The sequence below is a fragment of the Methylobacterium sp. Leaf102 genome (assembly GCF_001422425.1).
Taxonomy (GTDB): Bacteria; Pseudomonadota; Alphaproteobacteria; order Rhizobiales; family Beijerinckiaceae; genus Methylobacterium.
Map to the genome: position 1 here is coordinate 269,155 of NZ_LMMX01000034.1, position 55,543 is coordinate 324,697.

51 protein-coding genes, 1 tRNA gene and 1 pseudogene (1 of these 53 cut by a window edge) are annotated in these 55,543 nt (G+C 70.0%); 27 read left to right on the forward strand and 26 right to left on the reverse strand.

The window, feature by feature from the left end; all coding sequences use genetic code 11:
- The 4 genes from opgC to ubiE all read right to left on the reverse strand — a co-directional run.
- Nucleotides 1–645 carry the 5' portion of an OpgC domain-containing protein gene (gene opgC, locus ASF27_RS15790; protein WP_056361533.1) on the reverse strand. The gene continues 492 nt to the left of window position 1, outside the view, so the window shows 645 of its 1,137 coding nt (coding positions 1–645); the start codon lies at nt 643–645; its stop codon lies off the left edge, out of view.
- 20 nt (nt 646–665) lie between these two features.
- Nucleotides 666–1,610, reverse strand: coding sequence for an alpha/beta hydrolase (locus tag ASF27_RS15795; RefSeq protein WP_244481023.1), 945 nt, complete (start codon nt 1,608–1,610; stop codon nt 666–668).
- Between the two features lie 85 nt (nt 1,611–1,695).
- Nucleotides 1,696–3,243 (reverse strand): 2-polyprenylphenol 6-hydroxylase, encoded by a 1,548-nt coding sequence (ubiB, locus tag ASF27_RS15800; protein WP_056175518.1) that lies wholly within the window; start codon nt 3,241–3,243, stop codon nt 1,696–1,698.
- Nucleotides 3,244–3,313: 70 nt separating this feature from the next.
- On the reverse strand, nt 3,314–4,087 hold the full coding sequence (gene ubiE, locus ASF27_RS15805) for a bifunctional demethylmenaquinone methyltransferase/2-methoxy-6-polyprenyl-1,4-benzoquinol methylase UbiE (protein ID WP_056175521.1): 774 nt from the start codon (nt 4,085–4,087) through the stop codon (nt 3,314–3,316).
- 106 nt (nt 4,088–4,193) lie between these two features.
- On the opposite strand from ubiE, the gene mutM reads away from it, so the two are divergent.
- Together mutM and ASF27_RS15815 are read left to right on the forward strand one after the other, a co-directional pair.
- The gene (gene mutM, locus ASF27_RS15810; protein WP_056361535.1) at nt 4,194–5,138 is read left to right on the forward strand and encodes a bifunctional DNA-formamidopyrimidine glycosylase/DNA-(apurinic or apyrimidinic site) lyase; all 945 of its coding nucleotides are present in this window, start codon (nt 4,194–4,196) and stop codon (nt 5,136–5,138) included.
- Nucleotides 5,139–5,275: 137 nt separating this feature from the next.
- The gene (locus ASF27_RS15815) at nt 5,276–6,700 is read left to right on the forward strand and encodes a sensor domain-containing diguanylate cyclase (protein WP_082479214.1); all 1,425 of its coding nucleotides are present in this window, start codon (nt 5,276–5,278) and stop codon (nt 6,698–6,700) included.
- 37 nt (nt 6,701–6,737) lie between these two features.
- On the opposite strand, the gene ASF27_RS15820 is transcribed toward ASF27_RS15815, so the two are convergent.
- From ASF27_RS15820 to uvrB, 3 genes are all read right to left on the reverse strand, one after another.
- On the reverse strand, nt 6,738–7,490 hold the full coding sequence (locus ASF27_RS15820; protein WP_056361538.1) for a YidB family protein: 753 nt from the start codon (nt 7,488–7,490) through the stop codon (nt 6,738–6,740).
- A 34-nt stretch (nt 7,491–7,524) separates the two neighbouring features.
- Nucleotides 7,525–7,776 (reverse strand): hypothetical protein, encoded by a 252-nt coding sequence (locus ASF27_RS15825; RefSeq protein WP_056361655.1) that lies wholly within the window; start codon nt 7,774–7,776, stop codon nt 7,525–7,527.
- A gap of 206 nt (nt 7,777–7,982) precedes the next feature.
- Complete coding sequence (gene uvrB / locus ASF27_RS15830) at nt 7,983–10,715, reverse strand: excinuclease ABC subunit UvrB (RefSeq protein ID WP_056361541.1); 2,733 nt, start codon at nt 10,713–10,715, stop codon at nt 7,983–7,985.
- Nucleotides 10,716–10,888: 173 nt separating this feature from the next.
- Between uvrB and ASF27_RS15835 the strand changes: the two genes are divergently transcribed.
- The 4 genes from ASF27_RS15835 (at nt 10,889) to ASF27_RS15850 (ending at nt 14,488) form a co-directional block, all read left to right on the forward strand.
- Complete coding sequence (locus ASF27_RS15835) at nt 10,889–11,947, forward strand: SDR family oxidoreductase (RefSeq protein WP_056361544.1); 1,059 nt, start codon at nt 10,889–10,891, stop codon at nt 11,945–11,947.
- Between the two features lie 81 nt (nt 11,948–12,028).
- Nucleotides 12,029–12,562: an ankyrin repeat domain-containing protein gene (locus ASF27_RS15840; protein WP_056263134.1), complete on the forward strand. Its 534-nt coding sequence runs from the start codon at nt 12,029–12,031 to the stop codon at nt 12,560–12,562.
- Between the two features lie 76 nt (nt 12,563–12,638).
- Entirely contained in the window at nt 12,639–13,925 is a 1,287-nt protein-coding gene (coaBC, locus tag ASF27_RS15845) for a bifunctional phosphopantothenoylcysteine decarboxylase/phosphopantothenate--cysteine ligase CoaBC (protein ID WP_056361547.1), read from the forward strand.
- Nucleotides 13,926–14,188: 263 nt separating this feature from the next.
- On the forward strand, nt 14,189–14,488 hold the full coding sequence (locus ASF27_RS15850; RefSeq protein ID WP_056361550.1) for a hypothetical protein: 300 nt from the start codon (nt 14,189–14,191) through the stop codon (nt 14,486–14,488).
- Between the two features lie 5 nt (nt 14,489–14,493).
- Here ASF27_RS15850 and ASF27_RS15855 read toward each other — a convergent pair whose 3' ends face one another.
- The 3 genes from ASF27_RS15855 to speB form a co-directional block, all read right to left on the reverse strand.
- Nucleotides 14,494–14,895, reverse strand: coding sequence for a VOC family protein (locus tag ASF27_RS15855; protein ID WP_056175546.1), 402 nt, complete (start codon nt 14,893–14,895; stop codon nt 14,494–14,496).
- A gap of 27 nt (nt 14,896–14,922) precedes the next feature.
- Nucleotides 14,923–15,564 (reverse strand): glutathione S-transferase, encoded by a 642-nt coding sequence (locus ASF27_RS15860; protein WP_056361553.1) that lies wholly within the window; start codon nt 15,562–15,564, stop codon nt 14,923–14,925.
- A gap of 69 nt (nt 15,565–15,633) precedes the next feature.
- Nucleotides 15,634–16,623 (reverse strand): agmatinase, encoded by a 990-nt coding sequence (gene speB, locus ASF27_RS15865; protein WP_056361557.1) that lies wholly within the window; start codon nt 16,621–16,623, stop codon nt 15,634–15,636.
- A 275-nt stretch (nt 16,624–16,898) separates the two neighbouring features.
- On the opposite strand from speB, the gene rpsT reads away from it, so the two are divergent.
- The 5 genes and pseudogenes from rpsT to ASF27_RS15890 form a co-directional block, all read left to right on the forward strand.
- Nucleotides 16,899–17,165, forward strand: a complete 267-nt coding sequence (gene rpsT / locus ASF27_RS15870) for a 30S ribosomal protein S20 (protein WP_056095665.1) — start codon at nt 16,899–16,901, stop codon at nt 17,163–17,165.
- Nucleotides 17,166–17,695: 530 nt separating this feature from the next.
- A complete protein-coding gene (gene dnaA / locus ASF27_RS15875; RefSeq protein WP_056263189.1) occupies nt 17,696–19,198 on the forward strand; it encodes a chromosomal replication initiator protein DnaA in 1,503 nt (500 codons plus the stop codon).
- 213 nt (nt 19,199–19,411) lie between these two features.
- Nucleotides 19,412–20,533: a DNA polymerase III subunit beta gene (gene dnaN, locus ASF27_RS15880; RefSeq protein WP_056175554.1), complete on the forward strand. Its 1,122-nt coding sequence runs from the start codon at nt 19,412–19,414 to the stop codon at nt 20,531–20,533.
- Between the two features lie 23 nt (nt 20,534–20,556).
- Nucleotides 20,557–21,723, forward strand: a complete 1,167-nt coding sequence (gene recF / locus ASF27_RS15885) for a DNA replication/repair protein RecF (RefSeq protein WP_056361659.1) — start codon at nt 20,557–20,559, stop codon at nt 21,721–21,723.
- A 14-nt stretch (nt 21,724–21,737) separates the two neighbouring features.
- Nucleotides 21,738–22,319, forward strand: a pseudogene (locus tag ASF27_RS15890) (LysE family translocator); the annotation flags it as partial.
- A gap of 21 nt (nt 22,320–22,340) precedes the next feature.
- Here ASF27_RS15890 and ASF27_RS21720 read toward each other — a convergent pair.
- Both ASF27_RS21720 and ASF27_RS15895 read right to left on the reverse strand, forming a co-directional pair.
- Nucleotides 22,341–22,652, reverse strand: a complete 312-nt coding sequence (locus tag ASF27_RS21720; RefSeq protein WP_244481024.1) for a type II toxin-antitoxin system VapC family toxin — start codon at nt 22,650–22,652, stop codon at nt 22,341–22,343.
- A 91-nt stretch (nt 22,653–22,743) separates the two neighbouring features.
- Nucleotides 22,744–22,983, reverse strand: a complete 240-nt coding sequence (locus tag ASF27_RS15895; RefSeq protein WP_056361559.1) for a type II toxin-antitoxin system VapB family antitoxin — start codon at nt 22,981–22,983, stop codon at nt 22,744–22,746.
- A gap of 104 nt (nt 22,984–23,087) precedes the next feature.
- On the opposite strand from ASF27_RS15895, the gene recQ reads away from it, so the two are divergent.
- The 8 genes from recQ to ASF27_RS15935 all read left to right on the forward strand — a co-directional run bounded on the left by recQ (nt 23,088) and on the right by ASF27_RS15935 (nt 31,364).
- Nucleotides 23,088–24,941 carry a DNA helicase RecQ gene (gene recQ, locus ASF27_RS15900; protein ID WP_056175561.1) on the forward strand — a complete coding sequence of 618 codons (1,854 nt, stop codon included), beginning with the start codon at nt 23,088–23,090 and terminating at the stop codon, nt 24,939–24,941.
- Between the two features lie 159 nt (nt 24,942–25,100).
- Nucleotides 25,101–26,261 (forward strand): hypothetical protein, encoded by a 1,161-nt coding sequence (locus tag ASF27_RS15905; RefSeq protein ID WP_056361660.1) that lies wholly within the window; start codon nt 25,101–25,103, stop codon nt 26,259–26,261.
- Between the two features lie 131 nt (nt 26,262–26,392).
- Nucleotides 26,393–28,618 carry a phosphoribosylformylglycinamidine synthase subunit PurL gene (gene purL, locus ASF27_RS15910; protein ID WP_056305029.1) on the forward strand — a complete coding sequence of 742 codons (2,226 nt, stop codon included), beginning with the start codon at nt 26,393–26,395 and terminating at the stop codon, nt 28,616–28,618.
- Nucleotides 28,619–28,644: 26 nt separating this feature from the next.
- Complete coding sequence (locus ASF27_RS15915) at nt 28,645–28,881, forward strand: BolA family transcriptional regulator (RefSeq protein ID WP_056095688.1); 237 nt, start codon at nt 28,645–28,647, stop codon at nt 28,879–28,881.
- Nucleotides 28,882–28,924: 43 nt separating this feature from the next.
- The gene (locus ASF27_RS15920; RefSeq protein WP_056175566.1) at nt 28,925–29,434 is read left to right on the forward strand and encodes a DUF29 domain-containing protein; all 510 of its coding nucleotides are present in this window, start codon (nt 28,925–28,927) and stop codon (nt 29,432–29,434) included.
- Nucleotides 29,435–29,478: 44 nt separating this feature from the next.
- The gene (gene grxD / locus ASF27_RS15925) at nt 29,479–29,823 is read left to right on the forward strand and encodes a Grx4 family monothiol glutaredoxin (protein WP_056175569.1); all 345 of its coding nucleotides are present in this window, start codon (nt 29,479–29,481) and stop codon (nt 29,821–29,823) included.
- 122 nt (nt 29,824–29,945) lie between these two features.
- Nucleotides 29,946–30,845, forward strand: a complete 900-nt coding sequence (locus ASF27_RS15930; RefSeq protein WP_056361562.1) for an NAD(P)/FAD-dependent oxidoreductase — start codon at nt 29,946–29,948, stop codon at nt 30,843–30,845.
- A gap of 303 nt (nt 30,846–31,148) precedes the next feature.
- The gene (locus ASF27_RS15935; protein WP_056361565.1) at nt 31,149–31,364 is read left to right on the forward strand and encodes a hypothetical protein; all 216 of its coding nucleotides are present in this window, start codon (nt 31,149–31,151) and stop codon (nt 31,362–31,364) included.
- A gap of 150 nt (nt 31,365–31,514) precedes the next feature.
- Here ASF27_RS15935 and ASF27_RS15940 read toward each other — a convergent pair whose 3' ends face one another.
- Together ASF27_RS15940 and ASF27_RS15945 are read right to left on the reverse strand one after the other, a co-directional pair.
- Nucleotides 31,515–32,435 (reverse strand): hypothetical protein, encoded by a 921-nt coding sequence (locus ASF27_RS15940; protein ID WP_056175576.1) that lies wholly within the window; start codon nt 32,433–32,435, stop codon nt 31,515–31,517.
- Nucleotides 32,436–32,516: 81 nt separating this feature from the next.
- On the reverse strand, nt 32,517–34,589 hold the full coding sequence (locus ASF27_RS15945; protein WP_244473006.1) for a M3 family metallopeptidase: 2,073 nt from the start codon (nt 34,587–34,589) through the stop codon (nt 32,517–32,519).
- 273 nt (nt 34,590–34,862) lie between these two features.
- Between ASF27_RS15945 and ASF27_RS15950 the strand changes: the two genes are divergently transcribed.
- On the forward strand, nt 34,863–35,735 hold the full coding sequence (locus ASF27_RS15950) for an extensin family protein (protein WP_056361663.1): 873 nt from the start codon (nt 34,863–34,865) through the stop codon (nt 35,733–35,735).
- A gap of 87 nt (nt 35,736–35,822) precedes the next feature.
- Nucleotides 35,823–37,073: a L,D-transpeptidase gene (locus tag ASF27_RS15955; protein WP_056361568.1), complete on the forward strand. Its 1,251-nt coding sequence runs from the start codon at nt 35,823–35,825 to the stop codon at nt 37,071–37,073.
- Here ASF27_RS15955 and ASF27_RS15960 read toward each other — a convergent pair.
- Genes ASF27_RS15960 through ASF27_RS15970 form a run of 3 tightly spaced genes read right to left on the reverse strand, consistent with a single transcriptional unit; the run spans nt 37,060 to nt 39,913 of the window.
- A complete protein-coding gene (locus ASF27_RS15960) occupies nt 37,060–37,788 on the reverse strand; it encodes an ABC transporter permease subunit (protein ID WP_056361573.1) in 729 nt (242 codons plus the stop codon). The two genes, ASF27_RS15955 and ASF27_RS15960, sit on opposite strands and share 14 nt — an antisense overlap.
- Nucleotides 37,785–38,972: an ABC transporter permease subunit gene (locus tag ASF27_RS15965; protein ID WP_056361576.1), complete on the reverse strand. Its 1,188-nt coding sequence runs from the start codon at nt 38,970–38,972 to the stop codon at nt 37,785–37,787. Before ASF27_RS15965 ends, ASF27_RS15960 begins: the two co-directional genes overlap by 4 nt.
- Nucleotides 38,969–39,913, reverse strand: coding sequence for a glycine betaine ABC transporter substrate-binding protein (locus tag ASF27_RS15970; RefSeq protein WP_056175590.1), 945 nt, complete (start codon nt 39,911–39,913; stop codon nt 38,969–38,971). The genes ASF27_RS15965 and ASF27_RS15970 overlap by 4 nt, the downstream gene beginning before the upstream one ends.
- 296 nt (nt 39,914–40,209) lie before the next feature.
- On the opposite strand from ASF27_RS15970, the gene ASF27_RS15975 reads away from it, so the two are divergent.
- A complete protein-coding gene (locus ASF27_RS15975) occupies nt 40,210–40,599 on the forward strand; it encodes a response regulator (protein WP_056175593.1) in 390 nt (129 codons plus the stop codon).
- Nucleotides 40,600–40,602: 3 nt separating this feature from the next.
- Here ASF27_RS15975 and ASF27_RS15980 read toward each other — a convergent pair whose 3' ends face one another.
- The gene (locus ASF27_RS15980; protein WP_056361668.1) at nt 40,603–40,998 is read right to left on the reverse strand and encodes a YraN family protein; all 396 of its coding nucleotides are present in this window, start codon (nt 40,996–40,998) and stop codon (nt 40,603–40,605) included.
- Nucleotides 40,985–41,950, reverse strand: a complete 966-nt coding sequence (gene rsmI / locus ASF27_RS15985; RefSeq protein WP_056361671.1) for a 16S rRNA (cytidine(1402)-2'-O)-methyltransferase — start codon at nt 41,948–41,950, stop codon at nt 40,985–40,987. Before rsmI ends, ASF27_RS15980 begins: the two co-directional genes overlap by 14 nt.
- A gap of 120 nt (nt 41,951–42,070) precedes the next feature.
- Here rsmI and ASF27_RS15990 point away from each other — a divergent pair, with 120 nt between their 5' ends.
- Nucleotides 42,071–43,339, forward strand: a complete 1,269-nt coding sequence (locus ASF27_RS15990; RefSeq protein WP_056361579.1) for a penicillin-binding protein activator — start codon at nt 42,071–42,073, stop codon at nt 43,337–43,339.
- Nucleotides 43,340–43,494: 155 nt separating this feature from the next.
- Here ASF27_RS15990 and hemW read toward each other — a convergent pair whose 3' ends face one another.
- Entirely contained in the window at nt 43,495–44,673 is a 1,179-nt protein-coding gene (hemW, locus tag ASF27_RS15995; protein ID WP_056175598.1) for a radical SAM family heme chaperone HemW, read from the reverse strand.
- 308 nt (nt 44,674–44,981) lie between these two features.
- Between hemW and ASF27_RS16000 the strand changes: the two genes are divergently transcribed.
- Nucleotides 44,982–46,148 (forward strand): DUF2778 domain-containing protein, encoded by a 1,167-nt coding sequence (locus tag ASF27_RS16000; protein ID WP_056305014.1) that lies wholly within the window; start codon nt 44,982–44,984, stop codon nt 46,146–46,148.
- 151 nt (nt 46,149–46,299) lie between these two features.
- On the opposite strand, the gene rdgB is transcribed toward ASF27_RS16000, so the two are convergent.
- The 3 genes from rdgB to ASF27_RS22400 all read right to left on the reverse strand — a co-directional run bounded on the left by rdgB (nt 46,300) and on the right by ASF27_RS22400 (nt 48,119).
- Nucleotides 46,300–46,935, reverse strand: a complete 636-nt coding sequence (rdgB, locus tag ASF27_RS16005; protein WP_056175603.1) for an RdgB/HAM1 family non-canonical purine NTP pyrophosphatase — start codon at nt 46,933–46,935, stop codon at nt 46,300–46,302.
- Nucleotides 46,932–47,690 carry a ribonuclease PH gene (gene rph, locus ASF27_RS16010; RefSeq protein ID WP_056175606.1) on the reverse strand — a complete coding sequence of 253 codons (759 nt, stop codon included), beginning with the start codon at nt 47,688–47,690 and terminating at the stop codon, nt 46,932–46,934. The genes rdgB and rph overlap by 4 nt, the downstream gene beginning before the upstream one ends.
- 108 nt (nt 47,691–47,798) lie before the next feature.
- Entirely contained in the window at nt 47,799–48,119 is a 321-nt protein-coding gene (locus tag ASF27_RS22400) for a hypothetical protein (RefSeq protein ID WP_056175610.1), read from the reverse strand.
- A 290-nt stretch (nt 48,120–48,409) separates the two neighbouring features.
- On the opposite strand from ASF27_RS22400, the gene hrcA reads away from it, so the two are divergent.
- Nucleotides 48,410–49,468, forward strand: a complete 1,059-nt coding sequence (gene hrcA, locus ASF27_RS16020; protein ID WP_200918873.1) for a heat-inducible transcriptional repressor HrcA — start codon at nt 48,410–48,412, stop codon at nt 49,466–49,468.
- Between the two features lie 93 nt (nt 49,469–49,561).
- Here the strand turns inward: hrcA and ASF27_RS16025 are convergent, their stop codons facing one another.
- Nucleotides 49,562–50,458, reverse strand: a complete 897-nt coding sequence (locus ASF27_RS16025; RefSeq protein WP_056361675.1) for a DUF1236 domain-containing protein — start codon at nt 50,456–50,458, stop codon at nt 49,562–49,564.
- A gap of 321 nt (nt 50,459–50,779) precedes the next feature.
- On the opposite strand from ASF27_RS16025, the gene ASF27_RS16030 reads away from it, so the two are divergent.
- Nucleotides 50,780–52,138 (forward strand): MFS family transporter, encoded by a 1,359-nt coding sequence (locus tag ASF27_RS16030; protein WP_056175617.1) that lies wholly within the window; start codon nt 50,780–50,782, stop codon nt 52,136–52,138.
- 28 nt (nt 52,139–52,166) lie between these two features.
- Here ASF27_RS16030 and ASF27_RS16035 read toward each other — a convergent pair whose 3' ends face one another.
- A complete protein-coding gene (locus ASF27_RS16035) occupies nt 52,167–54,032 on the reverse strand; it encodes a chloride channel protein (protein ID WP_056361676.1) in 1,866 nt (621 codons plus the stop codon).
- Nucleotides 54,033–54,210: 178 nt separating this feature from the next.
- Between ASF27_RS16035 and ASF27_RS16040 the strand changes: the two genes are divergently transcribed.
- A tRNA-His gene (locus tag ASF27_RS16040) sits at nt 54,211–54,287 on the forward strand.
- A gap of 259 nt (nt 54,288–54,546) precedes the next feature.
- Here ASF27_RS16040 and ASF27_RS16045 read toward each other — a convergent pair.
- Nucleotides 54,547–54,834: a hypothetical protein gene (locus ASF27_RS16045; protein ID WP_056361583.1), complete on the reverse strand. Its 288-nt coding sequence runs from the start codon at nt 54,832–54,834 to the stop codon at nt 54,547–54,549.
- Between the last annotated feature and the right edge of the window lie 709 nt (nt 54,835–55,543).

Here is a 55,543-nt window from a genome sequence, read left to right on the forward strand (position 1 = left end):
CGCGAACGGGTTGAAGTACCATCCGTCGTCCACGGCAGCCGCGTTGGGGAGGTTGAGCGTGTGGTCGACGTTCGCGGCGAGCCAGATCAGGCCCGAGAGGCCGAGGGTGCCCCACAGAGTGCGTCGCAGGCCCGCATAGATCAGCGGAAACAACCCCAGCAGCAGGATGTAGAGCGGCAGGATGTCGAGGTAGTTCGGCAGAGCGTTGAGCATCAGCCCGCGCACGGCCCCCGGCAGCAGACCCATGTCGAGGAGTGCCCGGACGCCGAAGCGCGGGACGAGGCCGGTGAGGTCCATCCAGACCCGCACGATGAGCAGCGTCGCCAGGAGCAGCCCCGCCTGGAACAGGTAGATCTTCAGGCAGCGCCACCCGATGCGCGTGAGGGTGGCTCTGGTACCCGCGCGCCGGAACAGGCCGCCATAGGCCACCATCGCGGAGTAGCCAGCCAGCAGCACGAAGATCTCGGCCGCATCGGAGAATCCGAAATTGTGGAGGGTGAGCAGGGCCGGCGCGTTACGCGGAATGTGATCGATGAAGATCGTCAGCAGGGCGAGGCCGCGGATCACGTCGATGCGTGCGTCGCGGCTTCGCGGCGGTGAGGGCGAGAGCACGACGTTCGGGGCCCGGCGCGGTGGAGCGTCCACCGTAGCGGGACCGAGACCGGTCAGCGCATCACCGACAGGCTCGTGAGCCAGAGCCGGTAGAGCCGGGGCCAGAGGGCGACGGACGCCTCGGCGCTGCCGATGCCGAAGCCGTGCCCGCCGACGGCGAACCGATGATATTCCACCATGACCTTGGCCCCCCGGCACGCCTCGTCGAGGATACGGCTTTGCTGGGGATTGACCACCCGATCGTCGTCCGCCTGCACGAGAAAGATCGATGGGCAATCGGGGCCGACATGGGTGTGAAGCGACCAGGCCGCGCGCGCCTCCTGCGTCGGCGTCTCTCCGACGAGGGACCGGCGGGTGTTCGTGGTGTCGAAGGGGGGCTGCAGGCTCACGACGGGATAGATCAGCGCCGCGAAATCTGGCCGCGCCGAGAGTTCGTCGACGGCGTCGACGGGTGCGTAGGCGCGGAAGGTGGAGCGGGCCGCGACCATGCCGCAGAGGTGGCCACCGGCCGAGAAGCCCATCACGCCGATGCGGCCGGGATCGAGGCCGAACCGCTCGGCATTGGCGCGAATCACCCGCAGGGCGCGCTGTCCGTCCTGCATCGCGACGACGGGACCGTCGGCCCAGTTCTCGCTCGGGAGCCGGTACGTCAGCACGAAGGCCGTGATGCCCTGCGACGCCAAAAGGTAGGCCGCCGGATAGGCCTCCTTCACGAGGCCGATGCGGCGGTACCCGCCGCCGCCCGCGACGAGCACCGCCGCGCCGCTGGGCTTCTGCGGAAGGAAGACTTCGAGGACCGGGGTGGAAACGTTCGATACCGCGCCGCTGCCATCCTCGACCTGGGGCCCCGACGGTCCGCCGCCGCCCGGCGGTAGATCCGGCCAGAGGGTGAGGCGGGCAAGGCCTCCGGCCGCGTGAGCCTGCGGAATCAGCGCCGCCGCCGCGCCAAGACCCATCATCACGGCACGGCGGCCGGGCCGGGACAGTTCGTTCGCCACGCAGCCCCTCCGGACGCCCTTGCGCACAAGCAAAGGGGTGGCGCCCGGATTCCGTTCCATCGGCCCGGCGAACCGGGCCGACACGTCAGCGGAAGGCCATCACCAGTGCGCCGACGGCGATGCCCCATAGGGCCAGTGTCGACCAGATGGCGCGCCGCCTCGTGGCACGCGCGAAGGCGTCGAGGCGGTCGGCGTTCCCGGTTCCCGATTCGTCGAGGCGTACGAGGATGCGGCGCAGGCGCTGGGCCAGATCGGGCAGGTCCGAGATGACGTCGGTCAGCGTCAGGGCTGCGCGCCCCACACCCTCGATGCGGCCCAGGGGGCCGAGATTGCGGGCGATCCAGCTGCGTACCACGGGCTCGGCCCCGGTCCACATGTCGAGCTGAGGATCCAGCGAGCGGGCGACGCCCTCCACCACCACCATGGTTTTCTGGAGCATGACCAGCTCCGTGCGGGTCCGCATGTCGAACAGGGCGGTGATGTCGAACAGCAGGGTCAGCACCTTGGCCATGGAGATCTCGTCTGCCCTGCGCTGATGGATCGGCTCGCCGATGGCGCGGATGGCTTGGGCGAAATCGTCCACGGAATGGTGCGCGGGCACGTAGCCGGCCTCGAAATGCACCTGCGCCACGCGCTTGTAGTCGCGCAGGATGAAGCCGAGCAGGATCTCGGCGAGGAAGCGCCGCTCAGGATGCCCGAGGCGGCCCATGATGCCGAAATCCACCGCCACCAGGGTGCCGGTCGGATCGACGAACAGGTTCCCGGGATGCATGTCGGCGTGGAAGAAGCCGTCCCGGATGGCGTGGCGCAGGAACGACTGGATCACCGCGCGTCCGAGCGCCCGCGGGTCGTGTCCGGCGGCCACGATGGCGGCCCGGTCGTTGAGGCGGATGCCCTCGATCCACTCGCTCGACAGGACGTCGCGGGCGGTGAGTTCCCAATCGGGCCGAGGCACCCGGAAATCGGCATCGTCCTTCGTGTTGTGGGCGAGCTCCGACATGGCCGCCGCCTCGAGGCGGAAATCCATCTCCATGGTGACGGAGCGGGCCAGGATCTCCACCACCTCGCGCGGGCGCAGGCGCTCGGCTTCCGGCGACAGGGCGTGGACGATGCGGGCGAGGAACCGCATGACTTCCAGATCGCGCTGGAAGCGCTCGCGCACTCCCGGCCGCATGATCTTGACGGCGAGCACCCGCTCGGCGCCGTCCGGGTCGATGACGTGCGCTTTGTGGACCTGGGCGATGGAGGCCGCCGCGATGGGCGGGCTGAACGAGACGAACAGGGAGGAAACCGGCTTGCCGAACGCCGCCTCGACGACCTGGAGAGCCACTTCCTGCGGGAAGGGCGGCACCCGGTCCTGCAGGGTCTCGAGATCGCGCGCGGCATGCATGCCGACGATGTCGGGCCGGGTGGCGAGGAACTGCCCGAACTTGACGTAGGACGGCCCGAGCCGGGTCAGCGCCCGCTGCAGAGGGGCGGCCCCGGTTCCGAGGCCGCGGCGCTCCAGCATCCGTCCGACCCGGAGGGCGAAGCGCAGGTGAGGCGGCAGGTCGCGGGAATCGACGAGGGACAGGCCGCCCTCGCGGGCGAGGACGAAACCCACATGGGCGCCGCGGACGAGGGAGCGGAGCATCAGGCCATCCGCCGATCTCTGTCTCGCATCGTCGTTTCCTGGGGGCCGAACGCCGCCCGGCCCGATGCGCTCACGAGACCTTCCAGCCCGAATGGATCGCCACGATGCCGCCCGACAGGGGCCGGTGGCTCACATGGCGGAAACCGGCGGCCTCGATCATGCCGGAAAAGCGTCCCGGGCTCGGGAACTTGCGGATGGATTCCACGAGGTAGCGGTAGGATTCGGCATCGCCCGCCACCTTCGAGCCGAGGCGTGGGATGACGTGGAACGAATAAGCGTCGTAGATCCGGTCGAGGACAGGCAGGTCCACCTTCGAGAATTCGAGGCACAGGAAGCGCCCGCCGGGCTTGAGGACCCGGTGGGCTTCCGCCAGGGCGACATCGATACGCGGCACGTTCCGGATGCCGAACGCGATGGTGTAGGCATCGAACCGCTCCGACGGCAGCGGCAGGGCTTCAGCATTGGCGGTGACGAAGTCGATGCGCCCGGTGAAGCGGTTTCCCGCCCTCTCTGCCCCGACGCGCAGCATGGCCTCGTTGATGTCGAGCACGGTGACGTGCGTCGCAGGGCCGCCGGCCTCCAGGGCCCGGAAGGCGATGTCGGCGGTGCCGCCGGCCACGTCGAGGTGATGGAACGGGCGGTTGCGCGGCGGGCGCAGCATCGAGATGAGCTGCGACTTCCAGGCCCGGTGCAGGCCGCCCGACATGAGGTCGTTCATGAGGTCGTAGCGCTTCGCGACGGACCGGAACACATCGTCGACGCGCGCCTGCTTCTCGCCGAGCGCCACCTGCTCGAAACCGAAATGCGTGCTCTCGTCGGGGGGGGAACGCTCGGCGTGACTCATGAACCTCACCTCTCGGGTTGAGCGTCATAGCGAAAGGCGGGGCGGATCGCCATGTTCGCCAGCACCGCATCCCGCCCAAGTCTTGGACGCCACGCGCCGGAGAGCCATGCCCGAACTGCCCGAAGTCGAGACCGTGCGCCGCGGTCTCGCCCCAGCCATGGTGGGTGCCCGGTTCGCCCGCGTCACCCTGCGCCGGCCGAACCTGCGCTTTCCCTTCCCCGAAAGCTTCGTCGAGCGTTTGGAGGGACGGACGGTCCTGGCCCTCGACCGGCGGGCCAAATACCTCGTGGCCGGCCTCGATTCCGGCGAGTCGCTGATCCTTCACCTCGGCATGAGCGGGCGCTTCGACGTGGCGATGCCGGACGGCCGCAATCTCTCGCCGGGCGATTTCTACCTCGACGGGGCGCAGGGCGCCCCAAAGCACGACCATGTGGTCATGGCCCTGTCGAACGGTGCCACCGTGACCTACAACGACGCCCGCCGCTTCGGCTTCATGGACCTCGTGCCCAGCGCCGACCTGGCAACATGCCGGCACTTCGCCGCCATGGGTCTCGAACCCTTGAGCGACGCCCTGACGCCGGAGGCCGTGGCACGGCTGTTCCGCCACAAAATCACGCCCCTGAAGGCCGCCCTCCTCGATCAGCGCCTCATCGCGGGTCTCGGGAACATCTACGTCTGCGAAGCCTTGCACCGGGCGGGACTGCACCCGGAAATGCCTGCCGGACGGCTGGCCGGGCCCGATGGACGCCCGTCCTCGAAGGCGCGTCTCCTGGCAAAGGTCATCCCTCAGGTTCTCACGGAGGCGGTGGCCGCCGGGGGATCCACCTTGCGAGACTATGCACAGACGGACGGAAGTTCCGGCGCGTTCCAGCATGCGTTTCGCGTGTATGATCGCGCTGGAGAAGTGTGCCGCACGATTGGATGTGGCGGATGCATCGAACGGATCACCCAGTCGGGCCGGTCGACATTCTACTGCGCGACTTGTCAGCGTCACCCGGAGGGGTTGTCCGGTTCATCGAAAATACCCGTGAAATCCAAGGTCGAGCTTTGAGAACTTGGCTTTTAGCCGCCCTCGTTCGTCAAGTCTGCGGACGGCGAGGGTTCTGTTAAGGCCCGGTGTCTAATCATCATCAGAGGTCGACCCAGATCCGACCAGTCGCCTAAGACACCGAGGGCTTCGGAGCACGCATGTACCCACGTCCCGGCAATGAAGCGGAGCGGCTCGCCGCTTTGCACGAACTTGCCATTCTCGACACGCCGCCCGAGGTGCGCTTCGACGCCGTCTGCCGCACAGCCTGCGCCTTGTTCGGCCTGCCGATGGCCACCGTCACCCTCGTCGAAGCGGATCGGCAATGGTTCAAGGCGAAGTGCGGCGTCGGCGGGGAAGGTAGTCCCCGGCAGGATTCGTTTTGCACCTACACGATCCTGACGGACGACGTGCTGGTGGTCGAGGATGCGACAAGGGACCCACGCTTTTCCGGCAGCCCCCTCGTCACCGGTGGGCCGCAGATCCGCTTCTATGCCGGGGCCCCGATCATTCTGGCGCCCGGCATCCGCATCGGTACCGTCTGCGTCCTCGGGACTGTTCCGCGCGGGTTCTCCGCCGTGGAGGAGGCGCAACTAGCCGATCTCGCCGCTGTGGTCGCGGCGCAACTGACCCTGCACCGGACCGAAGCGCGACTGCGCGAGAGCGAGGCGCATTACCGGCTGCTTGCCGAGAACACGTCCGACATGATCGTCCGCTCGGGTCTCGACACCCGTCGCCACTACGTTTCCCCGGCGTCCCGGACCTTGTTGGGCTACGATCCCGACGAACTCGTCGGAACGATGCCGATGGACCAGATCCATCCCGACGATGCCGAGGCCTACGCACGCGTCCTGACCACCCTCGTGGAGGGACGGACCGCCCGTGCAGTGACCCGCCAGCGCTACCGCCGCAAGGACGGGTCCTGGGTCTGGGTCGAGGTGACCTTCAATCTCACCCGCGATGCCACGGATGGGCACCCGACCGGATACGTCGCGGCCGTACGTGATATCTCCGAACGCGAGGAAGCGGCCCGCCGTATCGGTCACATGGCCCGGCACGACGCCCTGACGGATCTCGCCAATCGGACCCTGTTCCGGGAGCGCCTGATTGAGGCATTCACAGCGAATCGACGGGGGAAAGATGGGTTTTCCGTGCTGTATCTGGACCTCGACCGATTCAAGGCGGTCAACGATGGTCTTGGTCACCAAGCCGGGGACCGGCTCCTGTGCCGGGTCGCCGATCGTCTGAAGGGGCTCGTCCGGCAGTCGGATACCGTGGCGCGGGTCGGCGGTGACGAGTTCACCGTGATTCAGGCCGGTACGGACAGGCCCGAGGATCCGCAGCAACTCGCTCAGCGGCTCATTGAGGCCATTCGCCAACCGATCGACCTCGACGGCGAACGAGTGATCGTCGGGGCCAGCGTCGGAATCGCCCGGGCTCCGCAGGATGGCGGAGACGCCGACACCCTGTGCCGGCACGCCGATCTCGCCCTGTATCGTGCAAAGGCAGCCGGCCGGAACACCTTCCGATGCTACGAGCCGGGGATGCGTTTCGACCGCGCGATCAGGACCCGCGCGGCCGGATAGGGGTGTCTCGCCGGCGCCCGATGGGCGCCGGATGCCGCTACCACCCTCGGGTATCCTCGCCCGTTGGGCGCCGGCCCTGCGGCGTCAGTCGATCGATCACCTGCGGCAAAGCTTGCGCCAGCTGCGACAGGAGATCGTCGCGTTGCAGGCCGGTGCGCTGCTCGAGGGCATCGACGGTGTCGGGACCGAGGGCGTCCGCGAGTTGTCGGGGCTGGACCGGACGGTTCTCACCGGAGCCGATCCAGGATTCGATCATGTCGCCGAGACCACCGCGCTGGAACCGGTCGATCAGTCCGTCGAGGCCGGTCTCACCGTCACCGGGCTCGCGGTCGAGCCGGGCGTAGGGGCCGGCACCCGGATCGCGCTCGGTCGTTCCACCGCCGCCATCTGCCGTACCCCGCTCCCCCGGTCCATCGAGCATCCCCGAGAGATCACTGAAATCACCCTCCTGGCCGCCGCGCGGCTCGGCACCGCCCCCCCGGTCATACTCTCGTCCGCGATCGTGCCCGAAGCCGCCGAGATCACCCTCGTCGTAGCCGCCGGGGGCCTGCCCGCCCGACCCATGCCCGCTTTGGGAATCATCACGGTGGGGGCGGCCGCCGCCGCCCAGAAGATCGCCGAGGCCCCCGGCGCCCTTGGACATCAGGAGCATCAGGAGGGCCTGCACGATGGGCGAGAGATTGCCCATGCCGCCACCGGCTCCGCCGCCCTGCCCGCCGCCCTGTTCGGGTCTGCCGCCGCCCAGAACCTGTCCGAGAACGCCGCCAATGACTTGATCGAGGAGGCCCATGATCGTTTCTCCCGTGCTGCGTGGACGTGTCGGCCTACCGTTGTTGGCTGCCGCCGGTGGCGGCGCGGTCCCGGTCGGGCAAGTGATCGAGGGGATTGGTCCGCTTTCCGCTCGATCCGACGACCGCGGCCGAGTGGTCGATGGCCTTCGGCGGCGAGACCTGTCCGGTGGGCCGCTCCGCCGCGCGGGCATCGCGTGACGACAGCGTAGCGGGAGTGGGCTGATCGTTGGGGTTGGCGACCGACTGTGCCACGGCGGGCTGGCCGCCGAGGGGCGTGATGAGCATGCCGAAGGCGGCCGAGACGGCGAGGCCGGCAACGAACAGGCCGGTCGCCGCGGTGCCGGCGCGGGGCCGCAGGGCATGGCGCCGGCGGGCGGAGGTGGTGGTCATGATCAAGACGATCTCCGTGGGAGGACGGGCTCGGCGCCTGCGCGGGGGCGCCATCTGCTGCACCAAGCCCGGCCGGGCCGGGCTGGTTCCCCTCCCCCGCTTCAGCCCTTCTTGCGCCCGCCCCCACCCTTGTATTTCGGCTTCTGCCCACCGAGCCCCTGCGTCGAGCGAGCCTTGGGACGCTCCTGCCATTGCGGCGGGGCGGTGCCTACGGGCAGTTCGCGGTCGGTGCCCGGCCCCATGTTGTCGAGGGTCGGCTTCGAGATGCGGCTCTGCTTCGCGCCGTAGCGTCCCGCCTCGCGTTCGACGTCGCCCTGGCGCGCCATCGGATCGTCGGAGACGAGGAGCTCCGTCGCCTGGAGGCGCTTGAGCTCGTCGCGCAGGCGCGCGGCCTCCTCGAAGTCGAGGTCGGCGGCGGCCGTGCGCATGCGCTTCTCGAGGTCGGCCATCACCGCCTTGAAGTTGTGGCCGATGGTGGCGGCGTTCTTGGCGAGCCCCGTATCGACCTGGACATGGTCGCCCTCGAACACGCTTGAGAGGATGTCGGAGATGCCGCGCTTCACGCTCTGGGGCGTAATGCCGTGCTCGACGTTGTAGGCGAGCTGCTTCGTCCGGCGCCGCTCGGTCTCGGCCATCGCCCGCTCCATGGAGCCGGTGATGTTGTCGGCGTAGAGGATGCAGCGCGCCTCCGCGTTGCGGGCCGCGCGTCCGATGGTCTGGACGAGCGAGGTCTCCGATCGCAGGAAGCCCTCCTTGTCGGCGTCGAGGATCGCGACCAGGGCGCATTCGGGGATGTCGAGGCCCTCGCGCAGGAGGTTGATGCCGATGAGGACATCGAAGGCGCCGAGGCGCAGGTCGCGAATGATCTCGATACGCTCCAGCGTGTCGATGTCCGAGTGCATGTAGCGCACGCGCACGGAGTTCTCGTGCAGATATTCGGTGAGATCCTCGGCCATGCGCTTGGTCAGCGTGGTCACGAGCGTCCGGTAGCCGGCCTGGGCGACTTCGCGGACCTCGCCCAGCAGATCGTCCACTTGGCTGCGGGCGGGCCTGATCTCGATGACCGGATCGACGAGGCCCGTGGGGCGGATGACCTGCTCGGCGAAGACGCCGCCGGTCTGCTCCATCTCCCACTTCGCCGGAGTCGCCGAGACGTGGATCGATTGCGGCCGCATGGCGTCCCATTCCTCGAACCGCAGCGGGCGGTTGTCGAGACAGGACGGCAGGCGGAAGCCGTATTCGGCCAGCGTCGCCTTGCGGCGGAAGTCGCCCTTGTACATGCCGCCGATCTGCGGAACCGTGACGTGACTCTCGTCGGTGAAGACGAGGGCGTTGTCGGGCAGGTACTCGAACAGGGTCGGGGGCGGCTCGCCGGGCTTGCGTCCCGTCAGGTAGCGGGAATAGTTCTCGATGCCGTTGCAGGCGCCCGTGGCCTCGATCATCTCGATGTCGAAGGTGCAGCGCTGTTCGATGCGCTGGGCCTCGATGAGGCGGCCCATCTTCGTCAACTCGTCCACCCGCAGCTTCAGCTCGGTCTTGATGCCCTTCACCGCCTGCTGGAGGGTCGGGCGCGGCGTGACGTAGTGGGAGTTGGCGTAGACCTTCACGAATTTGAGGTCGTTGATCTTCTTGCCCGTGAGCGGGTCGAACTCGGTGATCGACTCGACCTCGTCGCCGAACAGGCCGATGCGCCAGCCGCGATCGTCCAGGTGGGCGGGCCACAACTCGATGACGTCGCCGCGCACCCGGAATGTGCCGCGGGCGAAATCCGACTGGATGCGCTTGTACTGGAGCGCCACGAGGTCGGCTACGAGCTGGCGCTGCTCGATCTTCTCCTCCAGCGACACCGTGAACGACATGGCCGTGTAGGTCTCCACCGAACCGATGCCGTAGATGCACGAGACGGAGGCCACGAGGATCACGTCGTCGCGCTCCAGCAGGGCGCGGGTGGCGGCGTGGCGCATGCGGTCGATCTGCTCGTTGATCGACGATTCCTTCTCGATGAAGGTGTCCGAGCGCGGCACGTAGGCTTCGGGCTGGTAGTAGTCGTAGTACGAAACGAAATACTCCACCGCGTTGTCTGGGAAAAAGCTCTTGAACTCGCCGTAGAGCTGCGCCGCCAGAGTCTTGTTCGGGGCGAGGATCAGGGCCGGACGCTGCGTCGCCTCGATGACCTTGGCCATGGTGAAGGTCTTACCCGAGCCGGTGACGCCGAGCAGCACCTGATCGCGCTCCGCCTTCTTGACCCCGTCCACGAGCTCGGCGATGGCCCGGGGTTGGTCGCCCGCCGGCTCGAACTCGGACTGGAGGCGGAACGGCACGCCGCCCTCGGATTTTTTCGGCCGTTCCGGTCGGTGCGGCGCCCAGTTCTTGCCGTCCTTGAACAGCGGGTTGCCCTCGGTGAGGAGGCGCGACAGGGCGTCCACCGTGGCCGAGACGCCGTCGGTGGCGAGCGACGTGTCGCCATCGTCGGCCAGTCCCTCCGGAGCCGGGCCGTCCTCCGGCGGGGTCAGGCCCAGAGCCTGGGCGAGACGGGAATCGACCTCGGCCGCGTCATGCGTAAAGGCCGCCTGGGGCGCCTCGCCGAACCCCTTCGCGGATGCGGGTTTCGCAATCGCTTTCTTCGGGCGGCCAGGCCGGGCGGGGGCGGGCGGCGCGGTGTTCTCCACAACCGGCAGGCGATTACGGTTCAGGGCCGGGCTCAGCAGGGCGGCGAGATGCTCGTCGAGGGGCTGAAGCTCGGGTTTCGACGCCTTCGGGGAGCCCCTGGATTTGGAGCTTTTGGGGGGGGAACCCGTGACGGTGGAGGAGCGCGGTTTGTTCGGGGCGGCCATGGATGAGATATGGGCCTTTCGACGGGGGCCGGGAAGGGTTCGCGCCCCGATGGCATCTCCACCGCAGCGTTCGCCCCTGCAACGCGCACATGGCTCACGTGCGCGGGCGAACGGCCCGCCGTCGAAACCGTTGATCCGGCGGGCCGCCTTCACGGCCATGGAGCAGTGAGTTCATGACCGGAACGGCCCTCATCGCCGGTGTCAGCGGCATCGTCGGCAACAACCTCGCCCGCCACCTCGTCGAAACCGGCTGGGACGTTCACGGCCTTGCCCGCCGGCCCGTGCAGAGCCCAGGCGTCACCCCGGTCGCGGCCGACCTCACCGATCCGGACGCCTTGAGAGCGGCCCTGGCCGAGATACGCCCGACCCATGTCTTCATCACCACCTGGATGCGGCAGGAGACCGAAGCCGAGAACTGTCGGGTCAACGGCGCCATGGTCCGCAACCTTCTCGGCGCCCTCGACCACGCACCTCTGGCCCACGTCGCCCTGGTGACGGGGTTGAAGCACTATCTCGGCCCGTTCGAGGCCTACGGAAAGGGCACCCTGCCCCAGACCCCGTTCCGCGAGGATCAGGATCGCCTGCCCGTCGAGAATTTCTACTATGTGCAGGAAGACGAAGTCTTTGCCGCCGCTGCCCGGCGTGGCTTCACCTGGAGCGTGCACCGGCCGCACACCATCATCGGCTATGCGCTGGGCAACGCCATGAACATGGGCGTGACGCTGGCCTGCTACGCCACCCTGTGCCGTGAGACCGGACGGCCGTTCGTGTTTCCGGGCTCGGCCCAGCAATGGAACGGGCTCACCGACGTGACCGATGCGCGCCTGCTTGCCCGCCACCTCGCTTGGGCCTCGACCACCCGGGCTACCGCCGACACGGCATTCAACGTCGTCGACGGCGATGTCTTCCGGTGGTCGTGGATGTGGAGCCGCATCGCGGAGTGGTTCGGCGTTCAGCCCGCGCCCTATTCCGGCGAGGCGATGCCCCTTGAGCAGCAGATGTCGGGTGCGGCCGCCCTGTGGCGCGAACTTGCTGCCCGGCACGGGCTCGTCGAGCCGGATCTCGACCGCCTCGCCTCGCCCTGGCACACGGATGCCGACCTTGGCCGGCCCATCGAGGTCGTCACCGACATGAGCCGCAGCCGCCGCCTCGGCTTCCTCGACTACCAGCCCAGCGACGACGCCTTCTTCGACCTGTTCTCGCGGCTCCGGGCCGAGCGGGTGATCCCGTAGGTGACCGGAACACCGTCCCCGGCTGGACAGGCCGGGGCTCGGGACCCAGATCACGCTGGACACGAGACCGGACGGACCCCGATGCAGCCTCAGACCCCCGCAAAGCCCGAACTCGACGACGCCACCCTCGCCTTCGCCGGGAAGGTGTTTCAGTTCGCCCGTCTGGGCCATGCCCGGGAACTCGCCGAGTTGTTCGGTCAGGGCATGCCGGCGAACCTGCGCAACGACAAAGGCGACAGCCTGCTCATGCTCGCCGCCTATAACGGCCAGGCCGAGGCTGCGCAGGCGATCCTCGAACATGGCGGCGACCCGGAACTCGCCAACGACCGGGGCCAGACGCCCCTGGCCGGGGCCGCGTTCAAGGGCGATATCGCCATGACCGAACTGCTCCTCGCACACGGTGCCCTCGTGGACGGCACCGGCGACGGTACCCGCACGGCCCTGATGACGGCCGCGATGTTCGACCGCGTCGCGATCATCGACCTGCTCTTAGCCCATGGCGCCGACCCGGACCGGCGCGACGGGGCCGGGCTCACCGCCGCCGAGATGGCCCAGTCCATGGGGGCGACCCAGGCCCCCGCCCGTCTCGCGCAGGCGTCGAGGCCCCCGGCCTGAGGTAGCCTGCGTCCGGGGCGGTTCGGGTGTATGGAGCGCATCGGGCTCCGGCCCGCGCCCGGCCCATGAGTGTCCCATGACCACCGCTTCCAAGCCCCGTTCGCTCGAGAACCGCCGCATCCTCCTCGTGATCGGCGGCGGCATCGCGGCCTACAAGTCCCTCGACCTTATCCGCCGCCTGCGCGAGCGTGGGGCCCAGGTGCGTCCCCTCCTCACCAAGGGCGCGCAGGAATTCGTGACGCCGCTGGCCGCCGCCGCGCTCGCTGGCGAGCGCGCGCATACGGACCTGTTCGACCGGGCGGAGGAGGCCGATATCGGCCACATCAAGCTTGCGCGCGACGCCGACGCCATCGTGGTCGCGCCCGCCACCGCGAGCCTGATGGCCAGGATGGCAACCGGCGAAGCCTCGGATCTGGCCGCCACGGTGCTGCTCGCCACCACCCTGCCGATCCTCATCGCCCCGGCCATGAACGTGCGGATGTGGCAGCACCCGGCGACACGGCGCAACCTTGCGACGCTCATGGGCGACGGCGTGCTCGTGGTCGGGCCCAATGACGGCGCCATGGCGGAGGCCGAGTTCGGGCCCGGGCGCCTCGCCGAACCGACGGAGATCGCCGCCGCCGTGGAGGCGATGCTGGCCGAGGGCGAGCGACCTGGCGGGTTCGGTTTCCTTGCCGGACGGACCGTGTCCGGGCGCGCACCGGCCGGTCCTCTCGCGGGACGGCGCGTCCTCGTGACCTCGGGGCCGACCCACGAGCCCATCGATCCCGTGCGCTACCTCGCCAACCGCTCGTCCGGCCGCCAGGGACACGCTATTGCGGCCGCGGCTGCGGCGGCGGGAGCCGACGTCACCCTGATCTCTGGCCCGGTCGCGATTCCCGATCCGGATGGCGTGCATGTGGTTCCCGTCGAGACCGCGCGGGCCATGCTGGCGGCCGTGGAGGCGGCCTTGCCGGCGGACATCGCGGTGTTCACGGCCGCCGTCGGCGACTGGCGCCCGGCGGAGGCCGGCACGCGCAAGATCAAGAAGGACGGGAGCGAGCCGCCCCCCCTCCTCCTCGTGGAGAACCCCGACATTCTCGCCACCATCGCGGGCCGGGCGAGCGGGCGCCCGGCTCTCGTGGTGGGCTTCGCCGCCGAGACCGACGACGTGCTCGCCAACGCGCAGCGGAAGATCGCCCGCAAGGGCTGCGATCTACTCGTCGCCAACGACGTTTCGGCCGCCGGGGGCGTCATGGGTGGGCTGAACAACACCGTCCACCTCGTTGGACGCGACGGCTCCGTCGAGACCTGGCCGACCCTCGACAAGGATGAGGTCGGGCGCCGCCTCGTGGCCCGCTTCGCCGCGTTGCTGCCGGCGTGACGCGGTGCGGCAAAAACCTGCGGACCCCGTGCGCGTATTGGCGCGTTAACGCTTGACTAACCCGTCTCCCGGCATCATTTCGGCGTCGCCTCCGATTCCGCCTCGTGCCGGTCGTGCGGCTCCATAGGATCTGACTGACCCAATGCCCAGCGACAGTAGTCGATGGACCGTGCCGCCTTCGGCCGTCCGCGTGCGTCACGCCTGATCGCTGATCGGGCTCGCCCGCGATCGACCCCCGGTGACCGGTCGAACGAGGTGAGCCCATGACCGTCTTGAAGCTTTCTGCCTTTCCGGCCGCTTTTCGTACGAACCTCCTTCCCCTGAGCGACGTTCGCCTCCGCGCCGTACGATCGCGGTCCACCCGCAAGGCCGCGCCGAAATCGCCCCCGAAGAAAAAGCGCGATGCCAACGTCGCCCTCATCATGGCGGTGATGATGAGCCTCGTTTTCGCGCCCGTGGTCGGCATGCACCTGTTTGCCACCTTTGGGCCGGTCGACCTTGGGACGCAGAAGCCCGCCGCCGAGGTCGTGTCGCGCACCGTGCCCGCCCTTCCCCCAGGTTGACGACCTCAGCCGTCCGAGGCGGCGGGGTCCATGTGGACGGCCTCCCAGACATGGCCGTCCGGGTCCTGAAAGCTACAGGCATACATGAAGCCGTGATCCATAACGGGCTTCCACGGCCGGCCTCCGGCGGCCAGGGCCTGGGCCAGCATCGTGTCCACCGCCTCGCGGGACTCCGCCGAGACGCAGGTCAGCACCTCCGTAGCGGTGTTCGCGTCGCTGATCGGCCCGGTGATGAAATCCCGGAACCGGCCCTCCACCATCAGCATGACAAAGATGTTCTCCGCCACGATCATGCAGGCGGCCTCGTCGTTGGAGAAGTTCGGGTCGAAGCCGAACCCGAGGGTGCCGAAGAACGCCCGTGAGACCGTGAGGTCCTTCACGGGGAGGTTCACGAAAATCATCCGCATGTTTCGTCTCCCCGTGGATGAATGCTGTCAGGCCTGTGCCTGGGCGGCTTCGTGCCGGGCCGCCAGATCGGCCTCCTCCGCCGCGATCTTGACGGCGGCGGGCCGCCCGTTGACGCGGGCGATGTAGGCCATGATCGCCGGTTCCTCGGGAACGAGCTGGAAACTCGTGGTCCAGCCAAGCGCCGTGCCCCACAGGACATCGGCGGCGGTGAAGCGCTCGCCGAGGATGTAGGGTCCCCTGGAGAGAGCCCCCAGCAGGGTCGCCAGCACCGTGTCGAAGTCGCCGTAGGCCGACATGGCGCGCGGACCCGCTTCGCGCTGGAGCGCCCGGTCGATGACCGCCGGCTCGAAGCTCGACCCGTAATAGACCATCCAGCGCAGGTACGGCCCGCGCAGGGGATCGTCGGGAGCCGGGGCGAGGCCCACCCCGGGGAACAGGTCGGCGAGGTAGAGGTAGATCGCCGCCTGCTCGGTCACGAGGGCGTCGCCGTGGGTCAGGGCCGGGACCTTCCCCATGGGGTTGATGGCAAGGTACGCCGCCGCGCGGTGCTCGCCGGCCTTCATGTTCATCACCTGAAGCCGATGCGGCGCGCCGAGCTCCTCCAGGAGAATCCGCACCCCCGTCGAGCGGGTGTTGGGCGCATGATAGAGCGTGATCTCGGATGCCAAGCAGAATGCCTTTCGCGAATCGTCGGCCGCAGGGTCTGCGCCGGGCGGGCCAGCGTCAACCGGAGCGCGCTAGTCGCGGCGCGCCGCGACGGCCTGGGCCAGGAGGCACAGGATCTCGAAGGCCAGGGTGGCGCCGGCCAGCGCCGTGATGCCGGACGGGTCGAGGGGCGGGGCGACCTCGACGAGATCGGCCCCGACGAAGTCGAGGCCGCTCAAGGCCCGCACGAGGAACAGCGCCTCCCGACTGGTGAAGCCCCCCATTTCCGGCGTGCCGGTGCCGGGGGCGTAGGCCGGATCGAGGGCATCGATGTCGAAGCTGAGATAGGCCGGCCCGGCACCGATCACGGCGCGGGCCTCCGCCGCCACCGCGGGCAGGCCCCGCATCGCGACCTCGTCCATGGGGACGATCCGCACGCCCTGCGCCCGCGCCCAGTCGAGTTCGTCGGCGCCGTCGACGCTGCCGCGCAGGCCGATCTGGATCATGCGCCCAGGATCGAGGACGCCGTCCTCGATGGCCCGGCGGAACGGCGTGCCGTGGGTGAGCCGGCTGCCGTCGTACTGGCCGTCGTCGGTGTCGCTGTGGGCATCGATATGGACGAGGCCGAGGGGCCGGTCGCGGCCGAGCGCCCTCAGGACGGGATAGGTCACGAAATGGTCGCCGCCGACGGACAGGGGAACGATGCCGGCGGCCGCCAACGGCGCGTAGAACGCCTCGATCCGTGCCGCGGTCGCGGCGACGTCGATGGGGTTGACGCAGACGTCGCCGAGATCGGCGCAGGCGGCGAGATCGTAGGGCGCGATCCCGGTGGCCGCATTGCGCGCACGGGTGCCGGTGGAAGCCTCGCGTATGCCGCGCGGCCCGAGGCGTGCACCCGGCCGGTTGGTGGTGGCCCCGTCGAACGGGATGCCGACGAGGCCGATATCGATGCGGCCCGGGGCCTCGGCGGGGGCGAGGATCGGAAGGCGCATGAAGCTCGCGACACCCGAGAAGCGCGGGCTCGCCATGCCCGAGGGCGGGCGATGGCGCGCGATCCGTCCCGCATCCGGGTCTTCGGTCATCGTTCCTCCACGTGCGTCTGCCAAAGAGATCGTTAGGGCATCCTTTCGCCGGGATGGCGCTTCGATCAAGCGCATGATCGCCCCGCGGCCCCCGTGGCTGCGAAAACCCTCGCGTTGACGGATCGGCGGTGCGTGGCTATAGAGCGCGGATTGCCGACGGTCGCGGTCTTCCCCGTCCGTCGGCTTCGCCATTGCCCGAACAACCTGCACGCGATCATACGACACTCCGGCCTGCGGGCCCGTCGGGATCGCCTCAAACGTGATGAGGATGCCCCATGGCCAACACCGTGTCGGCCAAGAAAATGACCCGCAAGATCGCGAAGCGGACCGCTGTGAACCGCTCGCGCCGCAGCCGTATGCGCACCTTCGTCCGCAAGGTCGAAGAGGCCATTGCCGGTGGCGACCAGACCAGCGCGCTGACCGCCCTGCGGGAAGCCGAGCCCGAGATCATGCGGGCCGCTCAGCACGGCATCGTGCACAAGAACAACGCGTCCCGGAAGGTCTCGCGCCTCGCGGCACGGGTCAAGGCGCTCGCCGCCTAACCCTCCGTCCTCAGGACCCATTGCGAAGAAAGCCCGGCAGCGATGCCGGGCTTTCTTCGTTTTCGGCTGCCCTTCTCGCGCCGCCGGTGGCGAGCCCGGACCATGCGCCATCCCGTCGTGACACCGCGACATGCGTCCACCTGCAGCGTCTCGTTAACGATATTGCCGAATCTCCCATGTTGTGGCGTGCGCAGGCCAAGTGTAACTTAACGATCGCTTGAGAAGACGCCACAAAAGCCGTGCATCTCCGAGTCGAGGATGAACCGTTCACAAGGTCGGGGCTCCGGCTCGACTCACCCCGCCAAGCCCTCGTCGCAATTCGCGCAAATTTGGCTATCCCCATTAGTCCCGTTGTTAGGAGAACCGTAGCTTATTGTTGATAGGCTGTTTTCATCGACAAAAGGTGCCGTGGGTCCATTGACACCGGCGCGAACACCAGGGTCCCGCGAATGGCTTGCGGGACGCGACGTCAGTCAAGTGTGCGTACGTTCCGGCGGCGGCTCTCCGTCCTCGGCGCGAGGAGAGCGATGATGCATGTCGACGGTAGCGTGTCCGGCAACCCCGAGACGGGCATGAGCGGCGTGGGTGGGACCGATCCGGTGGCCGCCTGGGCTCGGGTGAAGCGCCGCTTGCGGGCGGAACTGGGCGAGGACGTGTTCGCGAGCTGGTTCGCCCGACTCGAACTGCTCGAAGTCTCAGGCGCCACGGCCCGCCTCACGGTGCCCACCCGCTTCCTCAAGAGCTGGATCGAGTCGCACTACATCGACCGCGTCCTGAACACCTTCCGCAGCGAGGTCGAGGAGGTCTCGCGCATCGACGTCTCGGTGCGCGGTCCCGCCGCCCGTCCGGCCGCCGCCGCGAGTGCTCCGAAGCCCGCGATGGCGCCAAGCCCCCTGGCTCGTCTCCAGGCCGCCGGCTCCGGAATGCACGCCCCGGGCGAAGCCGATTCGGAAGTTTCCGCCCCGGTCCGCGCCGAGGGTGGCTCCGGCGACCTCAACGGTGCGCCCCTCGACAACCGCCTGACCTTCGCGAGCTTCGTCGTCGGCCGCTCCAACGCCCTCGCCCATGCGGCCGGCGAGCGCGTCGCCCGCCACGACGGCCAGGGCGCGCTCTACAACCCGCTCTACCTCCATGCCGGGGTCGGCCTGGGCAAGACCCACCTGCTGCACGCCATCGGCCACGCCGCCCGCGATTCCGGCCGCCGGGTGATCTACCTCACCGCCGACCGCTTCATGTACGGCTTCGTCAACGCCCTGAAGACCCAGAACGCCCTAGCCTTCAAGGAGCGCCTGCGCGCCATCGATCTCCTCATCCTCGACGACGTGCAGTTCATCCAGGGCAAGTCGATCCAGGCCGAGTTCGGACACACCATCAACGCACTCATCGATGCCGGCCGCCAGGTCGTCGTCGCCTCCGACCGGCCGCCCACCGAACTCGAAGCCCTGGAAGAGCGGGTCCGCTCGCGCCTCGCCGGCGGCCTCGTGGTCGAGATCGGCACCCTCGACGAGCAGCTGCGCACCTCGATCCTCTCGGCGCGGCTCGCCGCCGTGCAGGTCTCGCATCCGAGCTTCGAGGTCTCGCCCACGGTCGCCACCTACGTCGCCCGGGCGATCACCGCCAACGGGCGCGATCTCGAGGGCGCCGTGAATCGGCTGCTCGCCCATGCCACCCTCACGGGGGCGGCGGTGACCATGGAGACCGCCGAGGCCGCGATCCGCGATCTGGTGAAGAACCGCGAGCCCAAGCGCATCAAGATCGAGGACATCCAGAAGCTCGTGGCCTCGCGCTACAACGTCTCGCGCTCCGACATCCTGTCCGAGCGACGCACGGCCGCCGTGGTCAAGCCGCGCCAGATCGCGATGTATCTGTCGAAGGTGCTGACCCTGCGCTCCCTCCCCGAGATCGGCCGGCGCTTCGGCGGTCGCGACCACACCACCGTGCTCCACGCCGTGCGCAAGATCGACAAGCTCATCGGCGAGGACAATGTGCTCAACGACGAGGTCGAACTCCTGAAGCGCATGCTGCAGGATTGAGGCGCGTCGCGCGGCGGAGCTTTCGGCTCCGCCGCGGATCGAAGCCGGGATAGCCGCCCTCTCGCACTTGCGTTCGCCGATGGGCTTCGCCAAGTTCATCGGCCACGGTGCCGGGTTTTGGTGCCGTTCCACGGTGCCTTTCCACGCGGAATGCCGAGGCGCGCCGCCGCGCCGGCTCAAGCGACGTCCACCTTCAGACCACGAGTTTTGTCGATGAGAGTCACTGTCGAGCGCGCGGCCCTCCTTCGTTCGCTCGGCCACGTGCACCGCGTGGTCGAGCGCCGCAACACCATCCCGATCCTGTCGAACGTGCTCCTGCGCGGCGGCCCTGCGGGCCTGGAGCTGCGCGCCACGGACCTCGACATCGAGGTCACGGAGACCATCCCGGCCGATGTGGCCGATGCGGGCGCCACCACCGTGCCGGCGCACGTCATCTACGACATCGTACGCAAGCTGCCCGACGGCGCCCAGGTCTCCCTGGAGACCAGCGGCGAGACGGGGCAGATGACCATCCGCTCGGGCCGCTCGCGGTTCTCGCTCGGCGCCCTGCCGGAAGGCGATTTCCCCGACCTCGCCGCCGGCGAGCTGCCGAACCGCTTCACCCTGGCGGCGGCCGACCTCAAGCGCCTCATCGAGAAGACGCAGTTCGCCATCTCCACGGAGGAGACGCGGTACTATCTCAACGGCATCTACCTCCACACCATCGAGTCCGAGGGTTCGCTGAAGATGCGGGCCGTCGCCACCGACGGACACCGCCTCGCTCGGGTCGAGATCGAGGCGCCGGACGGAAGCCGCGACATGCCGGGCATCATCGTGCCCCGCAAGGCGGTCGCCGAGATCATCAAGCTCGTGGAGGATGGGGGCGAGGGCGTGGAGATCGACCTGTCCTCGGCCAAGATCCGATTCAAGTTCGCCAGTGGCGTGGTGCTGATCTCCAAGCTCATCGACGGTACATTCCCGGATTACCAGCGCGTCATCCCCTCCGGAAACGACAAGCGCCTTACCGTCGAGCGTGACCAGTTCGCCCGGGCGGTCGATCGTGTCTCGACCATCTCGTCGGAGCGCGGCCGCGCGGTGAAGCTCGCCGTGCAGGAAGGGCGTCTCGCACTTTCCGTGAACAATCCGGATTCCGGCAGTGCCACCGAGGAGCTCGACGTCGATTACGAGGCCGCCGCCCTCGATATCGGCTTCAACGCCCGCTACCTCCTCGACATCACGGCTCAGCTCGAGGGCGACACCGCCCTGTTCAAGCTCGCCGACCCGGGCTCGCCGACCCTGATCCAGGACCGCGAGGGCGCGTCCGCCCTCTATGTGCTGATGCCGATGCGGGTGTGATCGCGACCGCTTCGTCCAATCTCATCGCGCATGCACCCGAGGATGCCTCGGCGGGTCGCGGGCTTCGCCTGACCCGCCTGATCTGCCGCGACTTCCGCAATCATGCCGACGTCGATCTCGAGGTGAGCCGCCGCTTCGTCGCGCTGGTCGGCGAGAACGGGGCCGGCAAGACCAACCTGTTGGAAGCCGTATCCCTGTTCTCGCCGGGGCGCGGCCTGCGCCGGGCCGATCTCGCGGGCATGGCCCGCATCGGCGGACCGGGCGGCTTCGCCGTGTCGATGACCCTGGCGGCGGGCGAAGGCGAGCACCGGGTGGGCACCGGCTACGAACCGCCCGGCCTCGACGGGCGCGCCGCGCGCCTGTGCCGGATCGACGGCGCGACGGCGCCTTCCCCCGTGGCGTTCTCCGAGTTCCTGCGCGTGGTCTGGCTTACCCCGGATTTCGACGGATTGTTCCGAGGGGCGGCGGGTGACCGCCGCCGCTTCCTCGACCGGCTGGTGCTTGCCGTCGATGCCACCCACGGCGCCCGGGTCAACGCGTTGGAGCGGGCGTTGCGCTCGCGCAACCGCCTCTTGGAGGAGCGGCCCAACGACGGGCAATGGCTGGACGCCATCGAGCGCGAGGTCGCCGAACTCGGGGTTGCCGTGGCGCTCGCCCGGCGCGAGACCACGGAGCGCCTCGACCGGCTCATCGCCGAGGGGCGCGACGATGCCCAGCCCTTCCCCTGGGCGGCGCTCCGCCTCGAAGGCGACCTCGACGATCTCGTCGCCGTCTGGCCGGCGCTGGAGGCCGAAGACCGGTTCCGTATGGCCCTGCGCCAGGGCCGCGCCCGCGACCGCGCGGCCGGCCGTACGCTCAGCGGACCGCAGACCAGCGATCTCGTGGTGCGCCACGGTCCCAAGAACGTGCCCGCCGCCACCGCCTCCACGGGCGAGCAGAAGGCCCTGCTCATCGGGCTCGTTCTGGCCCATGCTCGCCTGGTCCAGGCCATGTGCGGGATCGCCCCCCTGGTCCTGCTGGACGAGGTCGCCGCCCATCTCGACCCGCGCCGCCGCGCCGGCCTGTTCGACGCCCTCGAAGCCCTGTCCGGTCAGGTCTGGATGACGGGGGCCGATCCGGCCCTGTTCGCCGAACTCGACGGACGGGCGGATCTGGTGAGAATCGTCGACGGGCGCGTCGCCGTGCCTTGAGGCGCCGGTGGGCCATGTCGATCGCGAATCTCCTCCTCTTCGCCGGTATCTACGCCGTTGCGGTGGCCTCTCCCGGTCCTGGCATCGCCGCCCTGGTGGCGCGAGTGCTGGTGCGCGGGCCGGTCGGCATCGGGGCCTTCATCGCCGGCTTCGTCGTGGGCGACCTCGTCTGGTTCGGCGTGGCGGCGGCCGGTATGGCCCTCCTCGCACGGTCCCTGGCCGTCGCGTTCGTCGTCCTGAAGTACGCCGGTGCCGTCTATCTCGCGGTTCTCGCCTGGAAAGCCTGGACCGCGCCCTTGGAGCCCATCGAGACCGAGCGCGTGGACGCAGACGGCCGGATACGCCTGTTCTTCTGCGGCCTCGTCCTCACCCTCGGCAACCCGAAGGTGATCCTGTTCTTCCTTGCGCTTCTGCCGGGTGTGGTTGATCTCGATCGCCTGACCCTCCTCGGCTTCGCCGAGATCGGCGCCGTCTTGAGCGCTGTCTTGTGCGCCTATGCCGGGGCCGCCGACCGCGCCCGGCGGGTCTTCACCTCGATTCGCGCGCGGCGTGCGATCAACCGCAGCGCCGGCACGGTGATGGCGGGCGCGGCGGTCGCCATCGCCACGCGGCGAGCCTCACGCGAGGGCGGATGGAATGTCGGTCTGCGAAAAATCGTTGCCGATGAACAGGAGTGGGACATCACGAGTTTGGGCGCAGGCATAGGCGAAGCAGTCGCCGAGGTTGAGGCGCGCGGGGTGGCCCCTGCCCTTTCCGTAGCGGTGATGCGCGAAGATCGCATGACTTGCGTCTCGGCCATCGATCGGCACGATGGCGATTTCGGATGCTGCCAGAAAGCTGCGGACCTTTTCCTCCGCCTCGGTGGTTGGAATCGTACCGAAACGACTGATCGCCAATGTCGATTCGAAGATCGCGATCGCCGATGTCATCGCGGAACTCGTCTTTTCGAGCCGGTCTACGAGCGCCTCGAAATGGGGACGCGCTGGAGAATCGCTACGATCGCAGATGCGTCGATGAACATCACGGCTCACCGCTGAGATCGTCGTAAAAGGCTTTGTCGGCCTTCAGGCCCGTTCTGGGATAGGCGGCAATCGCATCCTGGATCGGTTTGATGCGTTCCAAAAGCGACGGCTTCGCCTCCCGTCTCGCCAACTCGTTGACGAGCGCCATTCGCACGGCCTCGGTCTTGCTCACCCTTGCCGCTGATGCCAGCGCTTCAGCGAGTTGGTTAACCTCCTCGCTACGGATATTCAGCGCCATCGTACGCCCCTCGTGTAGACGCGTTTACGATGGTGCCCACACGACTTTCGCGCAAGCTACCCATTCCACAAAAACAACCAAAAGTTGAAATCCTGAAGGTAGCGATGAACACTCGCCTCGATGAAGCCCGCGCCGCGTTGAAAACGACCTTCGGCTACGACGATTTCCGCCCCGGCCAGGACGAGGTCATCGGCGCGGTGCTCGACGGGACCGACGTGTTCGCCGTGATGCCGACGGGCTCGGGCAAGTCGATGACCTACCAGCTGCCCGCCCTGGTGGAATCCTCGCTCACGGTGGTGGTCTCTCCCCTGATCGCCCTGATGCACGATCAGGTGCAGCAGATGCTCGGCTTCGGTGTCGCCGCCGCCACCCTCAACTCCTCCGTGCCCGAGGCGACTTCGCGCGAGACCTGGCGCCAGATACGCTCCGGCGATCTGCGCCTCCTCTTCGTCTCGCCCGAGCGGCTGATGATGGAAGGGCTGATGGATGCCCTGCGGGGCGCCGGCGTTCGGCGCCTCGCCGTGGACGAGGCTCACTGCGTCTCGCAATGGGGCCACGATTTCCGACCCGAATACCGCGATCTGTCGCGCGCGCGCGAGGCGCTCGGCAACGTCCAGACCGTGGCGCTCACCGCCACCGCCGACAAGGCGACGCGGGCCGACATCACCGAGCGGCTGTTTCCCGCGGGCCGCGAACTCAAGGCGTTCGTCCATTCCTTCGACCGGCCGAACATCCGTCTGACCTTCGTGCCGAAGGACAACCCCACCCGGCAGATCGAGCGTTTCCTCAAGCACCGCCGCTCCGAGAGCGGAATCATCTACTGCTCCTCGCGAAAGCGTACGGAGCAGCTCGCCGAAAGCCTTGCCAAGGACGGCTTCAACGCCCTGCCTTATCACGCCGGCCTCGACCAAGGCACGCGGATGAAGAACCAGGACACGTTCCTGCAGGAGGACGGCGTGGTGATGACGGCGACCGTCGCCTTCGGCATGGGCATCAACAAGCCCGACGTGCGCTTCGTCTGCCACGCCGACATGCCGTCCAACGTCGAGGGCTACTACCAGGAGATCGGCCGCGCCGGCCGCGACGGCCTGCCCGCCGACACCCTCACCATCTACGGCCTCGACGACATGTCGCTCCGCCGGCGGCAGATCGACGAGAAGGAGGTGCCGGACGAGCGTCGCCGCGTCGAGCGGCGCAAGCTCGAGGCGATGATCGCGCTGTGCGAGGGCGCCACCTGCCGCCGCCAGTCGCTCCTCGGCTATTTCGGCGAGGCGAGCGAGCCGTGCGGACGCTGCGACCTGTGCCGCTCGGGCGTCTCCCTCGTCGACGCCACGGTGCCGGCGCAGAAGCTGCTCTCGGCCATCGTCCGCACCGGCCAGCGCTTCGGGGCGGCATATGTCTGCGATGTGGTCCACGGCAAGGAATCCGACCCGATCCGCCGCAACGGCCACGCGTCGCTCAAGACCTTCGGGGTCGGCGCCGACAAGCCTGTCGCGGCTTGGCGCGCCATGCTGCGGCAGCTCTTCGCCGCGGGCGCCGTGTCCGAGAACGGCGACGGCTTCGGCGGGCTCTCACTCACCGACAAGGGCGAGGCGATCCTGTTCGGCCGCGAGACCATCCAGATGCGGCCGGACCCCGAGCCGAAGGTCGCCGAGCCGCGCGACCGCAAGCGCGCGGCCTCACGCGACGATGCCAGCCTCGATCTCGACCCGGCCACCGAGGCCCTGTTCCAGCACCTGCGCGGCTTGCGCGCCACCATCGCGCGCGCCGAGGGCATCGCCGCCTTCATGGTGTTCCCCGACCGCACCCTCATCGAGATGGCGCGCTCCAAACCCGTCGATCTCTACGCCCTGCGCACGGTCCACGGCGTCGGCGAGCGCAAGCGCGAGGCCTATGGCGCACGCTTCGTCGAGGCCATCGCCGAGTTCCTGTCGCACGCCCCAGCCGGGTCTTCGTGATGCGGTTTCGCACTCGTCGGACGGGATCTTGATCGTGTAGGGACGGGCGTGGTCGCCGCTGCGACCGCCGAGACCCGCGTTCCATCGCATCATCGGACGGACAGCCCCATCGCTCAGGACGCCCCCTCGGCCGAGACCAGGCCGCGCCACATCTTCTACATGCCGGGCTTCGATCCGCGCGCGCCCGAGACCTACTGGGGCCTGTTCCGTCGCGAGAGTCGTCTGACCGCAGCCCGGCGCGGCATGGCGATCACGGTGGGCGATCCTGAGCGCTCGGCCGACGGCCTGCGCCTCGACTGGCGCGTGGAGGCCGACGGCACCGAGACCCGCTACACCCTGCTGCGCTGGGACGACATCGTCGCCGCCCGGTTTCCCCGTGGGAACGCGCGCCGCCTCCTCGCCGTGCCGGCCCTGTGGTGGCGACTCTGGCGCACGGGCTACGTTCGACGCTTCCGTCGCGAGGCGCGACGCTTTTCCCGGGTGATCGTCGGCGTCCACCTCATCTACCTGGCGCTGGTGGTCTTCAGCTTCGGGGCCGCGCTGGGTCTCGTCGGCCTGCTTCCTGACTGGACGCGCCCCTGGTCCTGGCTCTCGGCGCCGGCGCTCGCCTACGCGATCCTCGCCGGGCTCATGGCGGTGACGCGGGGAAAGCCGTTCTACGTCGCGCATCTCGTCGACGACACCGCCTTCACCCACGACCATGCCGACGGGCGCGAGGCGCGGATGAATGCGCGCCTCGACGCCTTCGCCGATCTCATCCGGGCGGCGGACGGGCGGGCCGGCGAGATCGTGGTCATCGGCCATTCCTCTTCGAGCTTCCTCGGCATCGAGGTCCTCGACCGGGTGCTCGCCCGCGATCCCGAGTTCGGCCGGCGCGGTACCCCGGTCTCGTTCGTCAGCATCGGTAGCGTGATTCCCTGGATCACCCTCGACCCCCGGGCCGTGGCGATGCGGGCGTCCCTGGCGCGGGTCGCCGCCTGCGATGCCGTCGGCTGGCTCGATGTCCGGGCGAAATGGGACTGGCTCTCCATCCACAAGCGCAATCCCCTGAGCGCCTCGCGGGTGCCGGCGCCAGCGGCGCACCGGCCGGTGGAAATCCACGTCCGCATCGAGGATCTCATCGAGAAGCGCATCCTCAAGCGGCGCAAGTGGAACCTGTTCCGCATGCACTTCCAGCTACTCATGTCGAGCCGCGACCCGCACGCGTTCGACTACGTCGCCTTCGTCGCCGGGCCCGAGCCGGTCCACGCCGCGATCCGGCGCTGGCGCGACGGCGCGGAACATCCCAAGGCCCGTGTGACGGAGCAAGGGCCCGTGTGACGGAGGAATCCGCCGTTCCATGAGGTGCATGGAACGGTCGCGCGACGATCGCGTGTTGCCAGGGCGCGCCCTAACGCTCTAGAGCCGTCTCGACCGAGACGGCCGAACTGGATCGTGTCGAGAGGGGCCGCATGTTCCGCAACGATGTTCCGATCACCCCCGAACTGGTGCGCCAGCACGGCCTGACGCCCGACGAGTACGACCGCTTCCGCGGCCTCATCGGGCGCGACCCGACTCTGACCGAGCTCGGCATCGTCTCGGCCATGTGGAACGAGCACTGTTCGTACAAGTCCTCGCGCAAGCACCTGCGCGGCCTGCCGACCAAGGCGCCGTGGGTGATCCAGGGGCCGGGCGAGAATGCCGGCGTCATCGACATCGGCGACGGCCTGGCCTGCGTCTTCAAGATGGAGAGCCACAACCACCCGAGCTTCATCGAGCCCTATCAGGGCGCGACGACGGGCGTGGGCGGCATCCTTCGTGACGTGTTCACCATGGGGGCGCGCCCCATTGCGGCACTCAACGCCCTGCGCTTCGGCTCGCCGGACCATCCGCGCACCCGCCACCTCGTCTCGGGCGTGGTCGCGGGCATCGGCGGCTACGGCAATTCCTTCGGCGTGCCGACGGTGGGCGGCCTCATGGGATTCCATTCGCGCTACGACGGCAACATCCTCGTCAACGCCATGGCGGTGGGTTTGGCCAAGACCGACGCGATCTTCTACGCGGCGGCCACCGGCGTGGGTAACCCCATCGTCTACCTCGGCTCGAAGACCGGCCGCGACGGCATCCACGGCGCCACCATGGCGTCGGCCGAGTTCGACGACGCGTCGGAGTCGAAGCGCCCCACCGTGCAGGTCGGCGACCCCTTCGCCGAGAAGCTGCTGCTGGAGGCCTGCCTCGAACTCATGGCGTCGGGCGCCGTCATCGCCATTCAGGACATGGGGGCCGCCGGCCTCACCTGCTCGGCCGTCGAGATGGGCGCCAAGGGGGATCTCGGCGTCGAGCTCCACATCGAGAAGGTCCCGGCCCGCGAGGCCGGCATGACCGCCTACGAGATGATGCTGTCGGAGAGCCAGGAGCGCATGCTCATGGTCCTCAAGCCCGGCATGGAGGCCGAGGCGCAAGCCATCTTCGTGAAGTGGGGCCTCGATTTCGCGATCATCGGGCACACCACCGACACGCTGCGCTTCGTGGTCAAGCACGACGGCGTGGTGATGGCCGATCTGCCGATCAAGGAACTCGGCGACGAAGCCCCGCTCTACGACCGGCCCCACATCGCCAACACCCACCAGCCGGTGATCCTGGCGGCCGACGTGCCCGAGACCGTGGGCAGCGCGGAGGCCCTGAAGCGCCTCGTCGGCTCGCCGGACCTGTCCTCGAAGCGCTGGGTCTACGAGCAGTACGACCATTTCATCGGCGGCAACACCGTGCAGAAGCCCGGCGGGGATGCGGCCATCGTGCGCGTCGAGGACGGCCCCAAGGGCCTCGCCATGACCGCCGACGTGACGCCGCGCTACTGCGAGGCCGATCCCGTCGAGGGCGGCCGGCAGGCCGTGGCGGAGGCCTGGCGCAACATCACGGCGGTGGGCGGCACGCCGCTCGCCATCACCGACAACCTCAATTTCGGCAACCCCGAGAAGCCCGAGGTGATGGGCCAGCTCGTCGGCTGCCTCAAGGGCATCGGCGAGGCCTGCCTCGCCCTCGACTTCCCCGTCGTGTCCGGCAACGTCTCGCTCTACAACGAGACCAACGGGGTGGGCATCCTGCCGACCCCGACAATCGGCGGCGTCGGCGTCCTCGCCGACGTGACCCGCCACGCCACCCTGGCGCTCAAGCGCGAAGGCGACCTCCTGGTGCTCGTCGGCGACACCGCCGGCTGGCTCGGCCAGTCCGTCTACCTCGCGGTGATCGCCGGCCGCGAGGCGGGCGCGCCGCCGCCCGTCGATCTCGCCGCCGAGCGCCGCAACGGCGATTTCGTGCGCGGCCTCATCGTCTCCGGCCAGGTCGACACCGTGCACGATCTCTCGGATGGCGGCCTCGCCGTCGCCGTGGCCGAGATGGCCATGGCGGGCGGCATCGGCGCGGCACTTCCCGAGGTGCCGGCCGGCATGGCGACGCACGCCTACCTCTTCGGAGAGGATCAGGCCCGCTATCTCCTCGCCGTCGATGCCGAGACCGCGCCCGACCTCCTCTACAGCGCCACGGCGCAGGGGATCGACGCCCTCGTGGTCGGCGTGACGGGGGGCGATCGCATCACCCTGCCGGGCGGCGAATCCATCGCCGTCGCCGACCTGCGCGAAGCCCACGAGGGCTGGTTGCCCGCCTATATGGCGAGCCAGCCCGCCGGCGTTCCCGCATAAATCCCCGCTGTTCAGGAGGACTTCCCATGCCGATGGATGCGCGTGAGATCGAGGCGATGATCCGCGAGGCGCTGCCCGACGCCCGGATCGAGATCAAGGATCTGGCCGGGGACGGCGATCACTACGCCGCCACGGTCCTGTCCGCCGCCTTCAAGGGCAAGACCCGGGTGGCCCAGCACCAGATGGTCTACGGCGCGCTTCAGGGGCGCATGGGGGGCGTGCTTCATGCCCTTGCGCTCACCACGGGCGTCCCCCAGGATTGAGGGGCGCCCTTCGCGAAGCGAGGGACCTCACGGGGCGGACCGCATGGACCAGCCGAGCCTCTACGACGACGACATCGTGACCTGGGCCGAGCAGCAGGCGTCGACCCTTCGCGAACTCGCGCGCCGGCCGGACCTGTCGAACATCCTCGATTGGGAGAACGTCGCCGAGGAGATCGAGAGCGTGGGGCGTTCGCAGATCGGTGCCGTGGAAAGCCTGCTGGCACAGACTCTGGCGCATTTGCTCAAACGCTTGTCCGCGCCGGATACCCTCTCCGTCGAGCATTGGCGGAAGGAGGCCGGTACATTCCAGGTCGCCGCGTTCACCCGCTACGAGCGGTCGATGCGCCAGCGCCTGGACTGGGACAAGATCTGGTCCGTCGCTCAGTCGCAGGCCAAACTAGGCCTGACCACCTATGGGGATACTCTGCTCCCCCATCTGCCCGCCCGATGCCCTTTGGGACCGGACGACCTTCTCGTCGCGCCCTTCGACCTGGATGCCGCCCTCCGCGCCATCGCCGACGCGACGGCCTTGAAATCGACGAATCAATCCTGACCTCAACGGTGACGCACACCGTTCCCGACCATACGAGGATTCCCATGACCGACGCCAACACCGCCATCAAGACCGAGATCGAATCCCAGGACGTGGTCGTGTTCATGAAGGGCACGCCGCAATTTCCCATGTGCGGCTTCTCGGGCCAGGTCGTGCAGATCCTCAACCACCTCGAAGTGCCGTTCAAGGGCGTGAACGTCCTCGACGACATGGCGATCCGCGACGGCATCAAGGCCTTCTCCAATTGGCCGACGATCCCGCAGATCTACGTGAAGGGCGAGTTCGTCGGCGGTTGCGACATCACCCGCGAGATGTTCCAGTCGGGCGAATTGCAGCAGTTCCTGTCCGAGAAGGGCATCCCGGTGAAGGCCGCGACCACGGCCGCCTGAACGGGCACCCGAAACCCTGCGAATGGAAAGGGGCGCCGCGGGCGCCCTTTTTCGTGTCCGGCAACGGGTTGGCGCCTCCGGTCGTTGGTGTACCGGCACCACCATCCCGGAGCGATCGACCGATGCACGATGCCATCATCGTCGGTGGCGGACCCGCCGGCCTCAACGCGGCGCTCATCCTGGGCCGCTGTCGCCGATCGGTCCTGCTGATCGACTGCGGCGACCCCCGCAACGCCGCGACGCCCCGGACCTGGGGGTTGTTCACCCGCGACGGGACGCCACCCGCCGCCCTGCGGGCGCAGGGGCGGGCCGATCTCGCGCGCTACCCCACCGTGGAATGCCGCACCGCGGAGGTGACGGCGGCGCGCCGCGAGGGTGACGCCTTCGCGGTGGTTCTGGCCGACGGCCAAACGGAAACCGCACGCCGCCTCGTCCTCGCCACGGGGCTGCATCAGGACCTGCCCACGGTCGAGGGGTTCGACACCTACTGGACGCGCGGCGTCCACACCTGCCCGTATTGCGACGGCTACGAGAGCCGCGACCAGCCCCTGGTCGCCTACGGACACGGTCACGCCGGCGTCGGCCTCGCCCTCGAACTCACCGTCTGGAGCCGGGACGTGACCCTGTGCACCGACGACCGGGCCGACAGCCTGTCGGAGGCGGACCGCGCCCGCCTCGACCGCCACGGGATCGGGGTCGCCGACGGCGCCGTGGCGCGCCTGGCGGGGAATGGCGAGCGGGCGGAGCGGCTCGTGTTCGCGGACGGGACCGAGCGGCCGTGCCACGCCGTCTTCCTCACGCCCGGGGGATGCCGCCCGTCCGACCTCATCACGCAACTCGGCTGCGACCTGACCCCGAAGGGCATCGTGCCGACGGGGGATTACGAGGGCACCAACGTGCCCGGCCTCTACGTGGCGGGGGATGCATCCCGTCGGGTGCAATTCGCCGTGGTGGCGGCGGCCGAAGGCGCGATGGCGGCCTTCGCGATCAACACCGAACTTCTGAAGGACGACGCGGCGTGACCACCATTCGTGATTCGCAGCGGCCCGAATCACCCCCGAGCGAATCGGGCATCTTTGCGGCGCAACGGCGGCAAGCCCATCGACGGCGCCCGTCGGGCCGGCAGGGCGCTGCGGTGCATCATCAGTGATCCGATGTATTCGCGTGCGCGGCCGCACCCAATCAACGGCTCGAACTACGCAAATGTAAATTAATCATCAATCAACACGTGCGCCGGGAACTTATTGGCGTTATCCACGCTTTCTGCCAATGACCGGGTCGCGGCTCCCTTTGGAGACCTCAACGGCGCCGGGTCGGTGAACGCCATGCCAGTGTTCGAAGCCAAGAATCTCGATGCGGAGTTCGAGGGCCACGCCTTCCTCGCCGCGATCCTGCACCCCTCCCAGGAGGCGCAGACACGGGCACTCACGCACGGACGCAACCGCGCCCTGCGCGCCTCGATCATGGCCGACCCGATGACCATCGAGCCGCATTATCCCATGTGCCACTGCGACGTGGAGATCGAAGCGCAGGCGACCTGAGGCTCGGTCCTCGGCCGGCGCTGAACTGCCTCGACCATCGAGCCCGACCACCGGGGGAATTCGAGTCGCCTGCCCCAGACCGGGACGGCGGCTTTTTCATTGCGAACCGTGCCTCGGAAGGCCGGTACGGCTGACCAAATCCGGCGCAGCCTACCAAGCCTGCGGGGTGATCACGCCCTGGCGGGTCACGACGGCCCAGGCCCGGCCCCGGCGCTCGATGGTCTCGATGCGGCCGACGCCCGGGACCGTATCGCCGATTCCGACCTCGACGAGGCGGCGCTTGCGATCCTCCAGAACCGCGATGCCGTCGTAGACCTCGCGCACGGCCCAGTTGTCGCTGGCGGGCGGCTTCGACGCCGCCTGCGCCTTGGCATCTGCCTGCACCTTGGCTTCGGCCTGGATCTTGGCTTCGGCCAGGACCTTGTCGGCCTGGAATCTGTCGGTCTGGACCTTGGCGTCCGGAAGCGATCCGGTGACCGTGGGCTCCGGCTTCACGGCGGCCGGTGCCGTTGAGGCGCTTCGCTTCTCGACCTGGGCGGTCAGGGTCGCGAGGCGCCCGGCCTGGTCCTTCTCGGTCTGTTCGAAGCGTTCGCTCAGGGTCGCGAACTTGGCGGCGAGGGTCTGTTCCGTCCGGGCGACGCGATCGACCACGGCGGTGCTGCGGGTCCGCGCCTCCGTGCGGGCCGCGTCGACGGTCTCCTGCGTGTGCGCGACGGCCTTGCCGACCTGCCCAAGGGCCGTGGTCAGGCGTTCGGTCTCGGCCTGCGCCGCGCCGAGCTGGCGCTGGATGTCGGCCATCGCTCCCGTCGCACGGTCGTCGCCCGTCGCCGCGAGGCGGCTCGCGCCGGCGCCGACGACCCCCCCGAGGAGCAGGGCCGCCCCGACGAGGCCGGCGAGACGCGGATCGATCCGGCGAAAGGCAGGCACCGCCGCGCCCAAGCGCGAGGTGTTCCCGAGCGCGGCGTCCCCCGTGGCGGGCTTGGCCGCAGCCTTCGTCCTGGCGCCCATCACCGCCCGCTTGAGCAGGGCTTCCGGCGAGGTGTCCGACGCCGTTCCGACCGTGTCCGTCATGACCAATGCTTCCCGAAGATGTCAGGAAGCATTGGTTAAGCATGCTTGTTTACGGAAGGGTTACCAAGGTGGGCCCGTCCATCAGGCGGCCAGCCCCCGCTTGCGCAGGAGCGGGTCGATGCTGGGCAGCCGCCCGCGGAAGGCCGTGTAGGCCTCGCCCGGATCGCGCAGGTTGCCGGCGCCGTAGACGAACTTGCGCAGACGCGCCGCCGTCTCCGGATGGAAGATGTCCCCGGCTTCGCGGAACGCGTCGAAGGCGTCGGCGTCGAGCACCTCCGACCACAGGTAGCTGTAATAGCCCGCCGCGTAGCCGTCCCCGGAGAAGATGTGGGCGAAGTGCGGGGTCCGGTGCCGCATGGCGATCTCGGCCGGCATGGCGATGCGCTTGAGGGCGTCCGCCTCGAAGGCCAGCACGTCGAGGCCGGCCTCGCCGGCATTCGACAGGTGCAGGGTCATGTCGACGATGGCCGACGACGTGTACTCGATGGTGGCGAAACCCTGGTTGAAGGTGCGGGCCGCCAGCAGGCGCTTCAGCAGGTCTTCGGGCATCGGCTCGCCGGTGCGGTGGTGGCGGGCGTGCCGGCGCAGGACCTCGGGCTGTTCGAGCCAGTGCTCGTAGAGCTGCGACGGCAGCTCGACGAAATCACCCGCCACCGCCGTGCCGGCCAGCAGCGGATAGGTCACGTCGGAGAGGAGCCCGTGCAGGGCGTGGCCGAATTCGTGGAACAGGGTGCGGGCGTCGTCGAAGGACAGCAGCGTCGCCTCGCCCTCGGGGGCTTTGGCGAAGTTCATCACGTTGACGATGATCGGCCGGACCGTGCCGGCGAGGCGCTCCTGCGAGCGGAAGGCGCTCATCCAGGCGCCGCTGCGCTTCGACGCGCGGGCGAAGTAGTCGCCCAGGAACACGCCGACGTCCGAGCCGTCGGCGTCGCGCACGGCCCAGGCGCGCACGTCCGGGTGGTAGCGCGGCACGTCCGCGAGTTCCTCGAACTGCAGCCCGAACAGGCGCGTCGCCGTGTCGAAGGCGGCCGCGATGACCCCGTCGAGGGGCAGGTAAGGCTTGATCTCGCCCTCGTCGAGATCGTGCTCGGCCCGGCGCAGCTTCTCGGCGTAGTGGCGCCAATCGTGGCGGGCGAGGCTGAAGTTGTGCCCCTCCGCCTGGACCAGCCCCTGGAGCCGGTCGCGCTCGGCCGCCGCCTGCTGGTGGGCCGGCGTCCAGACGTTGCGCAGGAGGTCCATGGCGTTGTCCGGGGTGCCCGCCATGGTGTCGGCGAGCTTGAAGTGGGCGAAGCTGTCGAAACCGAGGAGGCGGGCGCGCTCGGCGCGGAGCGCCACGATCTCCGCGATGATGCCGCGGTTGTCGGTCTCGCCCCCGGTCTCGCCGCGCTTCGACCACGCTTCGTAGGCGCGCTCGCGCAGGTCCCGGCGGGTGGAGAACACCAGGAAGGGCTCGATGAGGGAGCGCGACAGGGTGATGACGTGGCCGTGCTTGCCCCCGCGCTCCTTCGCGGCGGCGGCGGCGGCATCGCGCAGGAAGTCGGGCAGGCCGGCGAGATCGTCGGCGCCGTCGAGGGGCAGGGCGAAGGCGCCCTCGTCGGCGAGCAGATTCTGGCTGAAGCTGGTGCCGAGCTCCGCCATGCGGCCGGCGATCTCGGCCATGCGGGTCTTGGCCTCGGGGGCGAGGTCGGCGCCGGAGCGGCGGAAGCGCGTGCGGTAGCGGTCGAGCACCCGGCGCTCCTCCGGCCCGAGATCCTCGGCGTCGGCATCGACGGCGGAGATGCGGGCCCAGAGATCCGGGTTGAGGTAGATGGCGCTGCCGTGGCGGGCGAGGCGCGGGGTGATGGCGCGCTCCACCGCCTGGAGGTCGGGGTTGGTGTGGCTGCCGCTGAGGTTGAAGAACACGCCCGCGACCCGGTCGAGGGCGTGGCCGGCCCGCTCCAGGGCACCGACGGTGTTGTCGAAGCGCGGCGCCTCGGGGTTCTTGGCGATGGCGTCGATCTCGGAATTGTGGGCGGCGAGCGCCGCCTCGAAGGCCGGGAGGTAATGGGCGGGCGCGATGCGCTCGAACGGCGGCAGGCCGTGGGGCGTCGCCCAGTCGCGCTCGGCGAAGGGGCCGAGGGAGGCGGTGGACGTCGAGGGGGTACCGGCGGTCATGGTCATCCTGGGTCTATGGGCTCGGACGTGTCGGCCGCACGGTAGGCCCAAGTCCGGCGCGCGCAAGTCCGGCGCGCGCGAGGTCCGACGGTCGCGTGCGCGAGGCCGATGGTGCGCGGCTGTTGCGGCGCTGCCCTTGTCCCGGGGCGCCGATGCGCCGATCGTGCGGGCACCGTCGACCGCCTTGCAGGGTCGAGGTCCGGACAGGATTGGAACCGGATGCCCGCGCCCTCGCCCAAAGCCGCACCGGCCCTGTTCCGCTGCGGCCTCGTGATGCTGGCGCTCTGCGGGGGCGCCCGCGCGCAAGCCGGGACGGCGATCCCGGTGCCACCGCCGGCACCGCCGGCCCGCCCGGCGGAGCTCGTGACCGGTCCGCCCGAGCCCGGCCCGTCCCTCGACGCGCCGCGTCCGCCCGAGCGCCCGCCGGAACTGACCACCCCGGCCGTGAAGGCGCCCGAGATCAAGCCGGACGACACCAAGCCCGCGGAAACCAAAGCTTCCGAGACCAAACCCGCCGAGACCAAACCGGCAGAGCCCACGCCCCTGCCCCCGGCGCGTCCGCCCGAACTCTCCGGCGAGGCGGCCCTCGCCGTGACGGTCGCGGCGGCCGACGACACCGCCTGCCGCCAGCGCCTCGAGCGCCTCGGCGCCCGCTTCGAACCCGTGCCCGCCCTCTCGGACGGGCAGTGCGGCGCGGCACGGCCCCTGAAGATCACGGCGCTCGCGGGCGACCTCGCCCTGAACCCGCCCGCCACCCTCGTGTGCGGCGCCGCCGAGGCCCTGGCGCGCTGGGCCACGGAAGCGCAGACCCTGGCCGAGCGCGACCTGTCGCAGCCGCTCAAGGGCCTGAGCCTCGGCACCACCTACCTTTGCCGGGGCCAGAACCACGATCCCGACGCCAAGCTGAGCGAGCACGCCTTCGCCAACGGCATCGACGTCATGGGCTTCACCTTCGCGAACCGCGCCGTCATCGCCGTAGCCCCCCTGCCCGAGGGCACGCCGGAGGCGGCCTTCCTCGCCCATGCCCGTGCCAAGGCGTGCGGCTTCTTCCGCACGGTCCTGGGGCCGGGCACGGACGCGGCGCACGCCAACCACTTCCACCTCGACGAACGCGAACGTACCGCCGGCCACCGCCTCTGCCAATAATTCCCATCGGCGGAACGGCTTGCGGTCGGTCACGCTTGTTCCGGCGCGTGGGCGACGGCGCCCCGGGCAGGATGCGGACGCTGGACGATGCGTAGATTTTCGATGATGGGCGGCGTCTCTCTGCTGGCCCTGGCCTGCCTCGCCGGCGGCGTGGCGGCGGCTCCGGACAAACAAGCCGCCGGCCAGGAAGCCCTCGGTAAGGAACCTCCCGGCAAAGCCGACGCGGCTTCGTCGGCCCTCACCCGCGACGCCATCGAGGCCGCCGCCCCGGCATCCGCCAGCAAGTCTTCCGACACAAAGCCCTCCGACGGCGAAAAAGTCCGTAACGAAAAAGTCCGTAACGAAAAGGTCCGGACTAAGAAGACCGCCAAGGCCGACGACAAGCGGCCCGATCCGCTTCTGGTGAAGGTGCAGGTTCTCCTCGACCGGGCACGGTTCTCCCCCGGCGCCATCGACGGGCGCGACGGCGAGAACATGCGCGGCGCCCTCGCGGCCTTCGCCACGGCCAACGGCCTGCCGGCCACCGAGGCGGTGAACGCGGAGGTGTTCGAGAAGCTCGCGGCGACCAGCACCGAGCCGGTGACGGCCGAGTACACCCTGACGGAGGCCGACGTGGCGGGGCCCTACGTGGCCACGATCCCGCCCAAGATGGAGCGCCAAGCGGACCTCGAGGCCCTATCCTACACCAACCCGCGCGAGATGCTGGCCGAGCGGTTCCACATGGCCCGCGCCCTGCTCGTGGCCCTCAACCCCGACAAGCCCCTCGACAAGGCCGGTACGGTGATAACCGTCGCGGCGGTACCGGCCCTGGAGACGGGCAAGCCCAGACCGGACGAGAAATCCAAACCGGAAGAAAAATCCAAGGCCGACGATAAATCCAAGGCCGACGACACGTCGAAATCCGAGGACAGGCCGACGAAGGACGTCGCCCGCATCACCGTCGACAAGACCACCCGGCACGTGCGTGCCTTCGACAAGGCCGGCAAGCTTCTGGCGTTCTATCCGGCCTCCATCGGCAGCGCCGAGAAGCCGGCGCCGTCGGGCAACACCAAGGTGAAGGGCGTCGCCTTCGCGCCGACCTACACCTACAACCCGAAATACGCGTTCAAGGGCGTGAAGACGAAGGAGAAGTTCACGATTCCCCCTGGCCCCAACAATCCCGTGGGCGTGGTCTGGATCGATCTCGCGATCCCGTCCTACGGCATCCACGGCACGCCGGAGCCCGAGAAGGTCGGCAAGACCGAATCGCACGGCTGCATCCGCCTCACGAACTGGGACGCGCGCAGCCTCGCCCTGCGCGTCGCCCCGGGCACCGAGGTGGCGTTCAAGGACGATTGATCCGGAACGCCGCCGCCAGCCCGAGCAGGGCGGCGTCGCCGAGGAAGGCCAGGGCCGCCGTGGCGGCGGCCCCCTGGAGCATCGGTACGGTGTTCTGGTTCTGCAACCCGGCGACGATGGGGGTGCCGAGGGTGGAGGCGCCCGCGAGCGCCCCCACGGCGGCGGTGGCCACCGCCAGCACCAGGGCCGTGCGCAGGGTCTCGACGATCTCTGACGCGGCGAGGGGGAGTTCGACGGAAAACAGGATCTGCTGGCGGGTCATCCCCATGGCCTCCGCCGCCGCCATGGCGTCGCGCGAGACCGCCTCCAGGGCGCCCACGGTGCCGCGCAGGGCCGGCATCACCCCGTAGGCCACGAGTGCCAGCAGGGTCGGCGGTCCGCCGAACCCGAGGATCGGCAGGGCGAGGGCCACCACCACCACGGGCGGCACCGCCTGCGCGCCGGCCGCGAGGCCGTCGATGGCTGGACGGAAGGCGGCGCCGGCCCGGCGGGTCGCCAGGATGCCGAGGCCGAGCCCGAGGGTCGTCACCAGCCCGAGGCCGGTCCCCGCGAGCACGAGGTGCTGCACGGCGAGGGCGAGGAGGCGGTCGAAATCCAGCGCCCGGCGCGGTGCCTCGCCGAGGAGTTTCGCGAGTTCGGTCGCGACCACCGGATGGCTGACGGCCGCCAGGACAAGGCCGATGAGGCCGATGGGCACCATGCGCCGCAGCCTCATGCGGGCGCTCCGACGCGCATCCGATCTTCCACCCCGCTCAACGCCCGCTCGGCGACCAGGGACAGGGCGATCACCGGCACGGCGCCGAGGAGGATGAGATCGGGGGCGAACTGCGCCATGCCGTCGAACACGATGCGGCCGAGGCCGCCGGCCCCGATGAGGGCGCCGAGGGTGGCGAGGCCGATGGCCTGGACCGCAGCGACCCGCAGGGCGCCGACGAGTTGCGGCGCACCCAGCGGCAGGCGCAGGCGTACGAGGATCTGTGCGTCCGTGAGACCCAAGGCCCGCGCCGCGTCGAGGCTGTCGGGGTCGGGCGCCCGCAACGCCGAAGCGAGGCCGCGCCACAGGGGCAGGAGCAGGTAGGCGGCGATGCCGACCACGGCCGGTCCCGGCCCGAGGGCGGAGAGGCCGAGTTCGCGCAGCGCCGGCACCGCCCGCAGGAGGCCGCCGGTGAGTGCCACCAGGGCGCCGAGCAGGGCCACCGCCGGCACCACCTGAAGCCCCCCGACCACGATCCCGACGAGATCCTGGCCGCGCCGCCACAGGGAGAGCCCGATCGTCACGGGGATCGCCAGCGCGAGGGCGCCGCCCGCCAGGGCGAGATGCTCGACGAAGGCGGCGTGCAGGGCCGCGCGCCGGCCCGCATACTCGACGGCGAGCGACAGGGCCGCGAAGGTCCCGGCCCGCCCGGCCACGATCAGTCCGACCCCGACGAGGAGCACGATACCGAGCCCGAGGCCGGGACGGCGCCCGCGTTGGACGGCGACCCCAAGGGCCGCGGCGAGCAGGGCGGCGGCGAGCCACGCCCCGGCGCCGAGACCGGCCCGCGCCGCCGGAGGCTCGGCCGCCATCCGCAGGGCGGCGCCGTGTCCGATTCCCCAGGCCAGAAGCCCGGCGGCGGCGAGGAGCAGGGCCAGGGCGACGGCACCGGCCCGGCCTCCGGATGCGGATGCCAGGAGGCCCGCCGCGGGGGCGGACAGGACGAGCACCCCCGGCAGGGCGGGCCCGAGACCGGCCCAGCCGGCCACCGGAACGCCGGGAACCAAGCGATTGGCCGCGATGGTGAGCAGCGGCCCGTGGACGAGGGCTGCCCCTAGGCCGACGAACCAGGCGAGCGCCAGCACAGCCGGCAATCCGCGCGCGGCACCGGCCGCCCGTCCGTGGGCCTGTCCGGGGGCGCTCATCTCAGGAACCCGCGCTCCGTCAGGTAGGTGCGCGCCACGGTCTCGGCCACGACGCCCTCCACGGTGATGCGGGCGTTTAGCCCGCGCAGGGTCGGGGCGTCGAGGCCGGTGAAGATGCGGGCGAGGGCTGGGCGGATCTCGGGGTGGCGGGAGAGGGTTCCGGCCCGGATCACCGGCGCGACCTCGTAGACGATCTGCGCGCCCTTCGGGTCCTCCATCACCACGAGGTCCAGGGCATCGAGGGCCCCGTCCGTGCCGTAGACCATGCCGGCATCGACGCCGCTGATCCCCTGCGCCGCCGCGCGGGCCGTCACCGCCGTGTCGCCGCCCGGCAGGCTGACGATGCGATCCAGCGGCATCCGGAACCCGTAGGCGGCCTCGAAGGACGGCAGGGCGGCGGGGCTCTCGACGAACTCCGTCGAGGCGGCGAGCCGGATCAGGCCCCGCCCCACGGCCCGGGCGAAATCCGCCATGGTGGCGAGCCCTTCGCGCCGGGCGAGGGCACCGTTCACGGCGATGAGCCAGGTGTTGTTGGCCGGCGCCCGATCGAGCCAGACGAGGCCGCGGCCCGCATCCGCGCGGGCGATGGCGGCGAACGCGCCGTCCGACGTCTTCCAGGCGGGGTCGGACACCGTATCGGTGAAGAACGCCCCGTTGCCGGTGTATTCGGGATAGAGGTCCACCTCGCCCGACAGCAGGGCGTTGCGCACGATCAGCGTCGGGCCGAGGCCGAGCTTCGTCACCACCGCCAGGCCGAGGGCTTCGAGCGCCAGGGCGATCATCGCCCCCGTCAGCGCCCCCTCCGTGTCGCTTTTGGAGGCGACGACGAGGGGGGCAGCGCTCCGCGCCGGTCGTGACGGGGCAACGGCCGCTCCCGCAAGGCCCGCGAGCAGGATGCGCCGGTCGAGGACGTGTGGGCGAGGTGGAAACCGTTCCGACATAAATCCCTTCACCCCCGGTGCGGGGATCCTATTCCGGCCGGCTGAGACGCAAATGTATCACTTCGTAACATCAACGTCTTTCGGCGTCGTCCGGAGCCGGGGAAGCGCTTGACACGCTCGGCGGAACGGGCGACGGCTCGCTTCGTCCCGGAACGGCCCACGTCGTACCGGATCTTCGGCAATGTTGTCGCGCTCGCGGTCGAGGGTGGAAGCACCTGAGCCGAGGTCGATCCAAGACTCCTCTTTGTAGACGACGTTTCCGAACCCGGAACGAATCGAAGGGAAGAAGCCCCGGCGTGAGTGCTCAAGTGGACGAAGACCTTCTGAACGGGGCTCGCGTGCTTGTCGTCGAGGACGAGGCGGCGATCTCGATGCTGCTCGAGGACATGCTGCTCGATTTCGGATGCACGGTGGTGGGCCCCGCCGCCCGCCTTTCGACGGCCCTCGAGATGGCGCAGGTCGAGAACTTCGAAGTGGCGATCCTCGACGTGAACGTCGCCGGCGAGCCGATCTATCCGGTGGCCGAGGCCATCGTGAAGCGCAACCTCCCCATCGTGTTCTCCACGGGCTACGGCGGTGCCGGCATCCGCGAGCCGTTCCGCGATCGTCCCGTCGTGCAGAAGCCGTTCAGCCAGGCCGACCTCAAGCGCACCCTACTCGCCGCCGTCGCCGCCGCGCGGGCCTGACTCTCACCGCCCGTCCAGGGGAAACGCGTCGGCCACGTGGGCCGGCCAGCGCCCCGGTGCGACCAGCACCGCATCCGCCCGCAGGGTGAACCCGGCATGGGCCGGATGCGCCGTGATCCAGCCCCGCACCGTGCGCGAGAACCGTGCCCGCTTTCGCCCGTCGATGGCGTCGAGGGCCGTCGCCAGGTCCGCCCGTGCCTTCACCTCGACGAACGCGATGGTGCGTCCGCGGCGGACCACGAGGTCGATCTCGCCGCCCACGGCGGCGTAGCGCCGGGCCAGCGGCCAGTAGCCCTTCAGCAGGAGCGCCAGCAGCGCGCGGGTCTCGCCCGTGAGGCCGCGTCCGTGGGTGGCGCGCCGCCGGGCGGCATCCTTGGTGCGGGGCTCAGGCCTCGTCATCGGTCCGCCGGGACAGGGCCAGGGCGCGGGCATAGACCACCCGGCGCGGCTGGCCGGTCTCGTCGGCCACCAGAGCGGCGGCGTCCTTGATGGAGTGGCGGGCGAGCGCCGCCGTCAGGGCGGCATCGAGGCCCGCATCGGTCTCGGCCTGATCGGGCTCCTCGGTGCCGGTGCCGATGATCACCACGATCTCGCCCCGCGGCGCCCCCTCCTCCGCGAAGGTCGCCGCGAGGCCGCCGAGGCTGCCGCGCCGGATGGTCTCGTAGAGCTTGGTCAGTTCACGGGCGACCGCCGCTGGGCGATTGGACCCCAAGACCTCGGCGGCGTCGACGAGCATCTCGGGCAGGCGGTGGGGCGATTCGAACAGCACCAGGGTGCCGGGGACCTGCGCCAGCGCCTCCAGGCGGTTGCGGCGCGCGCCCGCTTTCTGCGGCAGGAAGCCCTCGAAGAAGAACCGGTCCGTGGGCAGGCCGGCGGCGACGATGGCGGTCATCACCGCCGACGGGCCGGGGATCGGCGTGATCCGGATGCCGGCCTCGATGGCCGCCTGGACGAGCTTGAACCCGGGGTCGGAGACCAGGGGCGTGCCCGCGTCCGAGACCAGGGCCAGGGCCTCGCCGGCCTGCATCCGGGCGATCATCCGCTCGCGCACGGCGGCGTTGGAATGCTCGTGATAGGCCACCAGCGGCGTGGTGATCCCGTAATGCATCAGCAGGGTGCGGGTGACACGGGTGTCCTCGGCCAGCACCGTGTCGGCCGCCGCCAGGGTGGCGAGCGTCCGGAACGAGACGTCCCTGAGGTTGCCGATGGGCGTCGCCACCACGTGCAGCCCCGGATCGAGGGGCTCGGCTTCCGCCGCGAGACCGAAGGCCGTGAAGGTGGAGATGGGCTTTGCCGGCCCCGCCGGGGCGTCCCGGCGCGGTCGGCCCGGCTTGTCGCTTCGCTGTGTCATGGCCGGGACCATGCCATGCCGGCGCCTCCGTGCGGAATGCGTGTATCCCCCGGCACGCACATTTACTTTTGCGAACGACACTCCCAACGTGACGGGACGCTCGGCGACAGGGGGGCCGCGATGACACGCGCGAAGTGGCGGCAGATGGGCGTCTGGGGCGTGGGTGCCCTGGCGTCGGCCTTGGCGCTGACCCTGGCGGGCTGCATCGGCGGCCCCGACGGCGGCCCGCGTGCCGGACGCCGGTCCGCGCCGCCCGTGGTCGCCGCGTCGCCGCCGGCCGATCTCCCCCCCACGGACTTGCCCCCGGGCGAGACCGGCCCGGGACCGGCCGCCTCCGGGACCCGGATCGGCACCGGCGCGGTGAAGGTCGCCCTCGTGTTGCCGCTGACGGGCCCCGGCGCGGCCGTGGGGGCGGCGCTCCGCAACGCCGCCGAACTCGCCGTCGAGGATTTCCAGAAACCCGACCTCCAGATCCTGGTGAAGGACGATCGCGGGACGGCGGATGGCGCCCGCGAGGCCGCCCAGGCGGCCCTGGCGGACGGGGCCGAACTCGTGCTCGGTCCGCTCTTCGCCGCCAACGTCCAGGCGGCGTCCGTGGCCACCCGCGCGGCGGGCAAGCCCGTCATCGCGTTCTCCACCGATGCGGCGGTGGCGGCGCGCGGCGTCTACCTCTTGAGCTTCCTGCCCCAGGCCGAGGTCGACCGCATCGTCGACGAGGCCGTGGCCAAGGGCCGGCGCTCCTTCGCGGCCCTGATTCCGGAGAACAGCTACGGCAACGCCGTCGAAGCGCAGGTCCGCGAGGCCGTGGCGCGCAAAGGCGCCCGTCTCGTCGGCATCGAGCGCTATGCGCCGGGCAATCCCGGTCCGGCGGTGGGGCGGCTCTCCGGCCTGATCACGGGCGGGGGCGCCCAGGCCGACGCCCTGTTCCTTCCCGATACGCCGGACGGCCTCGCCACCCTCGATCCGGTGCTCGCCAAGGCCGGGTTCTCGCCGGGCCGGGTCAAGCCCCTCGGCACCGCCGTGTGGAACGATCCCCGCGCCTTCGCCCTGCCCTCCCTCCAGGGTGGCTGGTTCGCGGCCCCCGACGCGGCGGGCTTCTCGAGCTTCTCGCAGCGCTATCAGGCACGGTTCGGGGCCGTGCCACCGCGGGTGGCGACCCTCGCGTACGACGCCGTATCGCTCACGGCGGCGCTCAGCCGGCAATTCGGCTCGCAGCGCTTCGCCGACACCACGCTCACCAACCCGTCGGGCTTCTCCGGCGTCGACGGCACCTTCCGGTTCCGGCCCGACGGCCCGAGCGACCGGACCCTCGCGGTCTACGAGATCCGCAGCGGCGCCCCCGCGGTGGTCAGCCCGGCGCCCCGGGTGCTCGGGCCCTCGGGGACGTGACCGGAGCCTCGGCCAACGAAGGGCGAACCGGTTCTCGGTGACGCCGATGCAGGCGGAGGAGCCTCGGCCAACGAAGGGCGAACCGGTTCTCGGTGACGCCGATGCAGGCGGAGGAGCCTGGACCGGCGAACCGGACGCCCGGTCGGCCCGGTGATTCAGGCGGCCAGCGCCGCCACGACGGCGTTGAGCACCGGGGCTCCGCGCGGGGTCGCGGCGATGCGGCCGCCGGCGCTCCGGGCGAGGAGCCCGTCGGCCACCAGGGTCTCGATCCGGGCGGCGTCGAGGACGCGGCCCTTGAGCGCGGCGTAGCGGGCCGGGTCGATGCCCTCCGACAGGCGCAGGCCCATCATCAGGAATTCGTCGCCCTGGTCGGCCGGCAACAGCCGCTCCGTCTCGATGATGCCGTGCCCGTCGCGCTCGACCCGGGCGAGCCACGCTTCGGGTGCCCGCTCGGTGACGGTGCCGAGCCGCCCGTCAGGGGCCACGAGGCGCCCGTGGGCGCCGGGGCCGATGCCGGCGTACTCGCCGTAGCGCCAGTACAGGAGGTTGTGGCGCGACTGTGCGCCGGGGCGGGCATGGTTCGATATCTCGTAGGCCGGGAGCCCCGCCCGGTCGCAGACCTCCTGGGTCACGTCGTAGAGGGCGCGGGCATGTTCGTCGTCGGGCGGCACCAGCTTGCCGGCGGCGGCGAGGCCGAAGAACGGCGTGCCGGGCTCGATGGTGAGCTGGTAGAGCGAGAGGTGCTCGGCCGCCCGGGCGATGGCCCCCTCGAGTTCCGCGCGCCACGCCGCGAGGCCCTGGTCGGGCCGGGCATAGATGAGGTCGAAGGAGTAGCGCTCGAAATGCGTCGCCGCGACCCGCACCGCCGCCATGGCTTCCTGCGCGGTGTGGAGCCGGCCCAGGGCCTTCAGGGCGGCATCGTCCATGGCCTGGACGCCGAGCGACACCCGGTTGACGCCCGCCGCCCGGTAGCCGCGAAACCGCTCCGCCTCGACGCTCGTCGGGTTGGCCTCCAGGGTGATCTCGACGTCAGGCGCGACGGCCCACGCGCCCGCGACGGCATCGAGCAGCCCCGCCACGGTGGCGGGCCGCATCAGGGAGGGCGTGCCGCCGCCGAGGAACACGCTGGACACGGTGCGGCCGGGCGTCCGCGCGGCCATGTGGGCGATCTCGGCCCGGAAGGCCGCGAGGTAGCGGACCTCGTCCACGGGCGCGTGGCGCACGTGGCTGTTGAAATCGCAGTACGGGCACTTCGCGGCGCAGAAGGGCCAATGGACGTAGACCCCGAAGCCCGCGTCGCGGGTCGGATGGTCCGGGCCTGTCGGTTCGGTCATGGCCGCGATGTGCGCGCGCGCCGCGCGTTTGGCAATCCCGACCTTTTTTCCGGATGCGCCGCCGCGTGCCGCCGCCGGATGCCCCCGCCTGTGTCGAACTGAACCAACGCGGCCGGTTTTCCTGCGCGAATACGCTGATGCGCTTCAGGCGAGATTAACCAAGCCCGTGCTTACTCACGGACACTTACGGTAAATCGTTCCCTTCACGGTGACTCCCGATTTCGTGTCAGGTCCGCGCGGTGCACCCGCGCGGACAGGGCTCGGCGCGGGCTGCCCGAACGGGACATGCGTATCGAGTTCGAGTCCCCATGACCTATGTCGCGCTCCGCTCGCACCGCTCTCCCCGGCAGGAGCGTCGCCGCCGCCGCAACCGCGTGCTGCTCGCCGTTTCGGTGGGCGCCCTCGGCCTCGCCGGAGCCCGCCTCGGCGGCGGGATCGACGCGGCGCCGATGAGCGTCGCAGCGGTACCGGCGAGCGTCGCAGCGGCGTCCGAGACGGCCGCCGCCCGGCCGCTGCCCGCCGACTACGCCTGGATGCTCGATCCCACGCCCGCCATCGGCGCCACCCTCCTCACCGGTCCCCTCTCCCTGGGGCCCCTGGCTTCGGGCTTCCAACGGGCCGAGCCGGCGCCGGCCGTCGACGTCCGGGTCGCCGCCGCCGATGCCCCGCCCGAGGCCGCCCCGCCCGAGGCCGCCCCTTCGGCGGTGCAGATGGCCGCGACCCCGGCGCGCTCCACGCCCGTCGCCGCTACCCTGCCACGCCCCGAGCAGGTCGCCCTGTCGGTGCCGCTGCCGATACCGTTGCCGGTCCCGCGCCCGGCCGAGTTCCGGCGCGCGCCCGTCGCCGTCACCGCGCGCCTCGCCCGGCGTCCCGCCCTGCCCTCGACCCAGAGCGTGTTCCGGGCGGCGGGCGTCGAGGAACCCTCCCTGTTCGATCGCATCTTCGGCGATGCCCCGGCCCCCACGGCCTACGCCTCCGTGGACGGTGCGTCGGAGGCGGTCCCGTCGCGCCAGCGCCTGGTTCCGGGGCCCGCCCCGGTGGCGGGCGGCGGCATCGCGATCTACGACATCACCGCCGGGCGGGTGACCCTGCCCAATGGCGAGGTGCTGGAGGCGCATTCGGGCCTCGGACCGAGCCAGGACAACCCGCGCAACGTGCATCTCACCATGCGGGGCGCGACGCCGCCCGGCACCTACGATCTGCGCGAGCGCGAGGCCCTGTTCCACGGGGTGCGGGCGATCCGCCTCAACCCCGTGGGCGGCCCCGCCGCGATCCACGGCCGCGTCGGCCTCCTCGCCCACACCTACATGCTCGGACCGAGCGGCGCGTCCAACGGCTGCGTGGTCTTTCGCGATTACAACCGCTTCCTGCAGGCGTATCTCCGCGGCGAGGTCCAGCGCCTCGTGGTGGTGGCCGGCAACGGCCAGGACGGACCGCCCCTGAACGGGCGTCGCTACGGCTTGGCGAGCCGCTGAGCATTTTCAAGCGAGGTGGATACCGGCTCGCGTGAAGAAAATGCGACCAAACAATAAGTTAGCGAATTTTCCGTGATCGGAGGATCATGGAAAATACTCTAGGGTGCCGGCGGCTCCGGCCGCCCCCTCAGGCCGGGCGCCGCAGGCAGGCTTAGATTGGCCGCCGCAGGCAGGCCCGGGCCAGGAGCACGAAGGCCCGCGCCCGGTGGGAAAGGGCGTCGCCCGTTTGCCAATCGACGCCGTGCTTTTCTTCCGAAGAAATCTCCCCGAACGTCCGGTCGTGGCCGTCGGGCAGGAACAGGGGATCGTAACCGAATCCGCTGGTGCCGCGCGGGGACACGATCTGCCCGAACACCCGGCCCTCGAAGGTCTCGGTGTGGCCGTCGGGCCAGGCGACGACGAGGGCGGAGACGAAGTGCGCCCGCCGCGTGGTGTCGCCACGCTTCTCCATCTCGGCCGCGACCCGCGCCATGGCGCCGCCGAAATCCTTCGACTCCCCGGCCCAGCGGGCGGAGAACAGGCCCGGCGCCCCGTCGAGGGCGTTCACGCACAGGCCGGAATCGTCGGCGAAGGCCGGCAGGCCGGAGGCCTGGGCCGCCGCGTGCGCCTTGATGGCGGCATTCTCCGAGAACATGGTGCCGGTCTCGTCCGGTTCGGGCAGGCCGAGCTCGCCGGCCGAGACCGCCGCGATCCCGAAGGGCGCCAGCAATTCGCGCATCTCCACGAGCTTGCCGGCATTGTGGGTCGCGACGACGACCCGGCCCGAGAGGATGCGGTGCTGGCTCATGCGGAGGCCTTCTTGTCCGTGACGCGCTTGTCGGCGGGTTCGCGCGCGATGGTGTCTTTCTGGAGAGCGACGAGGCGCTCGGTGCCGCCCTTGGCCAGGCGCAGGAGCGCCATGAGCTCCTCTTCCGAGAACGGCTTGCCCTCGGCGGTGCCCTGGACCTCGACGAGGCCGCCCGAGCCGGTGACCACGAAGTTGGCGTCGGTCTCCGCCCCCGAATCCTCGGCGTAGTCGAGGTCGAGCACGGGCACGCCCTTGACGATGCCGCAGGACACCGCCGCCACGTGATCGCGCAGGGGATCGACGGAGATGATCGAGCGGGCGCGCATCCAGGCGAAACAATCGTGCAGCGCCACCCAGGCGCCCGTGATGGCGGCCGTGCGGGTGCCGCCATCGGCCTGGATCACGTCGCAATCGACGGTGATCTGGCGCTCACCCATGGCCGGCAGGTTGGTGACGGCCCTGAGACTCCGGCCGATGAGGCGCTGGATCTCCTGGGTGCGGCCCGACGGCTTCCCCGAATTCACTTCGCGCCGGGTGCGCTCGTGGGTGGCGCGCGGCAGCATGGAATACTCGGCCGTGATCCAGCCCTTGCCGGAGCCGCGCAGCCAGGGCGGCCCGCGCTCTTCCAGGGAGGCGGTGCACAGCACCTTGGTCTCGCCGAAGGTGACGAGGCAGGACCCCTCGGCGTAGCGGGCCACGGCGCGCTCGAGGGTGACGGTGCGCAGATCGTCGTTGGCGCGCTTCGAGGGCCGCATCGCCGCTCTCCCGGTTGAGTGTCAGGACGCGGCTCTTAGGCGCCGGGCGCGGCTGCGGCAACGCCCCGACCGAAAAGGGCGCCCACCGGGCGCCCCTCCGAACGTCTCTCAGTAGAAGTGACGACGGCCGTAGCCGTGGTGGTGACCGCGGTGATGACCGAAGTGACGGCCGTAATGGCGACCCCGGTGATGGCCGAAATGATGGCCGAAGTGGCGGCGGTGGCCGTAATGGCGGTGGTGATGACGGTGATGACGGCCATAGCCGCCGTACTGGACCTCCGTGAGGGCGGCGGCCGGGCCGGCGACCTCCGTCGAGACCATGGCGGGGGCCGCCTGGGCGCCTTGGGGCGCGGCGACGAACATGGCGCCGATCATGGCCAGCACGATGGCCAAGGACCGGATCAGACCGGAACGGGATGTGTTGCGCATATGGGACTCCTGACGCCACGCGGGGCCGGCCTTACACGGACTTCGAGCTTGGCCGGACAGGTGAGCGGTGTGGAACGCACGATGGGCCCGGACGGCTTCATCGAAGCGCGGTTTTTCTTTTGGCCCATCGTTCCTGAAGGGCGGATGAAGCGTGCCCTGTCCCGCCGCAGCCCGCGTTCCGATGCGGACGCGCGCCGCCGCCTTGTGCGAGGGCCCCCGCGCGGACACAATCGTGGCCCAGGAAAACCGTCGTGACCGAGCCCGCCCGCCCCTTCTCCGCATCCCAGCCGATGCATGTCCTCGCCGCGCCCAACGAGCGGGCGCGCGAGATTTTCCGGCAGATCGTGGAGAGCTACCTCACCACCGGCGAGCCGATGGGATCGCGCAACCTCGCGCGCATCCTGCCCATGACCCTGTCGCCGGCCTCCATCCGCAACGTGATGGCGGATCTGGAGCATTCCGGGCTCATCTTCGCGCCCCATGCCTCCGCCGGACGGCTGCCGACGGAGCAGGGCCTGCGTTTCTTCGTCGATGCCATGCTCGAACTCGGCGATGTCGGCCAGGACGAGCAGGCGCGGATCGAGGCGCAGATGCGGGCGGCGGCCTCCGGCCACACCTTCGAGAGCGCGCTGGCCGAGGCCTCGACCCTGCTGTCGGGCATCTCGCGCGGTGCCGGCGTGGTGCTGACCACGAAGACCAACGTGCACCTGAAGCACATCGAGTTCGTGCGCCTCGACCCGGCCCGTGCCCTGGTGGTCCTCGTCTCCGACGACGGCTCGGTGGAGAACCGCCTCCTCGACCTGCCGCCCGGCCTGCCCGCGAGCGCCCTGCAGGAGGCCTCGAACTACCTCAACGCCCGCCTCCAGGGGCGCACACTCGGGACCCTGCGGGCCGAGATCGAATCCGGCCGCCAGGCGATGAAGCGCGAACTCGACGTCATCACCGAGCGCCTCGTCGATGCCGGCCTCGCCGTCTCCGTCGGCCCGTCCGACGCGCGCCAGCTCATCGTGCGCGGTCAGGCCAATCTCCTGGACGACCTGCGGGCCGTCGAGGATCTCGAGCGCATCCGCCTGCTGTTCAACGACCTCGAGACCCAGAAGGACGTCATCGAACTCCTGTCCCGGGCCGAAGGCGGCGAGGGGGTCCGCATCTTCATCGGCTCGGAGAACAAGCTGTTCTCCCTGTCGGGCTCCTCGATGATCGCCGCACCCTTTCGCGATGGGGCCCAGAAGATCGTCGGCGTCGTGGGGGTGATCGGGCCGACGCGGCTCAACTACGCCCGGATCGTCCCGATGGTGGATTACACCGCCCGCGTCGTCTCGGGGCTGCTCGACCGCAGCAAGCGCTGAGACGAGAGCAAGCGCTGGGACGAGAGCAAGCGCTTGAACGAGAAAAGGCGCCGCCTCGCGGCCGCGCCCTCCCCGTCTTCCAGATGAAGCCGCTCAGCCGCGGATCACGTCGACGATCTCGTAGGTGTCGGGATCGACGATGACGATGTCGTCGTCCACCAGCACGTAGCGGTAATCCTCGTATTCCGGCGCGATGCGGACGATGTCCGGCGGCAGGTCGTAGAGGGTGTAGCTGCGGGCGATGGCCGTGCCGACGGTGAGCGCGAAGGCGCCGGCGGCGAGACGCGGAATGCCGCGCCGGATCACGCTCTGGCGGAACTCCGTGCGCTGCGGCGCGCCGAGGCGGCCATAGGCGCCCCGGACCGCGCCCCGATCCCCGCGATCTCCTCGTGCTCCGCGATCGCCCCGGTCGCCGCGATCGCCCCGGTCGCCGCGATCGCCGCGATCGCCGCGATCACCCCGGCCATCGCGATTCCCGCGATCGGCCTTGCCGTCCCGGTCCGTCCTACCATCCCGGTCGGCCTTGCCGTCCCGGTCGCCTCGACCGTCGCGGTCACCCCGCTCGCCGCGATCGGTCGCAGCGCCGCGATCTGGCTGACCGTCGCGGTCGGTCCGGCCCTCGCCACGTCCGGCGCGGCCGTCTTCCGTGCCCCGGTTCGGGCCGCCCGCCGGGCTGCCGCGCTCGGCAGCACCGCCCCGCTCGGCAGCACCACCGCGCTCGCCGGCACCGCCGCCCACACCCGCGCCTCCTCCGGCCGGGCCGCCACGCTCGGCACCGGCGGCACCCGCCGCACCGGCGCCCGGGCCGCCGGCACCGCCGCGTCCGCCCCCTGCGCCACCCCCGGCTCCGCCGCCCGCACCGATGCCGGCGCCGCCACCACCGGCCCCACCGCCGGCCGCGCCGCCACCCGGGCCGCCCTGACCGAAGGCCGCCGTCGCGCCGATGACCAGGGCCGCGGCCGCGACCGTGCTCCGAAAGAGTTTGCTCATGGTTTTGTTTCCCGCCCCGTCGATGGACAGCGCCGTTCGGCGCCGATGCGCAGCCGCAACGAGGACGTCCCAGAAACCGTTCCGCATTTTCCCCGGATCGACTTGCGCGGGGACTTTCGTTTGGGCGCGAGAGGCCGAATGAAAGCTTGAGCGCAGATCTTCCACGGCCGCGTTGCCTGCGGTCATTTTGGCATCCGCCGGTGCTCTTGCGAATTTTTCCGCGGAGCTTAACGTCGCCGCACAGCAGGCCCGGGCGGGACCATGCTAAAAAAATAATGAGCCAATTCAACAACATCCCAAATAAAACAGGGGGAGACGCGCATGTCGGACGGTGCCGGAATCATGACGCCGAGGCTCGACGAGGCGGCGGACAACCGCCGCCGGATCAAGGCCATCGTCGCATCCTCGTCGGGCAACCTCGTCGAGTGGTTCGACTTCTACTGCTACGCCTTCTTCGCCCTGTACTTCGCGCCGGTGTTCTTCCCCGAGGGCGACGACACCAGTCAGCTCCTGAAATCGGCGGCCGTCTTCGCCGTCGGCTTCTTCATGCGGCCCATCGGCGGGTGGCTGTTCGGGCGCCTCGCCGACCGCCTCGGCCGCAAGACCTCGATGATGATTTCGGTGCTGATGATGTGCGCCGGTTCGCTGATGATCGCCGTGCTGCCGACCTACGCGAGCGTCGGCCACCTCGCCCCGGCCCTGCTGCTCCTGGCCCGGATGATCCAGGGCCTGTCGGTGGGCGGCGAGTACGGCACCAGCGCCACCTACATGAGCGAGATCGCCATCAAGGGCCGGCGCGGGTTCTTCGCCTCGTTCCAGTACGTCACCCTCATCGGCGGCCAGCTCCTGGCCTCCCTCGTGCTGATCGTCCTGCAGAGCGTGCTCACCGCCCAGCAGCTCACCGCCTGGGGCTGGCGCATTCCCTTCGTGATCGGGGCGCTCGCCGCCGTGGTCGCCCTGTACCTGCGCTCGTCGCTGACCGAGACCGCCACCAAGGCGGACATGAGCTCGAAGGAATCCGGCACCTTCGCGGCCCTGTTCAAGCATTGGCGCGCGTTCTGCGTGGTGCTGGCCTACACGGCCGGCGGCTCCCTGAGCTTCTACACCTTCACCACCTACATGCCGAAGTACCTGTTCAACACGGCGCATATCGACAAGATTACCGCTTCGCAGATCTCCACCGCCGCGCTGCTGGTCTACATGATCATCCAGCCGTTCTTCGGCTGGCTCTCGGACAAGATCGGCCGCAAGGCCAACATGCTGCTCTACAGCGGACTCGGCACCCTCATGGTGGTGCCCCTGATGACCACCATCGGCAGCACCACCAACCCGGTCCTGTCCTTCGCCCTGATCATGATCGGCTTGACCGTGATCAGCTTCTACACGGGCATCTCCGGTATCGTGAAGGCGGAGCTGTTTCCGACCCAGGTGCGGGCGCTGGGCGTGGGCCTGTCCTACGCCATCGCCAATTCCCTGTTCGGCGGCACCGCCGAGATGGTGGCGCTCTACCTGAAGCAGATCGGCTCGGAGAGTTCGTTCTTCTGGTACGTCACCGTGATGCTCGGGATCGCCTTCGTGGCCTCGCTGATCATGCCGAACCCCAAACGTCACGGTTATCTCGACGGCGACGGCACCGTCGAGGAGGCCTTGGGGGCGAAGGGGCGCGTGGTCCACGCCTGACCTCGGGCGGGCGTGGGCGCCGTGGCGCTCACGCCGTCTCGCCCAGCATCGCCCGGCGCTGCCGATCGAGTTCTTCGGCGTAGCGCTTGAGGGTGTGGCTTTCGGTGAGGAGGCCGACGACGCGGCGGGTCTCCGGCCCGTCGACGACGGCGAGCGCCTCGCTCTCCGTGCGGTCGAAGGCGGCGGCCGCGGCCTTGGCGTTCATGCCGGGCGTCAGGACGTCGTCGGCGTGGCGCAGGAGGTCGGCGAGGCCGGGGGGCGGGCCATCGGCGTCCCGGGCGGCGGCGTGGGCCTCCGGCACCCGGACGATGCCGGCGTAGCGACCTTCGCCGTCCACCGCCACGACCCGCGAGGGCGATCCGAGGGGATGGTCCGCGAGAAAGACCGTCAGCGGTAGGGAGACCGGCACGGTGGCGACCTCGCGGCGCATCAGGGTGTCCACGGTCAGGGTGCGGATCCAGCCGACGTCGTGGGCGCTGCGGATGCTCTCGCCGCGCAGGTGGAAGCGCCAGGTGGCGAAGGAGTAGCCGAAGGTTTTTCGCACGGCGAGCGAGGAGGCGATCACCGCCACGAGGACGAGGCCGGTGATGGGGAAGCTGCCCGTCAGTTCCAGGGCCAGGAACGTCATGGTGAGCGGGCCGCCGATGACCGCGACGGCGAGCGCGCTCATGCCGATCACCGCGTAGGCGAGCGGCGTCGGCGCGAAGGCGGCCAAGCCGGGCATCGCCCCCGAAAAGATCTCCCCGACGAGCGCCCCGAGGAACAGCGAGGCGAAAAACAGGCCGCCGCGAAACCCCGCGCCGATGGAGAGGGCCGACGCCGTCGCCTTGGCGGCGAACAGGAGCGCGAGGCCCCCGAGACCCATGCCCGCCCCGTGCGCGCCGAGATGCAGGTGCAGGGCCCCGTGCCCGCCCGAGAGAACCTGCGGCGAGACCGCGACCGCCAGGGCGCCGACGCAGAGCCCACCGAGGGCGGGGGCCAGCGGGGCGGGGATCCGGCTCGCACGGATGCCGGCCTCCACCAGGGCGACGCCGCGCATGATCACGATGCCGAGGCCGGCGCAGACGAGGCCGAGGCCCAGGACCGGCACGGTGTCGGCGCCGGTGATCACCGTGCTGGTGAGGGCGTCGAGGCCGTCGACGGTGACCAGCGCCGGTTGGTCCACCAGGGCGCGGGCGACGACGCTGCCGCACAGGGCCGCCACCACCACGGGCGTCAGGGTGGCGATGGCGTAGGTGCCGATGATGAGTTCGAAGGCGTAGAACGCCCCCGTGAGCGGCGCCCCGAAGGCTGCCGCGATGGCGGCGGCCGCCCCGCAGCCGACGAGGGTGCGCTGGTCGCTCCGGCGCAGCTCGAACGACGCTCCGAAGCGTGCCGCGAGGCTGGCGCAGATCTGGGTATAGCCGGCTTCGAGGCCGACGGAGGCCCCCGACCCGTTCGAGATCATGTTCTGCAGGGCGACGAGCCCCGAGCCGCGTACCGACATCCGCCCGCCGTGGAGCGCATTGGCCTCGATGGGATCGACGACTGCGTGCGGGCGCCGTCGGTGCCGCCGGGCGATGGCCCGGGCAATGGTATGGGCGAGGAGGCCGAGCACGAGGCCGCCCGCCGCCGGGACGAGGAGCAGGGTCAGGGCCGGCACGTCGTGGCTCGCGCTCAGACGCATTCCGGGCGGCAGGCCGTAGAGCCACGCGCGCAGGACCTGCGTCGCCCCCTGCATGGCGGCCACCGCCGCGCCCGCGACGCAGCCGGCGAGGCCCGCCAGGGCGACGAGACCGATCTCGCTGCCCCGCACCGCCGCACGCGCGCGTGCGGGGACTTTCGCCAGCAGGCGAGCCCGGGCCAACAGGCGAGCCCGGGCCGGCACACGGGTGAGGATGGGGCGTGGCGTCATCATCGCGGGGGGCCGAACGGGTCGATCGAGGGGAATGGCTCCGGTTTAAGAGGGCCACGCCCGGGCGTCGATCGGTTTCCCGCGCGGTGCCTCGGCGGCCCTCTCCACACATTCTCCTCGCCCCGATGCGCAGCCGGCGCTTGAAAAGCGCTTCGGCTCGCGATACAGCCCCCTCAGTGCCGCCGTAGCTCAGTTGGTTAGAGCACCAGATTGTGGATCTGGGGGTCCCCCGTTCGAGCCGGGGCGGTGGTACCATAGAATTGCCTAACGTTTGCAAGGGGTTGGCTCAGGCCAGCCCCTTCTGCGTTGCTGGGGCCGGGCATGGTCGAGCGGAGCGCGCCGCGCATCGTGCCCGATCCGGCGGATCGAGCCCCGTGCGGATGCGGCCGGAGCGAGTTCCGGAGCTTGGCGCCCGGCCGACGTCGCGCAGGGCCAAGCGTTGGGGCGATCGAAGGGGCTTTCCACTCGCGCAGCCGCCCTTCGACGCGCCGGCCTTCGTATGCCGGCCCGCCTGCTAATCCACCGACGGGAAATGCGCGATGAAGCGGCTGCCGTCCCACAACTCGACGGCATGTCCATCGACCATCCCGGCCGCCCGGACGAGGGCTTCCGCATCGTCCTGGGCGTCGAGCCGGGAGAGCGTCGCGATCCGTCCGTCCGCCGCGAGCAAGATGGCCCGGTAGGCCCGCCCGGCCGAGGGGCGGGGCTGCGATACGGAGCCGCGCTGTTCGATCTGCCTCTCGACGCCCTGGTCCGATCTGCTGTCCGGCGAAGGACCAGCATTCGGCTCGTTGGAAAGCATTCCCAGTTCGTGCGACGCGAGCATTGTCACCCCTGGACCGAGAGGGCTGGCGAATGTCTTTCAGCCCAAAGGGATGGAGACTTGGCGGTTGGCAATGATTTGTAAGCGTCGTGCGGATGATTTGGCAAGGAATTTTTTACGAATTCCCATCGGTTACTTGGTTCCGTGGCGCATCCGACAATGAAATTTTCGATGTCAGAATTTAATTGAATTCAATGGATCGATCCTATGGCTTGGTGGCGGTATTTTTCTCTTTTTGCGGTGAAGGAATATTTGCTTATCAAAATCCTCGACAAACAGCTTCAGATTTAGTTGTAGAACACGGGTCCTTGCGCGAGAATCGCTGCGTAAATCGACCTCGATTGCCGATAACTACATTGATGTGCTGGATTTCGTGTCAACGGATACTGTATAGCGCAAAGGCAACCTTCGTATTCGAATGATGAGCTAATCTATGTTAGTATAAACCCGTGTGGGAGCTGGCTTCGGGTTGGACGGCACCGGCCAAGCGACGGGACACGGCTTCGACGTATCGAGCTTCGCAGGGCAAGGGATCTCCCCCATCGTCGGAGATTCGGCTGCAGCAGGCGGTGGGCGCGGGGTTGGCCGGGCCTTGCGCTGGCTTCCCTCCCTGTGGCCCGACGCCGGTGGTCGTCGGATGGCCGCGGGATCAGGGCCGGCCCTTGCTTGCGGCGTCGCGGAGCGGCCC

Excerpts from the sequence above, each read along its gene's own strand:
- ubiB (WP_056175518.1), bottom strand. The coding sequence starts at position 3,243 with ATGCTCCGCTCCCTCGTCCGCGGCGCCCATGTGGGTTTCGTCCTCGCC.
- ubiE (WP_056175521.1), bottom strand. The coding sequence starts at position 4,087 with ATGAGTCACGCCGAGCGTTCCCCCCCCGACGAGAGCACGCATTTCGGT.
- mutM (WP_056361535.1), top strand. The coding sequence starts at position 4,194 with ATGCCCGAACTGCCCGAAGTCGAGACCGTGCGCCGCGGTCTCGCCCCA.
- ASF27_RS15815 (WP_082479214.1), top strand. The coding sequence starts at position 5,276 with ATGTACCCACGTCCCGGCAATGAAGCGGAGCGGCTCGCCGCTTTGCAC.
- ASF27_RS15820 (WP_056361538.1), bottom strand. The coding sequence starts at position 7,490 with ATGGGCCTCCTCGATCAAGTCATTGGCGGCGTTCTCGGACAGGTTCTG.
- ASF27_RS15825 (WP_056361655.1), bottom strand. The coding sequence starts at position 7,776 with ATGCTCATCACGCCCCTCGGCGGCCAGCCCGCCGTGGCACAGTCGGTC.
- uvrB (WP_056361541.1), bottom strand. The coding sequence starts at position 10,715 with ATGGCCGCCCCGAACAAACCGCGCTCCTCCACCGTCACGGGTTCCCCC.
- ASF27_RS15835 (WP_056361544.1), top strand. The coding sequence starts at position 10,889 with ATGACCGGAACGGCCCTCATCGCCGGTGTCAGCGGCATCGTCGGCAAC.
- ASF27_RS15840 (WP_056263134.1), top strand. The coding sequence starts at position 12,029 with ATGCAGCCTCAGACCCCCGCAAAGCCCGAACTCGACGACGCCACCCTC.
- coaBC (WP_056361547.1), top strand. The coding sequence starts at position 12,639 with ATGACCACCGCTTCCAAGCCCCGTTCGCTCGAGAACCGCCGCATCCTC.
- ASF27_RS15850 (WP_056361550.1), top strand. The coding sequence starts at position 14,189 with ATGACCGTCTTGAAGCTTTCTGCCTTTCCGGCCGCTTTTCGTACGAAC.
- ASF27_RS15855 (WP_056175546.1), bottom strand. The coding sequence starts at position 14,895 with ATGCGGATGATTTTCGTGAACCTCCCCGTGAAGGACCTCACGGTCTCA.
- speB (WP_056361557.1), bottom strand. The coding sequence starts at position 16,623 with ATGACCGAAGACCCGGATGCGGGACGGATCGCGCGCCATCGCCCGCCC.
- rpsT (WP_056095665.1), top strand. The coding sequence starts at position 16,899 with ATGGCCAACACCGTGTCGGCCAAGAAAATGACCCGCAAGATCGCGAAG.
- dnaA (WP_056263189.1), top strand. The coding sequence starts at position 17,696 with ATGCATGTCGACGGTAGCGTGTCCGGCAACCCCGAGACGGGCATGAGC.
- dnaN (WP_056175554.1), top strand. The coding sequence starts at position 19,412 with ATGAGAGTCACTGTCGAGCGCGCGGCCCTCCTTCGTTCGCTCGGCCAC.
- ASF27_RS21720 (WP_244481024.1), bottom strand. The coding sequence starts at position 22,652 with ATGACATCGGCGATCGCGATCTTCGAATCGACATTGGCGATCAGTCGT.
- ASF27_RS15895 (WP_056361559.1), bottom strand. The coding sequence starts at position 22,983 with ATGGCGCTGAATATCCGTAGCGAGGAGGTTAACCAACTCGCTGAAGCG.
- recQ (WP_056175561.1), top strand. The coding sequence starts at position 23,088 with ATGAACACTCGCCTCGATGAAGCCCGCGCCGCGTTGAAAACGACCTTC.
- ASF27_RS15905 (WP_056361660.1), top strand. The coding sequence starts at position 25,101 with ATGCCGGGCTTCGATCCGCGCGCGCCCGAGACCTACTGGGGCCTGTTC.
- purL (WP_056305029.1), top strand. The coding sequence starts at position 26,393 with ATGTTCCGCAACGATGTTCCGATCACCCCCGAACTGGTGCGCCAGCAC.
- ASF27_RS15915 (WP_056095688.1), top strand. The coding sequence starts at position 28,645 with ATGCCGATGGATGCGCGTGAGATCGAGGCGATGATCCGCGAGGCGCTG.
- ASF27_RS15920 (WP_056175566.1), top strand. The coding sequence starts at position 28,925 with ATGGACCAGCCGAGCCTCTACGACGACGACATCGTGACCTGGGCCGAG.
- grxD (WP_056175569.1), top strand. The coding sequence starts at position 29,479 with ATGACCGACGCCAACACCGCCATCAAGACCGAGATCGAATCCCAGGAC.
- ASF27_RS15930 (WP_056361562.1), top strand. The coding sequence starts at position 29,946 with ATGCACGATGCCATCATCGTCGGTGGCGGACCCGCCGGCCTCAACGCG.
- ASF27_RS15935 (WP_056361565.1), top strand. The coding sequence starts at position 31,149 with ATGCCAGTGTTCGAAGCCAAGAATCTCGATGCGGAGTTCGAGGGCCAC.
- ASF27_RS15940 (WP_056175576.1), bottom strand. The coding sequence starts at position 32,435 with ATGACGGACACGGTCGGAACGGCGTCGGACACCTCGCCGGAAGCCCTG.
- ASF27_RS15945 (WP_244473006.1), bottom strand. The coding sequence starts at position 34,589 with ATGACCGCCGGTACCCCCTCGACGTCCACCGCCTCCCTCGGCCCCTTC.
- ASF27_RS15950 (WP_056361663.1), top strand. The coding sequence starts at position 34,863 with ATGCTGGCGCTCTGCGGGGGCGCCCGCGCGCAAGCCGGGACGGCGATC.
- ASF27_RS15955 (WP_056361568.1), top strand. The coding sequence starts at position 35,823 with ATGCGTAGATTTTCGATGATGGGCGGCGTCTCTCTGCTGGCCCTGGCC.
- ASF27_RS15960 (WP_056361573.1), bottom strand. The coding sequence starts at position 37,788 with ATGAGGCTGCGGCGCATGGTGCCCATCGGCCTCATCGGCCTTGTCCTG.
- ASF27_RS15965 (WP_056361576.1), bottom strand. The coding sequence starts at position 38,972 with ATGAGCGCCCCCGGACAGGCCCACGGACGGGCGGCCGGTGCCGCGCGC.
- ASF27_RS15970 (WP_056175590.1), bottom strand. The coding sequence starts at position 39,913 with ATGTCGGAACGGTTTCCACCTCGCCCACACGTCCTCGACCGGCGCATC.
- ASF27_RS15980 (WP_056361668.1), bottom strand. The coding sequence starts at position 40,998 with ATGACGAGGCCTGAGCCCCGCACCAAGGATGCCGCCCGGCGGCGCGCC.
- rsmI (WP_056361671.1), bottom strand. The coding sequence starts at position 41,950 with ATGACACAGCGAAGCGACAAGCCGGGCCGACCGCGCCGGGACGCCCCG.
- ASF27_RS15990 (WP_056361579.1), top strand. The coding sequence starts at position 42,071 with ATGACACGCGCGAAGTGGCGGCAGATGGGCGTCTGGGGCGTGGGTGCC.
- hemW (WP_056175598.1), bottom strand. The coding sequence starts at position 44,673 with ATGACCGAACCGACAGGCCCGGACCATCCGACCCGCGACGCGGGCTTC.
- ASF27_RS16000 (WP_056305014.1), top strand. The coding sequence starts at position 44,982 with ATGACCTATGTCGCGCTCCGCTCGCACCGCTCTCCCCGGCAGGAGCGT.
- rdgB (WP_056175603.1), bottom strand. The coding sequence starts at position 46,935 with ATGAGCCAGCACCGCATCCTCTCGGGCCGGGTCGTCGTCGCGACCCAC.
- rph (WP_056175606.1), bottom strand. The coding sequence starts at position 47,690 with ATGCGGCCCTCGAAGCGCGCCAACGACGATCTGCGCACCGTCACCCTC.
- ASF27_RS22400 (WP_056175610.1), bottom strand. The coding sequence starts at position 48,119 with ATGCGCAACACATCCCGTTCCGGTCTGATCCGGTCCTTGGCCATCGTG.
- hrcA (WP_200918873.1), top strand. The coding sequence starts at position 48,410 with ATGCATGTCCTCGCCGCGCCCAACGAGCGGGCGCGCGAGATTTTCCGG.
- ASF27_RS16025 (WP_056361675.1), bottom strand. The coding sequence starts at position 50,458 with ATGAGCAAACTCTTTCGGAGCACGGTCGCGGCCGCGGCCCTGGTCATC.
- ASF27_RS16030 (WP_056175617.1), top strand. The coding sequence starts at position 50,780 with ATGTCGGACGGTGCCGGAATCATGACGCCGAGGCTCGACGAGGCGGCG.
- ASF27_RS16035 (WP_056361676.1), bottom strand. The coding sequence starts at position 54,032 with ATGACGCCACGCCCCATCCTCACCCGTGTGCCGGCCCGGGCTCGCCTG.
- ASF27_RS16045 (WP_056361583.1), bottom strand. The coding sequence starts at position 54,834 with ATGCTTTCCAACGAGCCGAATGCTGGTCCTTCGCCGGACAGCAGATCG.